Origin of the sequence: Pelomonas caseinilytica, assembly GCF_021353235.1 — a bacterium.
GTDB lineage: Bacteria > Pseudomonadota > Gammaproteobacteria > Burkholderiales > Burkholderiaceae_C > Pelomonas > Pelomonas caseinilytica.
This window is the reverse complement of sequence record NZ_JAJTWT010000005.1, coordinates 167,192-224,862: the sequence shown is the minus strand read 5'-3', so window position 1 is coordinate 224,862 and position 57,671 is coordinate 167,192. Positions and strand designations below refer to the sequence as shown.

Genomic DNA, 57,671 nt, shown 5'->3' with positions numbered 1-57,671 from the left:
CACGATCATCTGGATGAAGTCCGTCCAGGCCACGGCCAGGAAGCCGCCGATGACGACATAGACCAGCACGGCCAGCAGGCCGACGATCATGCCGGTCTGCGGGCTCATGGCGCCGTCGGTCAGGATGTTGAACACCAGGCCCAGGGCCGTCACCTGGGCCGCGACCCAGCCGAGATAGCTCAGGATGATGGCCAGCGAGCAGAAGATCTCGACGCCCTTGCCGAAGCGCTGGCGGTAGAAGTCGCCGATGGTCAGCAGGTTCTTCTGGTAGAGCTTGGCCGCGAAGAAGGCACCGACCAGCACGAGGCACAGCCCGGCGCCGAAGGGGTCCTCCACGACGGCGTTCAGGCCGCCCTGGACGAACTTGGCCGGCAGGCCCATCACCGTCTCGGCGCCGAACCAGGTGGCGAAGGTGGTGGTGACCACCATGACGAGCGGCAGGCTGCGGCCGGCGACGGCGAAGTCGGAGGTGTTCTTGACCCGCGTGCCGGCCCACACGCCGATGCCCAGCGTGCCGAGCAGGTAGAGCACGACGAAAACGATCAGCGTGGTGTTCATGGCAGGGAGGAACGCCGGAAAAAAGTGGCGCGGATTATGAAGGCGGGGGTGCGGCGGCCGGCTAGGGACTGATGCCCAGAAAGCGCGCGGTCAGCCAGGCCAGCGTGGCCCCGAGAGCAAAGCCCGCACCGCCCCAGAGCAGGCCCGACAGCAACCGGTTGGTGCTGCGCAGTTCGCGCACCAGGGCCCGCAGCTGGGCGTCGTCGGCGCCGCGGGCCTGGCCCTTGAGGGCGTCATGCAGGAGGCGCGGCAGCTCCGGAATGAGCTGGGCGAAGCGTGGCGCCTCCTTCTGCAGCTGCTTGGTGAGGGCCGGCCAGCCGACCTGCTCGTTCATCCAGCGCTCCAGGAAGGGCTTGGCGGTGGCCCAGAGGTCGAGTTCCGGGTCGAGTTGGCGCCCCAGGCCTTCGACGTTGAGCAGGGTCTTCTGCAGCAGCACGAGCTGGGGCTGGATCTCGACGTTGAAGCGCCGCGAGGTCTGGAACAGGCGCAGCAGCACCTGGCCGAGCGAGATGTCCTTGAGCGGCCGGTCGAAATGCGGCTCGCAGACGGCCCGGACGGCGCTTTCGAGCGCATCGACGCGGGTCTCGGGCGGCACCCAGCCGGAGGCGATGTGCAGCTCGGCCACGCGCTTGTAGTCGCGCTGGAAGAAGGCGATGAAGTTCTGGGCGAGGTAGTCCTTGTCGACCTCGGTCAGCGTGCCGATGATGCCGAAGTCCAGGGCGATGTAGCGGCCAAAGGTCTCCGGCGCCAGGCTCACCTGGATGTTTCCGGGGTGCATGTCGGCGTGGAAGAAGCCGTCGCGGAAGACCTGGGTGAAGAAGATGGTGACGCCGTCCCGGGCCAGCTTCTTGATGTCGATGCCCGCTTCCTCCAGCACGGCACGCTGGGAGATGGGCACGCCCTTCATGCGCTCCATCACGATGACCTCGGAGCTGCACAGGTCCCAGTGCATCTCGGGCACGAGGACGAGGTCCAACCCCTCCATGTTGCGGCGCAGCTGAGCGGCGTTGGCGGCCTCTCGCACCAGGTCCAGCTCATCGTGCAGGTAGGTGTCGAACTCGGCGACCACCTCGCGGGGCTTGAGCCGGCGGCCGTCGGCGGAGAAGCGCTCGATCCAGCCGGCCAGCTTGCGCATCAGGGACAGGTCGTCGTCGATGACGTCCAACATGCCCGGACGCAGCACCTTGACCGCCACCTCGCGGCCGTCCTTGAGCGTGGCGAAGTGCACCTGGGCGATGCTCGCGCTGGCCACCGGCTCGGCCTCGAAGCTGGCGAACAGTTCCTCGAGCGGCCTCCCGAAGGCGCGCTCGACCATCTCGCGCGACACCGCCGCCGGGAAGGGCGGCACACGGTCCTGCAGCTTGGCCAGCTCCAGTGCGACGTCGGCGGGCAGCAGGTCGCGCCGGGTCGACAGCACCTGGCCGAACTTGACGAAGATGGGCCCCAGCCGCTCCAGCGCCAGCCGCAGCCGCACGCCGCGCGGCTCCTGCCAGCGCCGGCCGAGCCGGGTCACACGCCTCAGCAGCCGGAAGCGGCGGCGGCGCAGGCCCGACAGGGCCAGGTCATCGAGACCGAAGCGCCAGACCGTCCAAAGGATGACCAGCAGCCGGGAGACAAACCTCATGCGCCGCTACCGGACGGGGTGGGCGTGAGGCGTTGCGCCATGCCGGAGAGGCTGCGCCGCAGCGTGCGGCCGAACTGCGCGAGCTGGCGGGCCGCCAGCGGACCGACGATGCCGGCCAAGTCGTCCTCGATGTCCCAGCGAAGATTGTCCATCAGCCAATGAACCTCGCCGGCGAAGGCTGCATCGCCCTGCACCGTCACGGTCGGTGGCGTCCCTGTGACGACGCCCAGGGCGAGCCCCGCGGGGTTGGAGGCATCGATCTCGACGCGCAGGCCACCGGCGGACGTGGGCGCTTCCAGGCGCTCGAAGAGGCCCGCAGGTGTAACGCCGAGTATCAAGTCCGGCGCAGCCGGCAGCAGCGCCGGCCACCCGGCCAAGTGGACAACGAGGCTGCGGCCGGCGTGTGGCTGCAGCCGGCGAGCGGCGATGGGCTCCCGGGACACCACATGGTTGATCAGCAGCACGAGGCGGTCCTGCAGGGCCGGCATCAGCAACGGCGTTAGTGAGGGCAAGGGCGGGAGATTCCAGGGCGCGGGCATGCTCAAGATTGTAGGCAGGGGACCATGAACAGGGGACGTGCACGGTCGGGTTGTCAAATTTGTTGATGGAGAATCCCGGATCGCTTTTTGCAAGCCATCCGCCCACCCGGGCTCCCCCCCTGCCACGATGTTCGAGGATCGCAGCTACAAGAGGACGTTCTACAGCGCCCCCCAGTCGGTCGAGTCGCTGATTGCCGCCTTCCTGGAGCCAGGCATCATCGTCGTGACCTTCCTGGTCGTGAACGGCCACTTCGACGAGCCGGTCATGCGGCCCGCACTGATGTTGTGCCTGCTCGTCTTTGCCCTCACCTTTCCGGGGCGCAACCGCTTCAACGACCACCCCGCCAGCGCCCTCGTCGACGTCGTCTCCTCCTGGTTGATGCTGCTCGGCATCCTGCTGCTGTGCGGTTATGCCACCAACAGCCTGCATTACTTCGAAGACGAGGTGCTGCTGTGGTGGGCCATCATCACTCCGGTGATCCAGATCGCCGCCATCGAGGTCGGACGGCGCATCCAGCAGTGGCGGGCGCGCGACCCGAGCGCCCGGCGCACCGCTGTGGTCGTCGGCGCCGGGCCGCTCGGGCACAAACTGGCGCGCGCGCTGCGCGAGTCGCAGGGCGTCGTCTGCCTGGGCTATTTCGACGACCGCGGCCGCGAGCGGCTGCATCCGGACGCCGGCGCCGAACTGCTCGGCCCGTTGTCCAAGCTCAGCGAATTCGTCCGTGAGAAGGGTGTGCGTGAGGTCTACATCACCCTGCCACTGGGCTCACAGCCGCGCATCGTCGAGTTGCTGGAGCAGGTGCAGGGGACGACGGCATCCCTCTTCTTCGTGCCCGACGTGTTCGGCATCAGCATCATCCAGGGACGGCTGCAGGACATCAGCGGCGTGCCGGTCGTCGGCATCTGCGAAACCCCGTTCACGGGCACCAACCAGCTCGTCAAGCGGCTCAGCGACATCGTCCTGGCCAGCATCATCCTCGTCCTGATCTCGCCCATCCTGCTGATCCTCGCCCTCGGCGTGAAGCTCAGCTCGCCCGGCCCCGTCATCTTCAAGCAGCGCCGCAACGGGCTGGATGGCGAGGAGATCATCGTCTACAAGTTCCGCTCGATGCGCACGCAGGACAACGGCCCCGTCGTGAAACAGGCGACCAAGGACGATCCACGCATCACGAAGTTCGGCGCCTTCATCCGGCGCACCTCGCTGGACGAGCTGCCGCAGTTCATCAATGTGCTGCAAGGCCGCATGAGCATCGTCGGCCCGCGCCCTCACGCGGTGGCCCACAACGAGGAATACCGCAAGCTCATCAAGGCCTACATGGTCAGGCACAAGGTCAAGCCGGGGATCACCGGCTGGGCCCAGGTGAACGGCCTGCGGGGCGAGACGGACACCATCGACAAGATGGCGGCGCGCGTCGAATACGATCTGGAATACCTGCGCAACTGGTCGCTGGCCCTCGATCTGCAGATCATCCTGCGCACCGTGAGGCTGGTGATTTTTGACCGCCATGCCTACTAAGCCCCCCCACTCGCTCGCCGCGACGCGCATCTCGGTCCTGGCTGCCATGGCCGGGTTGGTGGCTGCCGCGCATGCACAGACGGACGACGCGGCGCCCTTCTATGCTGGCGGCTCGCTAGGCGTCTCGCACGTGTCCAACGTCTACCGCGAGGCCAGCGCGCCCAACAGCGACACGGTCATCAGCGCCGGCCTGCTGGCGGGCGTCGACCGGCGCCTGGGGCGACAGCATCTAACGCTGGACGGCTCGCTGCAAGATAACCGCTATTCGACGAACAAGGACCTGAACTACCGCTCGCACAGCGTGCGAGCCGCGCTGAACTGGCAGACCGTAGGCGACCTGTCGGGCGTGCTGAGTGCCAAGTCCGACCGCTCCCTGGCCGACTTCAACGTCGGCATCATCGGCATTGAGCCCATCCGCGTGAAGAACGTGGAGCGCGACGAGGAATACCAAGCCATTGCCCGGCTTGGCGTGGGCACACGCTACACCGTCGAGGCAGGCTGGACGCGGCGCAACCGCGATTTCACCGCCCAGGAGTACGACCGGCTGGTTTACCGCCAGAACACCGAGTCCTTGGGGGTGTATGCCACTCCGGCGGGCAACGTCAAACTGGGACTGGTCGGCCGCCACACCAAGGGCAACAACCCGCGCTACACCCTACTCGTGCCGCTACCCGGCGGGGGCTTCGCCCTGACGAGCACGCGCAACGACTACACGCGCAACGACCTGGACTTCACGACGAATTGGCGGCTGGGCGGGCATAGCAACTTGAATACGCGCATCAGCCGCAGCCGCACGACGAACGGTTTGGAGATTCTCCGAGACTTCAGCGGCACGACCGGCGCCGTTGGCTGGATCTGGACGCCCACGGCCAAGCTGCAACTGAATCTCCAGTATTCCCGTGACACTGGGCAAGAGAGTGTCGTCCGCTCTGCCGACCTGAACCGCGTCTATCGCTCCTGGCGGCTGGGCGCCAACTACGCGCTGACTGGGAAAGTCAGCTTAAGCGGGAACTTCTCCGACAACCGGGCCCGCCGCACCAGCGACTCCGGCGCCGTGCTAGCCGACGCACAGGATGCCACGACGAACTACTCCCTCGGCTTGCGATGGAGCATCTACCGCGGCTTCAGCCTCAGTTGCCAGTATGACCACGCCAGCCGCGACAGCAGCGTGCCCCAGTACGTCTACAGCGCCAGCAGCTACGGCTGTACGGGCCAAGCCATCCTGTACTGATGACCACCGTCCTGCTCACCGGCGCGGCCGGCTATATCGCCTCCCACACCTGGCTCGCCCTGCAAAAGGCCGGATACCGCGTCGTCGGCGTCGACAACTTCTCCAACAGCTCGCCGGTCGTCCTGGAGCGCCTGAAGGAGCTCGCAGCCGCGCCCATCGAGTTCGAGCGCGCGGACGTCTGCGACCCGGCGGCGATGGACGAGATCTTCAGCACCCACCGCCCGGCGGCCGTCGTCCACTTCGCGGCCTACAAGGCCGTGGGCGAATCGGTCAGCCAACCTCTGGCCTACTACCGCAACAACCTGGGCGGCCTGGTCAACACCTGCGAGGCCATGAGGCGCCACGGCTGCCTGCGCATGGTCTTCAGCTCCAGCGCCACCGTCTACGGCGCGCCGGAGAAACTGCCCCTGCGCGAAGATGCGCCGACCTCGGCCACCAATCCTTACGGCGCCACCAAGCTGATGGGCGAGCAGATCCTGCGCGACGTGGGCGTCGCCGAATCCGCGTGGCAGACCGCCTGCCTGCGCTACTTCAACCCGGTCGGCGCCCATGAGAGTGGCCGCATCGGCGAAGACCCGCGCGGCACGCCCAACAACCTCATGCCCTACGTCGCCCAGGTGGCCGTCGGCCGGCGCGAGAAGCTTTCTGTCTTCGGCAACGACTACCCCACGCCCGACGGCACCGGCGTGCGCGACTACATCCACGTCAGCGACCTCGCGGAGGGGCATGTGGCAGCCCTGCGCCGCCTGCTGGACACTGCCGGCTCACTGACCGTCAATCTCGGCACCGGCCGAGGCTACAGCGTCCTCGACCTCGTGCGCGCCTACGAGGCCGCCAGCGGCCGCAAGGTGCCTTACGAGATCGTCGCACGGCGTCCCGGCGACGTGGCGGCCTGCTGGGCCGATCCCACCCTGGCCCGCGAGCTGCTCGGCTGGGAGGCCAGGCTGGACCTCGCCCGCATGTGCGAGGACAGCTGGCGCTGGCAACACCTCAATCCCCAAGGCTTCAACTGAACCCCATCACCATGTCCACCCCGCTCAGCAAGATTTCCGTTCTGCCCGTCATCATGGCCGGTGGGTCGGGCACCCGGCTGTGGCCGCTGTCGCGCGCCGGCTATCCCAAGCAGTTCCTGGTGCTGTCGGGCAACGAGAGCCTCTTTCAAATGGCCGCCCGCCGGCTGGCCGCCCTCGCCTCGCCCGAGTTCGACCTGGCAGGCCCCTGCATCGTCGGCAACGACGAGCATCGCTTCCTCGTGCTCGACCAGCTCCGCGAAACGAAGCTGGAACCCAGCAGCGTCCTGCTCGAGCCCATGGGCCGCAACACCGCTCCGGCGCTGACCCTGGCGGCGCTGGCCGCACTGGAAGGCGGCACCGACCCGGTCCTCGTCGTCACCCCGGCCGACCAGACCGTCACCAAGCCGGAAGCCTTCACCGCGGCCCTGCACCAGGCCATCCGCCTGGCCGCTGACGGCGCCATCACCATCCTCGGCATCACACCCGACCGGCCCGAGACGGGCTATGGCTACATCCGCACGACGTCCGAAGGCAGCGGCCTGGCCGTCGCCCAGTTCGTCGAGAAGCCCGACCTCGAGACGGCTCAGCGCTACCTCGCCGAAGGCGACTACTACTGGAACAGCGGCATGTTCGTGCTACGCGCCAGCGTCTGGATGAAGGCCCTGGAGCGCTTCCGCCCCGACATCGCCGAAGCCACCCGCGCCGCCTGGGCCGCCCGCAAGGCCGACGCCAAGTTCGTGCGCCCCGGCAAGGCCGAATTCGCCGCCGTGCCCAGCGAGTCCGTGGACTACGCCGTCATGGAGCGCTGCCCCGGCACCGACATCCCCCTGCGCATGGTGGCCCTGGACGCCGGCTGGAACGACCTCGGCGCCTGGGAAGCCGTCTGGCAGGTGGCGGACAAGGACGAGGCCGGCAATGCCTTCGTCGGCGACGCCCTGATCGCCGACAGCCAGAACACGCTGGTGCACGCCACCAGCCGCCTCGTCGGCGTGGTCGGCCTGAAGGACGTGGTCGTCGTCGAGACCGCCGACGCCGTGCTGGTGAGCGACCGGGCCCGCAGCCAGGAGGTCAAGCAGATCGTCAACCGGCTCGGCGCCGAGCAGCGCGGCGAACATGCCCTGCACCGCAAGGTCCACCGTCCCTGGGGCTGGTACGACAGCATCGACTCGGGCGAGCGCTTCCAGGTCAAGCGCATCATGGTCAAGCCGGGCGCGTCGCTCAGCCTGCAGATGCACCATCACCGCGCCGAGCACTGGATCGTCGTCAGCGGCACCGCCGAGATCGTCAACGGCGACAAGACCATCCTGCTGACCGAGAACCAGAGCACCTACATCCCCCTCGGCCAGACCCACCGCCTGGCCAACCCGGGCAAGGTGCCGCTCGAGATCATCGAGGTGCAGTCGGGCTCCTACCTCGGCGAGGACGACATCGTGCGCTTCGAAGACACCTACGGCAGGGCTTGATCCATGACGATTCTGGTCACCGGCGGCGCCGGCTTCATCGGCAGCAACTTCGTGCTCGACTGGCTGCGCCAGTCCGACGAGCCCGTCGTCAACCTCGACGCCCTCACCTACGCGGGCAACCTGGAGAACCTCGCCTCGCTCGAAGGCGATGCCCGCCACGTCTTCGTCAAGGGCGACATCTGCGACCGCGCCCTGGTCGACCAGTTGCTGGCCACGCACCGCCCGCGGGCCATCGTGCACTTCGCGGCCGAGAGCCACGTCGACCGCTCCATCCACGGCCCCGGCGCCTTCATGAAGACCAACGTCGAGGGCACGTTCACGCTGCTCGAAGCCGCGCGGGCCTACTGGAGCGCGCTCGAGGGCGACGCCAAGGCGGCCTTCCGCTTCCATCACGTCTCGACGGACGAGGTCTACGGCTCCCTCAAGCCGACCGACCCGCCCTTCGCCGAGACCAACGCCTACGAGCCCAACAGTCCCTACTCGGCCAGCAAGGCCGCCAGCGACCACCTCGTGCGGGCCTGGCACCACACCTACGGCCTGCCGGTGCTGACCACCAACTGCTCGAACAACTACGGGCCCTATCACTTCCCCGAGAAGCTGATCCCGCTGATGATCGTCAACGCCCTCGCAGGCAAGCCGCTGCCCGTCTACGGCGACGGCCAGCAGATCCGCGACTGGCTCTACGTCACCGACCACTGCAGCGGCATCCGCGCCGTGCTGGCCGGCGGCAAGCTGGGCGAGACCTACAACATCGGCGGCTGGAACGAGAAGGCCAACATCGACATCGTCAAGACCGTCTGCGCCCTGCTCGATGAACTGAAGCCCTCGGCCGAAGGTCCCTACTCGCGCCTCATCACCTACGTGAAGGACCGCCCCGGCCATGATCGCCGTTATGCCATCGACGCCCGCAAGATCGAGCGGGAGCTTGGCTGGCGCCCGGCCGAGACTTTCGAGACCGGCATCCGCAAGACGGTCCAGTGGTATCTCGACCATCCCGAGTGGGTGGCGCGCGTGCAGAGCGGCGCCTACCGCGACTGGCTCGACAAACAGTACAGCTGAGCGATGAAGATCCTGTTGCTCGGCAAGAACGGCCAGGTCGGCTGGGAATTGCAGCGTTCGCTCGCCGTCGTCGGCGAGGTCGTCGCCCTGGACCATGACGACGGTGGTGACTTCACCCGGCCCGACGCGCTGCTGGCACGCGTGCAGGCCCTGGCGCCCCAGGTCATCGTCAATGCGGCGGCCCACACCGCCGTCGACAAGGCCGAGAGCGAGCCGGCGCTGGCGCGCCAGATCAACGCCGCCACGCCCGCCCTGCTGGCCATCGAGGCCAAGCGCCTCGGCGCCTTCTTCGTGCACTACTCGACCGACTACGTCTTCGATGGCAGCGGTAGCCAGCCGCGGAACGAAGAGGCCGCCATCGCGCCGCTGAGCGTCTACGGCAGCACCAAGGCCGAAGGCGAAGATGCCATCCGCGCCAGTGGCTGCCAGCACCTCATCCTGCGCACCAGTTGGGTCTATGCCGCGCGCGGCGGCAACTTTGCCAAGACCATGCTGCGCCTGGCGGCGGAACGCGAACAGCTCAAGGTCATCGCCGACCAGATCGGCGCGCCGACCGGCGCCGAGCTGCTGGCCGACCTGACGGCCCACATGCTGCGCGCCGCGCGCGTGAACCCGTCCCTCGTCGGCACCTACCATGCCGTGGCCGGCGGCGAGACGAGCTGGCACGACTACGCGCGCTTCGTCATCGAGTTCGCACGCCAGCGGGGCCGGCCGATCCAGGTGGCGCCCGACCAGATCCTCGCCATCCCGACCAGCGACTATCCGACGCCGGCCAAGCGCCCGTTGAACTCGCGCCTGTCCACGGCCAAGCTGCAACAGCGCTTCGGTCTGACACTGCCGAGTTGGCAGCAAGGCGTCGAGCGCATGCTGAACGAAATCCTCTGAAGAGGGAGGTCCTCATGAAGAACCGCAAAGGCATCATCCTCGCCGGTGGCTCCGGCACGCGCCTGCACCCGGCCACGCTCGCGATGAGCAAGCAGCTACTGCCGGTCTACGACAAGCCCATGGTCTATTACCCGCTGAGCACGCTGATGCTGGCGGGTATCCGGGACATCCTGCTCATCAGCACGCCGCAGGACACGCCCCGCTTCGAGGCGCTGCTGGGCGACGGCGCGCGCTGGGGCCTGAACATCAGCTACTGCGTACAGCCCAGCCCCGACGGCCTGGCCCAGGCCTTCATCCTCGGCCGCAACTTCGTCGACGGTAAGCCCAGCGCCCTCGTCCTCGGCGACAACATCTTCTACGGCCACGACTTCGCGCGGCTGCTGGGCAATGCGACCGCACGCAACGACGGCGCCAGCGTCTTCGCCTACCACGTCCACGATCCCGAACGTTATGGCGTCGTCGCCTTCGACGCGGCCAAGCGCGCCCTGTCCATCGAGGAAAAGCCCAAGGCGCCCAAGAGCAACTACGCGGTGACGGGCCTGTACTTCTACGACGAGCAGGTCTGCGACATCGCGGCCAGCATCAAGCCCAGCCCCCGCGGCGAGCTGGAGATCACCGACGTCAACGCCCGCTACCTGGAGCAGGGTCAGCTCAATGTCGAGATCATGGGCCGCGGTTATGCCTGGCTGGACACCGGCACGCACGACAGCCTGTTGGAAGCCGGCCAGTTCATCGCCACGCTCGAAAAGCGCCAGGGCCTGAAGGTCGCCTGCCCCGAGGAAATCGCCTACCGCGCCGGCTGGATCGACGCGGGCCAGCTCGAGACGCTCGCCATGCCGCTGGCCAAGAACGGCTACGGCCAGTACCTGCTCAAGGTGCTGACCGAGAAAGTGTTCTGACAACGATGAAGGTCACTCCCACCACCCTGCCCGAGGTCCTGCTGATCGAGCCGCAGGTCTTCGGCGACGCGCGCGGCTTCTTCATGGAAAGCTGGAACGAGGCCCGCTTCAACGCCGCCCTCGGCCAGGAAATCCATTTCGTGCAGGACAACCATTCGCGCTCGGCCCGCGGCGTGCTGCGCGGCCTGCACTACCAGCTCGCGCCGCATGCCCAGGGCAAGCTGGTGCGCTGCGTGGCGGGCGCCGTCTTCGACGTGGCGGTGGACATGCGCCGCTCCAGCCCCAACTTCGGCCGCTGGGTGGGTTATGAACTGTCCGCCGAGAACCAGCGTCAGCTGTGGATCCCGCCCGGCTTCGCCCACGGCTTCGTCGTCATCAGCGAGACGGCCGACTTCCTCTACAAGACCAGCGGCCGCTACGCCCCCGAATGCGAGGGCGCCGTGCGCTGGGACGACCCGACCATCGGCGTCGCCTGGCCCGTCGAAGGCCTCACGCCGCAGCTGTCGGCCAAGGACGTGGCCGCGCCGCTGCTGGCCGACGCCAAGACCTTCGACTGAGAGGCCCGCGCCCATGAAAAACGCCCTCCGACGGAGGGCGTTTGCGCTTGGGCGCGGCAATGCCGCTCAGCCCCGTCCGATGCCGCTGTACTCGATGCCCAGGGCCTTCATCAGCTTGGGGTCGTAGAGGTTGCGGCCGTCGAAGACCACCGGCGACTTCAGCACCGCCTTGATGGCATCGAAATCCGGCGTGCGGAACTCCTTCCACTCCGTCACGATGAGCAAGGCGTCGGCGCCTTGCAGCGCGGCTTCCGCGCGCTCCACCAGGCTCACGTCGTCGCGGGGGCCCAGGATGCGGGCCGTCTCGGACATGGAGACCGGGTCGTAGGCGGCCACCGTCGCGCCTCGCTTGGTCAGCTCGTCGATGATGACCAGCGACGGCGCCTCGCGCATGTCGTCGGTGTTGGGCTTGAAGGCCAGGCCCCACATCGCGAAGCGGCGGCCCTTGAGATCGCCACCGAAACGGCTGACGACCTTGTCCACGAGCACGCGCTTCTGGCGCTCGTTGGCCTCTTCCACGGCGGTCAGCACCTTCAGCGGGATGCCGTTGTCCGCCGCCGTCCTGACCAGGGCCTTGACGTCCTTGGGGAAGCAGGAGCCGCCATAGCCCGCACCCGCGTAGAGGAACTGGTAGCCGATGCGCGGGTCCGAGCCGATGCCGCGGCGCACGAGTTCGATGTCCGCGCCCACCTTCTCGGCCAGCAGGGCCAGCTCGTTCATGAAGCTGATGCGCGTGGCCAGCATGGCGTTGGCGGCGTACTTGGTGAACTCGGCGCTCTTCACGTCCATGACCAGCATGCGGTCCTGGGTGCGGTTGAAGGGCGCGTACAGCGCGCGCATCAGCAACGTGGCCTGCTCGTCGTCGGAGCCGACGATGATGCGGTCGGGCTTCATGAAGTCGTCGACCGCAGCACCTTCCTTCAGGAACTCGGGGTTGGACACGACGGCATAGGACATGCCGCCCAGGCCGCGCTTGTCCAGCTCTTCCTTGACGGCGGCGCGCACCTTGTCGGCGGTGCCGACGGGCACGGTGCTCTTGTCGATGATGACCTTGTAGTCGGTCATGCGCTGGCCGATGGAGCGGGCCGCCGCGACCACGTACTGCAGGTCGGCCGAGCCATCCTCGTCCGGCGGGGTGCCCACGCCGATGAAGAGCAGCGTGCCGTGCTGCACGGCCATGTCCACGTCGGTCGTGAACTGCAGGCGACCTGCCGCGACATTGCGGCGCACCACCTCCAGCAGGCCCGGCTCGTGGATCGGGATCTCGCCGTCGTTGAGGACGCGGATCTTCTCGGGATTCACGTCCAGGCAGACCACGTGGTTGCCCATCTCGGCGAGGCAGGCGCCGGTGACCAGGCCCACATAGCCGGTGCCGATCGCGGTGACTTTCATTCCTAGTCCTTGTTCAACTGCAGTTCACGCGTTTGTAACCCAGCCGCATGACGGTGGCATGCCGCTCAGACCTTGTAGTAGTCCCGATACCAGGTGACAAAGCGCTGGATGCCTTCGGGCACGGGCATGGCCGGACGGAAGCCGGTCCAGGCCGCCAGTTCCTCGACGTCGGCGTGCGTGGCGGGCACGTCGCCGTCCTGCATGGGCATGAAGTTCTTCACCGCCTCGCGCCCGACGGCCTGCTCGATGGCCTCGATGAAGCTCATCAGCTGGATGGGCGCGTGGTTGCCGATGTTGAACACCCGATAGGGGGCGCTGGAGCGCGCCGGGTCCGCCTTGACGGGGTCGTAGTTCGGGTCGGGCTCGGCCGTGCGGTCCAGCACCCGCACCACGCCTTCGGCGATGTCGTCGATGTAGGTGAAGTCGCGGATCATCTTGCCGTGGTTGAACACGTTGATGGGCCGGCCTTCGATGATGGCCTTGGTGAACAGGAAGAGGGCCATGTCCGGCCGTCCCCACGGGCCATAGACCGTGAAGAAGCGCAGGCCCGTGGTCGGCAGGCCGAACAGGTGGGAGTAGGTGTGGGCCATCAGCTCGTTGGCCTTCTTGGTCGCGGCGTAGAGGCTGATGGGGTGGTCGACGCTGTGGTGCTCCGAGAAGGGCATCAGCGTGTTGCCGCCGTAGACGCTGGAACTCGACGCGTAGGCCAGGTGCTGCACGCCGTTGTGCCGGCAGCCCTCGAGGATGTTGGTGAAGCCGACGATGTTGCTGTCGATGTAGGCGTGCGGGTTCTCGATGGAATAGCGCACCCCGGCCTGCGCGGCCAAGTGGACGACCCGGTCGAAGCGCTGCTCCGCGAAGAGCTTGGCCATGCCCTCGCGGTCGGCCACGTCCATCTTGACGAAGCTGAAGCCCGGCTTGGGCGTCAGCCGCGCCAGGCGGTCATGCTTGAGCTGCGGGCTGTAGTAGTCGTTCAGGTTGTCCAGGCCGACGACCTGGTCGCCGCGTGCCAGCAGGATCTGGCTGACATGCATGCCGATGAAGCCGGCGGCGCCGGTGACGAGTACTTTCAACGCGGGTCTCCCAGATGATGCACAGCGGGCGGCGCGGAGCAACTGCGCACCGCATCGCCAGCACCGCATTCTCCGCCAGCCGGCGTATCCGCCTCGGGGCGGCGGCCCCTCGAAAGCGGGGCCCGCACCCAGCATGCGATGTGTGGATTGGTCAAAAGCCGTAACGGCCGGCCCGCACGGCGCTTGATTCTGATCAAGCGCGCAGCGAAAGCCGGGCCTCAGCCCGAGCCGGAGCGCCGGGATGGGAACTAGTGCTCGGTCGTTGCAATGCCTTACCCCCACCCCCCGTCAACCGCGAGATATCGCACTGCCCCGGGAGCCCATGCTCCAGACAATCCGGGCTACACGCTGAACACGTCGTCTGATCAGCGCCCACCCCCCACGAGTTGTACCCAGCCATGACGCGACGCTTTCACATTCTTCTAGACACCCGCAAGGGAGCTTTGGCAGGCCTGCTGACTTCCAGCGCCCTGCTTGCCGCATGCGGAGGGGGAGGCGGCGGCTCGTCAGCAGAAACCCCTTCTGTCGCAGGCGCCTCCGCCGGCACGGCAGCTTCGGCCCCCGTGACCGCCGCCGCTGCGGGTACCTCGACCGCCGATGGCGCCGCCTCCGTCGCCGACGCCACCGCGAAGCCTCTGGCCACGACCACGACCACCACCGGCACCGCGCTGGTCGTCCGGGCTCGCGGGGTGCTGGCCGGCAACGTCGGCCCCACCATCGAGATCCGTGTCAACGGCCTGCTCGTGGCAACGACCGAAGTCCGCTCCACCACTCTGCAGGACTACAGCTTCACCGTGGCCGACCTGGGTCCGGGCAGCGCCGTGGACATCGTCTACACCAATGACGCCGTCGTCAGTGGCATCGACCGCAACCTGTGGGTCAATTCAATCACGGTGGGTGGCCAGACCTACGCCTCCACGGGGTCGGGCGTGGTGTTCGACCGCGGCAGCGGCAGCGCCGCCTTTGACGGTGTCGACACCATGCCGGGCCAGGAAGGCTTGTTCTGGAACGGCGCCCTGCGCTTCCAGCTGCCTGGCGGCGCCGTGAGCGCGACGGGGAGCACGGGCGTCTACATCGACGCCTCGGCCGGCAGCGACACCAACCCGGGCACCCAGGCCCTGCCCTGGAAGACCCTGCGCAAGGCGACCGAAGCCCGCCTGACAACCGGCCAGAGCGTATTCCTGCGGTGCGGCCAGGTCTGGCGCGAATCCCTGGCGCTGGACGGCATCCAACTGGCCAACGGGACCAACATCGCCGGCTACGGCACCGAGTGCGCCACGGCCAAGGCGGTCATTTCAGGCGCCGACCTGTTCAACGGCGGCTGGACCAAGTCCGGCAACGTCTGGTCGCGCGCCGTGCCGGCGGGCACCCCCAAGATCCGCCGCCTGTTCATCGATGGCACGTCGCAGGCAACCGCCCGCTGGCCGAACGCCACCTCGACGTCTCAAGGCTATGCGCTGGTCAATTCACTCGGCGGTGGCGCCAAGTGGTCCATCCGCGTTGCCGATGGTGATCTCGCAGCCCTCTCCGGCAAGGACATCGAAGGTGCCACGGTCTACGCACGTACGTCGGCGTGGATGATCGAGTCGCGCCGCATCGCCGGCTACGCGTCCGGCACCCTGACGCTGGCGACCGGTACCGACTACACCATGGACGCCGGCGAAGGCTATGTGCTCGAAGACAAGCTCTGGATGCTGGACGCGCCGGGCGAGTTCTTCCACGACACCGTCAACAACCGCCTCTACGTCTATCCGTCGTCGAGCACGGCCCAGGCAGACCTCAACAGCCGCACCGTTGAAGGCAGCGTGCGCGACATCGCCCTGCGCGTTGCCAACCGCACCACCGTCGGCGTGCGCGACATCGCCGTGCGCATGGCCCGCGTCAAAGGCCTGCTGCTCATGGACGCGAGCGGCGCGTTGGTCGAGCGGATCGAGGCCAGCGGCAACGGCGAGACAGGCGTCTCTGTGGTGCAGGACGAAACCCTGCCCGGCGCGACGATCCGCAGCAGCCGCATCAGCAACAACTTCGTCTACGGCATCGATGCCGTCTTCGGCGGCGCCACCACGATCAGCGACAACAACGTGACTGACACCGGCACCATCAGCTACCCGGGCTGGTCGCATGCGGCCATTGAAGGCGGCAAGGGGGCAAAGATCCTCAACAACATCGTCGACGGTACGGCCTACCACGGCATCCGCTTCTCCGGAACAGGCGGCAGCACCGTCATGAACAACGCGGTGACACGCTACTGCGTGCGCCTGTCGGACTGCGCCGCCATCTATACCTGGAACGGCCCCAAGCTGACGGGCTCGACCCAACTCGCCACGGTCGAGCTTAACCAGGTCCAGGGCGGCAGGCCGAACGCCGAAGGCGCTGTTGGCCCCGGCATCGACGTCGTCGGCGGCATCTTCCTGGACGACTTCTCGCACGGGGTGACGGTGCGCAACAACGTGGTCCGCGACGTGCCCTTCGGCCTGGTGCTGCGCAACGGCTCGAACAATGTCTTCGAGTCGAACCGGGTGTGGCTCCCGACACGGGCTGCGATCACGGCAAGCAACGACCAGACCGATCGCGACTATCTGGTCGGCAACATCTGGCGCAACAACCAGTTCGTGCCGGTCAAGTCGGCGGTGAACCAGTTCCCAGCGCTGCCGACCTTCAGCGAGTCGTACCCCATCTGGTTCTTCAACAATTTCGGTGCCGCCTCGTCGATCAGTTCCGGCAACAACACCTTCACGGGCAACCAGGTGGTGCGTTTCGACGGCAGCGCGGACGGTGTGCACGCCTGGCTGCGTTCGAACACCGAAGACACGCGGATGAGCTCAGCCACCTGGGCCACCTTTAACCGCCTCGACGCGCCGACCGCCACGCCTATGGCGTTTGCTCTGTACCAACTGACTCTCGGCCCCGAGCTCGTGCCCGGCGGCAACTTCGACAGCGGCTTCGGCGCCTGGAACAGCTGGTTCAGCAATGCGGGCAGCGGCGGCAGCGCCAGCGCCTCCTCCGGCGGCGGCTGCGTTGGCACCTGCGTGCAGTTGACGGCTGGCACCAGCAACGACTGGATCGCCAGTCCCGCTTTCGTGATGCGCGCCGGTGCCCCGCACCTGTATGCCTACACCGCGACGTTGGGTGGCGCGGCCACGCTGGGCTGGCCTTACATCAGCCGCAATGCAACACCCTGGGACAACATGGCCACCGCCGGCTACACCTCGTCGGTGGCGCTGAGCGGCAGCGCCGGCCAGGTCATTCGCTACGAAGCCTTCTTCACGCCGAAGTCAAGCGACCTGGCGCGTGTGAACCTGCAGGTCAAGACGCCCGGCGTTTCCGTGCGGTTCGACTCGGTGTCGGTCCGCGAGATCACCGGCTTCTCGTTCTCCACCACCGCCGACTGGGCCGCAGTCGCCACCGCGCCGGTAGGCCAGAGCAGCACGGTCACTTGCGCCTCGCTGGGCTGGCCGGCCGGCTGCAGCGCAACCACCATCGACGGTGTTCCGGTGACGCTGCCCCAGACGCTGACCGCCGGCAGCTCGCAGCTGTACCTGCGCGCCGACTCGAGCTGGCGCCGCTGAGCCTCCCGTCTCCACCCCTCAAGGCACCTTCGGGTGCCTTTCCCTTTGCTGTCTCGGTGTCGGGCTTGGGTGCGCGTTTTATCGGGGTTGCAAGGCGTCGCCGACAACGCCGGCTCCACTGCACGACCGGCATCTCCCGCAACCCTCCGCATGTCCCTGCGCCGCCCTCTCGCCGCCCTCTGATCCGCCCCCTGCTCGGCGTGGTGCTGGCCTACGCGCCCGCCCTGGCGGCGGACGCGCCCCGCCTACAGTCGCTGGGCCGGGAGCCGCGTGCGGCCCAGCCGCTCCAGTGCTTCAAAATGCGCTGCTCCGGGTGAGCAGGGCAGCGTATAGCTGCCTTTGCCCGACGGCAAAAATCGCATCTGGTTTTCTCCGCTACTCCCTTCCAGCTTCGCTGACACAAAGCGGGCGCGCGGTCGATTGCTCTACTGCGAATCGGCCATGGCAGCCGGGCGGCTCGTCGAAAAGCCGCCGGCCAGTTCAAGCAGCTCGCGGTACTGCGCCAGGATGTCCGGCCACTGGAACGCCTGCTGATGGCGGTCCAGGCTGGCCTGGCGCATGGCCTGCAGCCGCTCGGGTGCGTCCAGCAGCGCGTCGAACTGCGCCGCCAGCGCCGCCTCGTCGCCAAAGTAGGCGGCCTGCGGACCGGCCACCCAGCGGTTGAACGGGTTGTCGTGCGCCACCACGGCATTGCCCGCCCCCAGCGCCTCCACCAGCGACGGGTTGGTGCCGCCCACCTGGTGACCGTGCACGTAGAGCGCGCTGTGCAGGCGCAGCGCCGCCACAACCTGCCGGTCGTAGATGGCGCCGAGGAACAGCACCTCGTCGCTCGCGCTGCGCCGCACCGCCTCGTGGTATGGGTTGGCCGCCGAGTAGTTGCCTAACACAGCCAGCTGCCGGCCGCGACGGCGGCGCGAGAACGCCCGCACGATCTCCAGCAGCGAGTTCTCGGGCTCCGGCCGTGCAATCACGCTGGCGTACTCGCCTGGCCGCAGGCCCAGCGCCTGCACCGGTGCCGCGTCGGCCTGCGCCACGCGGTCTGCGCCGTAGGCAATGGTGTGGATCTTGCGCGGCGATGCCCGCGTGGCCAGGTGGCGCGCAATCTCCGGGTGGTCGGCCACCAGGTAGTGGCCGAGCCACGCGCCCGCGCGCTCATTGAGCCAGAACCACGTCTTGGCCGCCGGTCCCCACTTGGCACGGCTCCACTCGATGCCGTCCATGTTGATGACCGTCGTCACGCCGCGCAGCCGCAGCGCCGCGACGAATGCCGCCGTGTTGTAGCCCAGCACGAGGCAGAGGTCCGGGTGCCTGGCCGCGTGAAGGGTGGAGCGCCAATCGAAGCGGATGGTGCTGCCGGGGCCATCGCCCGGCACGGCGATGTTGACCCGCTCGACGCCCCGCCATTCGTCGTCGGGCAGCGCCTCCCTGCCCTCCTGCTGGCAGTAGACGATGACGCGCCAGCCGCGCTGCACGAGGTCCAACGCCAGCCGCTCGGCGAAGGTCTCGAAGCCGCCGTGCGCAGCGGGCACGCCGCGGATGCCGAGGATGCGTAGGGTGGGAGTGGGCTTGTTCATGCCTGGTTGTGACGGGTCAGCGTTTGCTTGAAGACGCGGGCCATGCGCTCGGCATAAGCGGCGACGGAGAACAGCGACGCCTGGCGTTCGCGGCCTGCCGCACCCATGCTCTGCCGCAGCGCCGGATCGGCGCTCAGGCGCTGCATGGCCTGGGCCAGGGCCTCGGCGTCGCGGGGGGTGAAGAGCAGGCCGGTGCGCCCGTCGTCCACGATCTCCACCAGGCCGCCATGGGCGGCGGCGATGACCGGCCGGGCATGGGCCATGGCCTCGATGGCGACGCGGCCGAAGGGCTCGGGCTCGAGGCTGGGCACGAGCACGACGTCTGCGGCCTGCCAGATGCTGTCGATATCGTCGCGAAAGGGCAGGCGCTGGATGGCGTTGCGACAGGGTGAGGCCGCCAGCCGTGCCGTCAGTTCGGCCTCGAAGTGCTCCTGGCCGGCGAAGGAAGAACCGACGATCAACAACCGGTGACGGCCCGGCGCGCGCGCCTGCAGCCGCTCAAAGGCCTCGACGGCGAGCAACTGGCCCTTCCAGGCATTGAGCCGACCGACGAAGCAGAAGACGAGATCCTGCGGGCCATAGCCCAGGGCTCTGCGTTCCTGCTCCCGGCCCTGCGTCGACACCGACAGCTCCACGCCGTTCCAGACCACATCGCAGCGCTTCTTCAGCCCCGGGCCGGCGATCCACGCGCGCGTCTGGCCGGAGTTGCAGACCAGCCGCGTGCCCAGCCACAGGGCCAGGGCGCGAAAGCCCCAGGTCATCAGGCGCGAGTTGGCGACGATCTCGCGCACATGCCACACATGAGGCAGACCGGCGCGCCGCGCCAGCAGGGCGCCGCCGAGCACGGCCATGGTGTTGGAGTAGACGAGGTCGAAGGGCCGGTCCCCCGCCAGCGCCTGCAGTGCCGGCAGGCTGCGCCGGGTGCTGCGCCAGACGGCCAGCAGGCCCGCGGGCTTGAGCATGTCGCGCTTGACCTTGCAGACGTCCATCGCCGCCACCCGCGCGCCAGCGGCCCTCAGCAGCGGAACGAGGGGGCCATCCTCGGGCAGGGCCACCGTGAACTCGAACTCCTCGCGTCGGGCCTGCACGAGGTCCAGCAGGGATTTGTCCGAGCCATACAGCTCGGCCGAGGAGTGGACCACGAGCACATGGGGCCGATGCGGTGCGATGCTCATGCGCGGGCTCCGGCGAGCGCCGCCTCGACCGCGTCGTTGACGCCGGCCGGCGTGAACTGCGCCCGCGCCGCCACGCGGGCCGGATCCGGCGGGGCGGGGAATTGCAGCGCCGCCAGGATTTCATCGGCAAAGGCGGCCGGCGTCTCGGCGATGCGAAGCAAGCTCGCAAAGCTTTCCGGCAGGCCGCTCAGGCCTTGGGCTCGGCTGACGATGGGGGCATCTGTCATCAACATGTCCAGGGTTTTTAATTGCACGCCGCTGCCGGTCGCGACAGGGTTCACCAGCACGCGCGCTCCGAACAGCCAAGGCTGTACGTCGGGCTGGTCAGCCCGCAGCCGCACGCCGGGTTGGGCTTGCAGCTCCTGCGCCAGCTCGGGTGTGGGACGCGAGCCCACCACCGTCAGGCAGGTCTCTGGCCGGCGCACCCGCAACAGCGGCAACACCTCGGCGATCAGCCAGCGCAGGCCCCGGACGTTGTTGGGCGTGCGCAGGTTGCCGAGGAAGAGCACCTCACTGGGCTCCAGCCGCTCCGGCCGCTCGCGGAAAGCCTGCTCGGGCACGGGCGGCAACCAGCTGCCCCGCACGCCACGGGCGGCCCAGAAGGCGCGGTCCTCCTGGGAGATGTCGAAGACGTGGTGCGCGCCGCGCATCAGCTCGAGCTCATAACGCTCCAACCCGATGCAGGCCAGGCGCCAGGCGATGCGGTCGCGCCAATGCCCCGCGGCGCGGGCCTGGCCGCGCAGATAGCGGTGCTCGACGTTGTGCGAGCGATAGAGGTAGGGCACGGACAGCCGGTCTGCGGTGCGCTTGACCATTTCGCCGAACCATGGTCCCTCAAGCAGCAACACCTCGGGCGAGAAGGACTGCAGCGCGGCATCCAGCGCGGCCCGCTCGTCGCCCTCGGGGACTCGGGTCGCAGCGTGCCAGGGCAGCCAGGGCGAAGCCGCGAGCTGCCTCAGGGTCCGCCATGGCCCGCGTTTGATCGGGAAGGCGAAACGCCGCGCCAGGTGGGCATCCATGGCGGTGAGGTCCTGCGGCTTGGGCGCGAGCGGCCCCGCGGGCTCGTACAGATGCACGAGCATCAGCTCATGGCCGCCGCCGCGCAGGGCGAGCAGCCTGCGCCACACGTCGGCGCGTCCGCCGCGGTCGGGCGGGAACGGGCAGTCTGGAGCGAATACGGCGATCCGCACGGCCTACTCCCCGCTGCGCGCGTCGACCCGCATCACCAGTACGCCCCGCCTTCGACGACGCGGAAGTCCTTGGGCCGGTCTTCCTCGGCCGGGTAGACCCAGTGTTCGTTGAAGTGGCGCGCGATCTCGTCGTGGCCGGTTTCCCAGCGCTTGCCCTTGATGCCGAACAGCAGCTGCGTCTGGCCGCCCAGGTGAACACCCTTCTTGCCGAGGCGCTTGGCATGGGCGGCCAGCGGCAGGCCGTAGGCGCCGCAACCGATGATCGCCACGTCGAAGTCGGTAGCCGTCATCTGCGCCTTCATGTGGTCGAGCGCGTCGAACCAGGTCTCGAACTCCGTCTTCGTGTTGGCGATGGACTGCACCGCCTTGATCGTCTGCAGCTCGAATTCGGGCAGCACGTCGGGGTTGCTGAACAGCTTCGCGCGGCGCTTGAACTGGCTCGCGATGGTTTCGGCAAACGGATGCACCACCAGCACGCGCTGCCCCGCCAGCACGCGACTCCACGGCTTGTCATGCATGTAGGGCTCGAGGTCGCGGAAGCGCACCTTGCGCGCCGGCGCAAGCAGGTCGCGGAACACCACTTCCTGCTTGCACCAGGTGCCCAGCACGTCCACGTCCTTCAAGTCTTCGCACATCATCTCGACGAAGCGGCGCCCAAGCGGCACGCTGGCCGGGAAAAAACCAGACAGCGCGCAAAGCCCGCGGATCAGCCCCTGGTGCATGCCGATGTCGCGCACCAGGTCGTCGCCAGCCGCCAGCTTGAAGGCGTTGCCCAAGGTCAGCTCGGTGCTGGTCGCGGCCATGCAGTTGAGCTCCGATGCGCCGATGCGGCAGATCATGCTGGGCTTGGCGGCGGCCAGCTCGTCATGGATCAGGTCTGACGCCGACTGCCCGTAGGCCACGCCGGGAAAGCGTCCTGGGTCCCACGCAGCCAGCGTCAGATCAGTGCACGCCGGGTAGAAGGAGCTCTCCAGGCCCCGGCGTTTGCGCATCTGGCGGCCCGTGACCCGCAGCAGCTGCACGACGCGCGCGGCGATAGGGTGGTGGTCTGAATCGGCTCTCATCGGGTCGGTCGGAAGTGGATAGGGGCTGCGCCGGGCGCAGCATTCGATCGAAGATCCATCGCAGATCAGTCGCAAACGGTCACAGCGGCATACGTCGCCACAGCGGGTGCTTCGGTGCAGCGAGCTGCATCTCTGTCCGGAGCCGCCGTGCCGCTGCGCAGCACCCGCAACGGGCGTGCCGCCAACGACGGGGCACCGCGCCGCGCGCCCGCCCGGCCAGCATCGTCGACGGTAGCCAGCTGGTAGTTGCCGCTGCGCTCGAGGTTGTCATTCCAGTCGTTGGGCCGCTCGGCCATCGCGCCCAGCTTCTTTGCGTCGGCCGCGTCAATCTTCGGTTTTCCGCGCACCGCGACGATGTTGCCGACGACGCTGTTGCCGTACGCGTTGTGCAGGTAGATGCCCTGGTTCGCATCGACGATCACGTTGCGTTCGACGTGCACGTCGTTGGCGAACTCATCGAGGTAAATGCCGACGAAGTAGTCGTTCACGCCCAGCTTCACAGAGGTGTCGCCAGCCACGCCCACGATGACGTTGCCGCTGATCTCCGAAGGCGGGCGTCGGTCGTCAACATTGCGGCGCCAGGTGTAGATGGCCGCGCAGTCGCTCAGGCGCAGGCAGCTGCGGAGGACCTGGTTGTTGCGCACCTGCGCGGCGGCGGCGATGCGGATGCCGTGGTAGGCCGAACGGTCGACTTCGTTGTCTTCTATTACCGCGGCGTCGGTGCGGTGGGCGTTGATCGCCGCCAGCACCGAGCGCGGGCCGCCGCTGACGTACATGCCGGCGCCCGTCACGGTGTTGCCGCGCACTTCGGCACGGCGCACCTCGGCGAAGAACACCGCGTCCTGAGCGACGTCCTCGATCCGGTTGCGTTGCACCAGCGCCTGCCGCGCGCCAGCCACCGCGATGCCATTGCCGTAGGCGCGCCGGATGGTCACGTCCTCGATCGTGACCACCCCATCCAGCCGGACGTTGATCGCGTCTCCCCCAGCGGCATCGAAGACCAGTCCGCGCACCGTCAGGGAACCACGTCCGCCGACCACCGCCAGCAGCGGTGCGCCCGTCACGGCGGACAGCCGTGCATCCGGCGCGGTCTGCACCGTCAGTTGCTGGCTGCTGGCGTCCCACACCCAGCCGCGCCCGCCTTTGAGCATCCAGCGCTTGCCCGTGAGGACCAGCCCGGTACGCGGTCGCAGCGCGTATTCCAGCGGCTTATCGAGTTGCCCGTCGTCGCTGAGCACGGCCCGCTCCTCGATGTACCACTCCTCGGTGCGCGCCAGCAGCCGGGCGCCGGCCAGCGGCTTGCCGGCAAGTGCGGCCAGCGTCGGCAGCCGGCGTTTGTCGCTGGCGTCCGTGTTGTCCGGCACGAGCAGAGGCCCGGCCGCCGGGAATCGGCCCACCGTCAACGGTTCGTCGTTGGCAAACACCTGTACCACCGGCGTCGGCATCGCCAGTTCAAGCAGGCCGTCGCGGTTCGGCGCCGGCAGTGGCTGGCGCGGGTCGAGCACCGGCTCGCGACCAGGTTGGCAATCCCCGTAGCTGCCGATGAGCAGCTCACCGCCGCTGCGGTCATCCAGCGTCAGCCGCAGGGGGCCGGTGTAGCGCTCGCCGCAGTGCAGCAGCACACGATCGCCGTGATGCAGCCGCAACTGCTCAAGGCGGCGCAGGCTCGCGAACGGCCCCCGGCGGTCGCCGGCGGTCGCCTGGGCCAAGCCGTCATAGCGGTCATCGCCGTTGGCCGGAGACACGTGATAGTCGGTCGCCAGCGCGGGCGCCGAAAACAGGTTGAGCCCCAGTGCAAGTAGGAAACCGGGCGACCAGAAGGGCATGGACGACCTCAGCCCCACTCCCCGAGCGCTCGCGCCGCGAGCCTTGTTACCTCGATTCATGCGATCTCCTGGCCGCGCAGGCGGCGCAGTTTCAGTTCCACCCGCAGCAGCAGATGGCCCAGCAGCCAGCGCCAGCGCGGGCTGCAGTGGAGGGCGCGCACGCGGTCGCGCTCGATCTCGCTCTTCTGCGCTGCGGCCACATGGGCGCCGGCATCGTGGAACAGGGCCACGTCGCGCGGCACGTAGCGCAGGCCGGCGCCAGTGGCGACGACCTTGAGCAGCCAGTCGAAGTCGGCATTCCAGCGGTAGGCCAGGTCGAAGGGAGCAACCTCCGTGAAGAAGCGGCGGCGTGCGATCAGGGCCTGGTGGCAGAGGTCGCCGTAGACGAGATTGCCGGCGGTGACCCAGTCGAAGCGCTTGCGGCGCTTGCCGCTCTCGCCGAAGTAGACGACGTCGCCGTAGACCACGCCGTCGCCGGGCTGGGCCGCGGCCACCAGATCGGCCAGGGCGCTCGCATCGGCCAGCCGGTCGCCGGCGTTGAGAAAGTAGACCCACTCGCCGCGCGCCAGGCCGACGGCCTTGTTCATGGCGTCGTAGATGCCACGGTCGGGCTCGCTGATGAAGGCATCGGGCGACTGCGCCGCGCACCATTCGGCGCTGCCGTCCTTGGACGCACCGTCCACGACCACCCACTCATAGTCCACGCCGCGCTGAGCGCGCAGCGAGGCCAGCGTCTCGGGCAGCACCGCCATCGCATTGAAGCTGACGGTGATGACGGAGACCTGGGGCGCGGGCCTGTTGGCGTTGTTCATGCCGCTCATGCGTGCAAACCTCGTGACGGCAGACGGCGATATAGATCCAAAAGTTCGTGCATGCGCCGGGTCACGTCGGCGGACTCGCCACCGTGGCCGCCCGGCAAGGGCTCGACCGAAGCCAGCAGTCCCTGGACGAGAGCGGGCAGATCGGCGAACAGCCGCAGCTGGCCTGTGGCGCCGTATCGAGCGAGTTCCGGCGTACCGCCCCGCTCCAGAGCAAAGCAGGGCTGGCCAGAACGGAGCGCTTCGAGAACGACCGTGCTGCACGCCTCTTCGCACAGCGAGGGCACTACGACGGCGGACGCCAGCGCCAGATCGGACAGCACCTGCTTCATCGGCGTGTAGCCATGCCAGTGCACTTGCGCGCCGCACAGCGATTTCACTTCGTCGCGCCGGGGACCGTCGCCGTAGAGGTGCAGGGTCCACCCCGCCGGCAGGACCGGCGCTAGCAAACGGGTCAGGTCGACGATGCCCTTGGCGCCATCCAGGCGCCCGGCGACATGCAGGCGCACGCCCTCCCCGGCCCTGCGCGATTGCTGCGGCAGCCGCGACTCCTCGACGAAGTTGTGAATGACGTGCGCGCGACTCATGTCCGCTCCGGGAACGGCACGCACAAAGTTGCGGCGCAGGAAGTCCGACACGAAGACGACCGGATGGCGGGCATAGGCCTGGGCCGTCTCATCGCGGTAGCGACGCACGGCCGCCGCCGAAATCGCGGTGCGCAACGGGCCGGGCCGCGGATGAGCGCACTGGGCGCAGACCCGCGGGTCGACGGCGTTGCAGACCTGGCCCTGGCGGAAGCGCATATGCGTCATGCATTCGCTGCCCTGGTCGTGGCGGGTCTGGATGAAGGGCAGGCCAGGCGGCACATAGGCCGCCACCATGGGGTGGTGGCCGTGGTAGTGCAGCACGTCGAAGCCCGGCGCGTGGGCGACGATGGTCGCGGCGATCTGCCTGGCGAAATACGGTCGCTTCCAGGGGTTGAACAGGCCCATGGGGCCTTCCTTCCAGCCCTTGACGGGGTTGCCGAAGCCGGGGATGAACGGGCCGTTAAAGCCTACCTCGTCCGAGCAGTCGGCATAGGGCAGATCGCTGCGGCCCATCAGGCTCACGTCGTGGCCGGCCGCCAGCAGGGCATTGCCCAGGGCCACCACATGCTTGCCCAGGCCACCCAGCTGCGGGGCGGGGATGTTTTCGCAAATCAGCAGGATCTTCATGCGTTGCTGCTCATGCCCGCGAGGCGGCGCAACCGGCCGACCACCGCGGCGCGGTGCCCGGGCTCGACGACAAAGGCCCAGCCCGTAGCGGCATGCACCAGGGCCACGGCGGCGGAGGCGGCGATCAGGGGCAGCCAACCCTGGCCGGCCCAGCCGCGCAGCGCCCAGCCCGCCACAGCCCCCGGCAGCAGGGCCAGCGTGGGCACCAGCGCGGCCTTCCGCAGCCAGGCACCCAGCGCAAAGGGGAGCGAGCGGCCATGCGCAAAGCCGATGAACGCGCCCCCCAGCAGCAGCGAAGCCGCCACATGCGCCCAGGCCGCGCCGACGATGCCGGCATGGCTGACGCCCAGCGCGATCAGGCCCAGGCCCAGCAGCGCCCGCGTGACGGCGAACAGGCCACTGACGCGCGGATGGCCCAGACCGTCGTTGACGAGGGAAGGCACATGGGTGAGCGAGTCCAGCCACTGCGCAATGGCCATGAGGCTGAGGATGGTGGCGCCGGTGGTGGCGAACCCCGGGCCCATCCAGACGGTCAGGATGGCTGGCGCCAGCAGGGCGAGCAGCAGCGCGAGGGCGCCGTTCAGGAAGCAGAGGTAGCGCGAGGCGCTGAAGTAGGCGGTCTGCAGCTCGCCCATGCGGTTCTGCGCGGCGAGCTGGCTGGCATGCGGGAACATCACCGCGGCCAGGCGGAACAGCAGGGCCATGACGCGATTGACGAGCGTGGTGGGCACCGCGAAGAGCGTCAGCGAGCCGGCGCCGACGACGGCACCGATGATGAGCTTGTCGCCGTGGGCATAGGTCAGCGCGGCGAAGCGGCTCAGGAAGGCGAACGCGCTGAAGGACAGCATGGACCGCCGCGTGTCGCCATCTGGCCGCGCCCAGCGCAGCTGCATGCGCCGCATCAGCCACAGCAGCACGCCCAGGCCCTGGATGACGCTGAGCGCGATGCGCAGCCAGATCAGCTCCACCAGCCCGCCGCCCAGCATGAGCAGGCCCACCGTCAGCAGCGGCAGCAGGATGCCGAAACCGGCCTCCACGCTGCCGGCCAGGTCGTAGCGCGACAGTGCGCCGGGCAGGCTCTGCAGGTAGACCTGCACCTGGCCCATCAGGAAGCCGAGCGCGGCCCATTGCAGGGCCCGGATGGCATCGGCCTGCCGGGCCGGGCTGATCTTGAACACCCCGGTGGCCAGCGGCTGGGCAAAGGCCCACAGCGCCGCGCCGCCCACCAGGCCGATGCCCAGGTAGATGAGCAGGCCGAAGGTGACCGTCTGGTGTACCCGGCGCTGTGCGCCCTGCGCATGGTGCTGCGCCACGAACTTGGTGGACGCGGCCGTCACATTGATGTCGATCAGGGCGAAGTAGCCCATGATGGACGTGACGAGCATCAGCAGGCCGTAGTCCTCCTGGCCGAGGTAGCGCACCGTGATGGGCACCGTCAGCACGGCCAGCACGGCCGGGACGGCGGCGCCCAACAGGTTGAACGCGGCGCCCCGCATCAAACCCACGGGCTTAGCCACGTCGATCCGCCACGGCCACTGCGCAGTAAGGGAGCGCTAGCGCGAGCGCAATCAGCTGCATGGTGCGGTACTCGATCACCGGCGTGCCGAACAGCCAGTTCGGCAACATGAACAGCAAGCCCGCCGCGCCAGCCAGCAGCACGCCGCGCTCGCGGGGCGCGAGGCGCGCATGGTGCCGACTCACGAACCGGAAGGCGCCCACCATCACGATCAACATCGCCACGACACCGATCAGGCCGGTCTTCAAGGCGATGTGCAGCACGCCGCTGTGCATCCAGCCGAAGTCGCCCTGGTGCCAGGCCAGGTCGGAGAAGCGGAAGCCGTCGTAGCGGCCCCAGGCGCCGAGGCCCCACAGCGGGCTCTCGCGCACCGACAGGAAGGCGGCGTAGAGCTCGGCAAATCGGCCCGTGGTGAAGCTGAGGCTGCCGTGCTGGAAGATGTCGGGAAAGGCCCTCTCCAGCAGGCTGCCACCGCTGGCGCCGCCATGCGCCACCGAGGTAGCGCTGCGCTGCACGAGCTTGTAGATGAGCAGCGGCAGGCCGGCGAACACATAGCTGCCGAGCAGCCACACGCGCTGCACCCGGTTGACGTTGAAGGCCAGCAGCAGCAAGGCCAGGCCGAAGCCGGCCCAGCCGGTGCGGCGGTAGGAGAAGACGATGATGAACAGCTCGAGCAGCGCGATGCCGACGTAGAGGCTGCGCATGCCGAGGCCGCGGACCTGGTCGGTCAACAGCCGCCAGACGACGAGGAAGAAGCACGTCGCCGCGAGGAACGAATCATTGATATCGAAGAAGGTCAGCTTGACATTGATGTGCTGGAAATTCGAATAGAAATTGGCCGGGTCACCGCCCAGGGCCACGTAGCGCACCAGGCCCCAGACGCCCCGCAGGGCCACGACGGCGATGAGCAGGTTGACGAGGCGGTCCAGGGCCTTGTCGTCGCCGAAGCAGGTCGTCAGCACATAGAACGCCAGCATCAGGTTGAAGACGTTCAGCAGGCCCGAGGGCGCCAGCAGCTGGAACCAGTAGACGTTGGGCATCGCGAAGAAGACCGCGAGGTTGCCCAGCATCAGCGCACCGAAGATCGCCGCCGGGACTTTCAGGTTGTGCCGGGCCGGTGGCAGGTTGCCGAAGCGGCGCATCACGAAGGCCTGCGCGGCCAGGCCGAACAGCAGCAGGTTGATGGCCGAGAAGAAGAAGGTGCCCGTGCCGCGGGTGTAGAAGTTGGTGCCTGCCGCCGTCTCGACCAGGCCCCAGGAGGCATTGGGGAAGCAGAACAGCGGCAGCAGGTAGACCAGCACCCAGACCGAGGCCGCCCGCGAGCCGACCATGACCCAGGTGGCGATCGCCAGCGGAACGGCCATCGCCATCCCGAAGAAGACGGCGAGGTAGACGTACTGGAAGATGGCGCTCATCGGCTCAGGAAGTCCGCATAGGCCAGGGCAATACCCTCGCGAAGGCCCGTGCGCGCGCGCCAGCCACGGCTGGCCAGCAGGCTGACGTCCATGAGCTTGCGCGGCGTGCCGTCGGGCTTGCTCGTGTCGAACACCAGTTCGCCCTCGAAGCCGACCACCTGCGTGACCAGTTCGGCCAGTTCGCGGATGGTGACGTCGTCGCCCACGCCGATGTTGGTCAGCACGTCTTCCGCACCGGTTTCCATCAGGTGGACGCAGGCGTCGGCGAGGTCGTCGACATAGAGGAACTCGCGCCGCGGCGTGCCGGTGCCCCAGACCACGAACTCCTTGTCGCCGCGCTGCTTGGCCTCGTGGGCCTTGCGGATCAGCGCCGGCAGCACATGGCTGTTGGCGAGGTCGTAGTTGTCGTTGGGGCCGTAGAGGTTGGTCGGCATCGCGCTGACGTACTGCCGGCCGTACTGGCGGTTGTAGCTCTCGCAGAGCTTGATGCCGGCGATCTTGGCGATGGCATAGGGCTCGTTGGTGGGCTCGAGCGGGCCGGTGAGCAGGCTGTCCTCGCACAACGGCTGCGGCGCCAGCTTGGGATAGATGCAGCTCGAGCCGAGGAACATCAACCGCTGCACGCCGGCCAGGTGGGCGCCGTGGATGAGGTTGGCCTCGATCATGAGGTTCTGATAGAGGAACTCGGCGCGGTAGATGTTGTTGGCCTGGATGCCACCAACCTTGGCCGCGGCGATGAAGAGGTAGTCGGGCTTGTGCTGCTGCAGCCAGGCATGAACGGCGCGCTGGTCGAGCAGGTCGAGTTCACTGCGCGGGGCCGTCAAGACCTGGGTATAGCCGCCAGCCCGCAGGCGGCGCACGAGGGCCGAGCCGACCATGCCGCGGTGGCCGGCCACGAAGATCCGGGCGTTCTTGTCCATGAGAGGGCAGCGCTCACTCGTTGTAGTCGTAGGCCTGGAAGCCGGCCATCTTGACGAGGCTGTCGCGGCGGGCGGAGGTGTAGTCAGCCTGCACCATCTCGGCGACGAGTTCCTTCAGCGTCGTCTTGGGCACCCAGCCGAGCTTCTCCTTGGCCTTGGTCGGGTCGCCCAGCAGGGTTTCGACCTCGGTCGGGCGGAAGTAGCGCGGGTCGACCTTGACGATGACGTCGCCGACCTTGCACTTGGCCTTGTCGCCATGCACCGCCTTGACGATGCCGACCTCCTTCTCGCCCTCGCCTTCGAAGGCGATCTCGATGCCGAGCTCCGCACCCGCGAACTCCACGAACTGGCGCACGCTGTACTGCACGCCGGTGGCGATGACGAAGTCCTCGGGCTTGTCCTGCTGCAGCATCATCCACTGCATCTCGACGTAGTCCTTGGCGTGGCCCCAGTCGCGCAGCGCGCTCAGGTTGCCCAGGTACAGGCAGTCCTGCAGGCCCAGCGCGATGCGGGCGATGGCGCGGGTGATCTTGCGGGTGACGAAGGTCTCGCCGCGCAGCGGGCTCTCGTGATTGAAGAGGATGCCGTTGCAGGCGTACATGCCGTAGGCCTCGCGGTAGTTCACCGTGATCCAGTAGGCGTACATCTTGGCCACCGCGTAGGGGCTGCGCGGGTAGAAGGGGGTGGTCTCCTTCTGCGGGATCTCCTGCACCAGGCCGTAGAGCTCGGAGGTGGAGGCCTGGTAGAAGCGGGTCTTCTTGGCCAGGCCCAGGATGCGGATGGCCTCCAGGATGCGCAGCGTGCCGATGCCGTCGGCGTCGGCGGCGTACTCCGGCTGCTCGAAGCTCACAGCCACATGGCTCATCGCACCGAGGTTGTAGATCTCGTCAGGCTGGGTCTCCTGGACGATGCGGATGAGGTTGGTGGAGTCGGTCAGGTCGCCGTAGTGCAACTTGAACCGCTGGTTGTCGATGTGCGGATCCTGGTAGAGGTGGTCCACGCGGTCCGTGTTGAACAGGCTGCTGCGGCGCTTGATGCCGTGCACTTCGTAGCCCTTCGAGAGCAGCAGCTCGGCGAGATAGGCGCCGTCCTGGCCGGTGACGCCCGTGATGAGGGCAACTTTCTTTGAACTGCTCATGATTCTTGAGATGGAGAAAGAAATCAGCCGGCAAACGCGCTGCCGAAAACGCGTAGCCGGGCTGGACGCGTCATGGCCGCACGCATGTCGGCGATGAAGCGGGCCTGGGTCCGGTAGGCCGTCGGGGCATCCGGGTCGATGCTGGACACCCGCACCAGCATGCCGTCGGGGATGACACCGCGTAGTCCGTAGCGGAGCTGCGCGATCTTTTGCTGCTGGCCGGAGACGGCGACATGCTCGCCGACGACGAACCAGAAGGTCACGGGCTCGATGCGCTGCCCGAGCTTGGCCAGCATGTGGCGAACGGGCAGTTGGCTCTGGCCGACATCGATGACGGTGTCGACGTTGGACAGGATCTCGAAGCCCTGTGAGGGATAGCACACGTCCGGGCGGTGCGCCCGCGTCGCGTCGGACTGGTCGCCGCCGTAGGCGACCGACAGCATGATGCGCTCGCCCGACGGGCCAACATAAGTCCGGCTGACCGTCTGGGCGTACAGCGTCTTCAGCAGGGCCTCCACGTCTGGCGAGATGATGGACACCGGCATGCTGGTATCCAGGCGCCAGTCGCCGAACTGGGTGGGAAACACACGGTCGAGGTCGACCTTGCCGATCTGGTCGGCAAGGTGCCGGGTCGGCTTGATGACATGGGCCAGGCCGGAGGCGCAAACCAGCAGCAGCGCCGCGAAGAGCGCACGCAACCTCACGCCCGTCAACATCCCGCTCACGCGACACCCCGCTCCGACTTGAAGAAGACGTTCAGCAGCTTGTCCAGCGACAGCATCAGCAGCAAGGCCACCAGGAAGAGCACCATGCCGGCGAAGCCGTGCACGAAGCCCTGCCCTGCTGCGTCGCCAAAGTAGTAGGTGACGAGCACGAGGATCATCACCCGGCAGATGTTGGCGCAGAAGGCGATAGGGACCAGCATGACGGCCAGGGTCACGTTGCGGGCCGCCGAGCTGTAGCGCATGAGGTTCATGTAGAGCATGCCCAGGGCTTCCAGCGTGAACATGGAGTTCAGCCCGGCGCAGGCGTCGGCCACCATCAGCTGGTACTGCCCCACCGTCAAGGTGACGCCGGAGCGGCCCACCGGATAGCCGGCGGCATACAGCAGATTGCTGGCGACCAGGGAGACGGCCGATTTCAACGGCGCCGTCACGGCGGCCACGAGCGCCTCGGGCAGCGGCACCATGAAGAGCATGAAAAACAGCGGAAACCAGACCAGCCTCAGCCCGCGCCAGCCCTTGAAGAGCAGCACCAGGCCGACCAGCACCCAGATCTGCGAACCGATCGAGAAGATCCAGATGTCCTGCGATCGTCCAAAGGCATAGAGCAGGCTGCCGATCACCATCAGCGCCCCGCCGCTGATCGTTGCCGGGCGCGACTGCAGCCCGGCCAAGGCATGTCGCTGGTTGTAGAGCAGCCACAGGCTGACTGCAAAGATGATGGGCCCATGGCCCTGCTCATCGCTGCGCCAGATGGTCCGGGAGAGTTCGAGGTATTCCGGGACGTAGGCGATGAGCAGGCCCAGCGCGACCAGCACCAGCGCCGGCACATCGACGCCGGCCGGCAGGATGGCGGGGCGCCCGCGGCCGGGCCCGGTCATCGACATCGCGGAATCACCACTCACGACGTGAATTCGTTGACCACCGCGCCGACGAATTGCACGGTGCTGCCGGCAAGGCTGGCCACCAGGTCCTGCAGCGCGACGACCTTGTTCTCGTGCTTGCGTGTCAGCACCAGGGCAGCACCGCATCTGGCGGCCACGACACAGGCGTCAGCTCCGAGCGCGGCGGCGGCGGTGTCGATGACGACATGGTCGAATTTGGAAGCAAGCTCCCGCACCAGCAGGCCAAAGGCCGGACGTTCGATCAGTTCCAGCGGATTGGGCGGGATGGGGCCGCAAGGCAGCACGAACAGGCCTGCCACCCCCTCCACCGGCTGGATCACCTGGTGCTCCGCGCGCCCCGAAAGCAGCGTCGAGAGTCCCGCCGAGTTGCTGACGCCGAACACCTCGTGCTGTCGAGGGCTGCGCAAGTCGGCATCGACCAGCAGCGTTCGGCCACCCAGTTGCGCGAGCGACACGGCGAGATTGGCCGCGAAATAGGTCTTGCCGTCGCCCGATGCCGGGCTGATGACAGCCAACGCCTGCCGCTGGGCGTCCGGCTTGTTCCAGCGCATGGTGACCTGGCTGCGCACGGCCCGGACCGCCTCGGCCTGCACCGAGAAGGGCTGCGTCAGCGTGACGAGTTCGGGACTGGCGTCACGCCGAGCTGCGGTCGCCAGCGGATAGTGGAATTGCTGTGCGAGGGCGTTCAGCACGTCTTCGGGGCTGGCCAGACCCAGCGCGACCGCCGCCTCGCCGAAGCGAACGCCACGCTCGCGCTGGTAGCGCAACACCTGTTCCACCTCGGACGCACTGAGGTTGCGGGCATCCCGGATCAAGTCACCGATGTGGCGGTCTTGCGGTCGGTCGTGCTGATCGGCGGAATTCACGGAAGCGGCTCCAGAGATGGCGACCATGTCAGGCCCCCTTGCCTGCTTCGGGCGCATAGCCGCCGAGCAGACGCTGTTGCATCAGATTCACCCTGGCTGTCTTGCGGAACAGGCGGCGGGCATGCGGCGACGGCAGCACGCCGATGATGGGCAGCGCCACGGCTTGTGCCACATCCTCGATGCTGCGAACACGACGGTCGCGCAACTCCATGCCCATGACCAACCCGATGGCGAGCAGGGTGCCGAGGAAGATGGCCACGGCGATGTTCAGCAGCAGCTTGGGCGAGGCCGGCTCGACCGGCGGAACCGCCTGCGACAGCACGGAGACGTTGCTCTGCGTGGCGAGGCTTTCCAGCGTGGTCTGGTTCAGGCGCTGCATGATCGTGTCGTAGGTGTGCTGGGCGTTCTCCACGTCCCGCTGAAGCACGGCGCCATCGTCACGCACCGCCTTCATCTGCAGGACCTTGGCGCGCTGCGCCTCCAGCGCCGCCTTGATCTCGCCGGCTCTCTGCTGGTTGATGTTGTTGGCGATACCCAGCGACCCTGCCACCTTGACGGTCTCGCTGTCGACGCGCGCCTTCAGCTCGGCCAGGTTGGCGCGGGCCTCGATCACCTGCGGATTCTTCTCGCCCAGTCGCGCAGTCAATTCCTGAAGCTTGGCTTCCTGGCGCGCCTGGTCCGCCTTGAGGCCGGCGATCAGCGGATTGTTGAGCACTTCCTGCATGCGGTCCGCGCCCTTGCCCTTGGCGGCCGTCTGACGGCTGCCCGAGTCGGAGGCCAGGGACTGCAGCGCCACGTACTGCGAGGACAGCTCCGACAGCCGGGCGTTCTCCACGTCCAGGCGTTCGTCGGTCGCGATGATGCCCTTCTCCTTCTGGAATTCGGACAGCTTGGACTGCGCCTTCTCCAGCGCCTCCCGGGCCTCCTTGGCACGCTGGTCGAAGAAGGACGAATAGAGCTTGGCCGGTTCGACGCGCATCTCGACATTGGTCTCGAGATAGGCCTGCACGAAGGCATTGGCCAGGACCGCGGCGAACTGCGGGTCAGGGGCTTTGTAGCTGACCGTGACGACGTTGGACTCCCGCGACGGCTTCACGTCCAGGCTCTTCTGGAACACGGTGGTCGTCAGCCATTGTTCGATGGAGCCGACGCCGTCGGTGGCGTCCTGCCACTGCTCACGGATCTGCGGGTTCTCCGTCAGGCGCAGGTTGCGCACGACCTTGAAGGCGACGCGGTCACTCTGGATCACGTCGATCTGCGTCGCAATGAGGCTCGGGTTGACGCCGCCGGCGTACAACACCGCAGCCAACGGGTCCGGCTTGGTGGAATCGACAACCACCGAAGCGCTGGCCATGTAGGTCTTGCGCATCAGTAGGCTCACCGCAATGGCGAGGACCAGCACGCTGACGAACACGATCAGTGCGACCTTCCAGCGGGCACGCAGGATGGCCAGGAATTGGGCAAAGTTCATCGCAGGTTTCCCGAGAAGATCAGAACAGGCTTTCCTTGACGTACACCACGTCGCCGTCCTTGACGGCGTCGTCCATCCCCGGCTGCACGACCTGCACCTTGCCGTCGGTGGACTTGCGGTGCACGCGGATGCCGCGTTCGGTGCCGCGCTGGGTCAGGCCGCCGCCGGCGGCCAGCACCTGCATCAGCGTCATGCCGCGCTCCAGCCGCACCGGTCCGGGGCGCTGGACTTCGCCGTAGATGTAGACGAGGGGCGCACGGTCCACCCAGAGGACGTCGCCGTTCTGGATCAGCACGTCGTTGGCGCGGTTCTGCTCGGCGCTGAAGACGGTGGGCAGGTCGATCTCCAGGCGGTAGGGCTTGCCGTTGCGGGTGCCGGTCAGCACCAGTTGGTCGCCGCCCGTCGTGGCCACGCCGCCGGCGTTGGCCAGCAGGTCGGTCATGCGCATGTCGGCCGTCTCGATGGGATAACGCCCCGGTCGGTTGACTTGGCCGAGAACGCTGGCCTGGTTGCCCTTGACCTGCAGCAGGGTCAGCGTGACCTGCGGATGCTTGACGAAATTGCCGTTCTTCAGCCCGTCGGCGATGAGCTTCTCGGCGGCACTGACGCCCAGGCCGCCGATGCGGATATTGCCCAGCAGCGGGAAGCTCACGATGCCCGTCTCCGAGATGCGCGTCTCCAGCGTCAGGTCGGGGTTCTGGTAGACGAGGATGCGCACCACGTCGCCTGCGCCGAGGCGGTACTCGGGCGACACGGCGGCATTGCCCGCGGCGGGCGCTGCAGGCTGGGCCTGCAGCCCCACAGCGGCAAGGCCCAGGGTGGCGGCGAGGAGCAGTCGGTGAAGTCGCGTCATCATTTCAGTCCCATGCCCTTGGAAATGGAAGCAGGATCCAGGCCACTGGCCGCCGGAGCGGGAGCAGCGGCAGGCGCCGGCGCGGACGGCGCGGTGGACTCGATGGCGGCCGGCGCGCTGGCAGCACCAGGTGCAGCCTCGGCGAACTTGCCCACGTATTCGATCTTGGAGCTGTCGCGCAGGGCCTTGAGGTCCTTCTGCACGGCCTCGGCCTTGCGCTGGTTCAGCAGGAAGGCCTCGATGGCCGGGCGGGCGCGGGCCTCGTCGACCGGCTGGCTTCGGGAGCCGACGAGGAAGAGCACCGTCAGCCCGTTGGGATTGGGGCTGATGACGGAGTCGCCGTCCTTCATCTTGGCGATGGCGTCGAGGCTGGCCAGGGGCAGCTGCTCGGCGGCGCGCACGGCCTGGTTCCCGGAGAAGCGGAAGTCCGCCGCCTTCAGGGCCTCGGCGAATTCGTTGACGGTCTTGGCAGCGGAGAGCTTGGCGCGGATGGCCTCGAACTGATCGGGCTTCGCCTCGATCTGCAGTTCCTGCAGGCTGTAGATGCGGCGATCCTTGAAGAGGGCCGGCTTCTCGGCGTAGTACTTGGCGATCTCTTCGTTGGTGGGCTTGGAGACCGTCTCGCCGACACGGTCGACGTAGGCGCGGGCGATGATCTCGCGCTTGGCCGCCTCGATCTGCTGCACGACGCGCGGGTCGCGGTCGAGCTTCTGCTCCTGGGCCTTCTGGACCGCCAGCTCCTGGTCGATCAGGCGTTCCAGCACCTGGCGGCTCGCGGCCTCGGCCTGCTCGGGCTTGAGGCCCGGCTGGCGCTGCAGCACGAAGTTGATCTGGTGGACGGTGATCTCTTCCTTGTTGACCTTGGCGGCCGTCTGCGACGCCTTGTCGCCCTTGTCGCCTCCGCAGGCCGCCAACAGTGCCGCCGCGGCGAGCACCGCCAGCAGAGGTGCCCTGGATTTGATCATTCGCATTGCCATTTGTTGGAATTCCTGGTTAGCAGTGGAGGGGGCCGCCGATCGAAGCGGGCCAGTGTACCGGCGGCATATGTCGCTTCCGTGGGCCCCAAGCCCCCATTACTGGGTTCGTGACACGCCCGCGGTTAGAGCAAAAACTCGCGCAAAGTTCCGCGCCCCCCACATTCTTGGGGGGTCTCAGGCACCGGCGAAGGAAGCGCGGCGGGTCAGCGAGTCAGCACTTGATGCCGGCGTGCAAGGCGACGATGCCGGCACTGAGGTTGTGCACGTCGACGTGTCCGAACCCGGCCGACTTCATCATGGCCTTCAAGGTGGCCTGGTCGGGATGCATGCGGATGGACTCGGCCAGGTAGCGGTAGCTGTCGGCGTCACCCGCGAAGAGCGAACCCAGGCGAGGCAGGATGTTGAAGGAGTACCAGTCGTAGGGCTTCCTCAGCGGCTCGGCGATGCGGGAGAACTCCAGCACCAGCAGCCGGCCGCCCGGCTTGAGCACCCGGCACATCTCGGCCAGCGCCAGGTCCTTGTGCGTCATGTTGCGCAGGCCGAAGGCGACGCTCACGAGGTCGAAGCTCTCGCTCTTGAACGGCAGCTTCTCGGCGTCGGCCAGGCTGGTGGGGAGGATCAGCCCTTCGTCCAGCAGGCGGTCGCGCCCCTGGCGCAGCATGGCCTCGTTGATGTCGGTGTGCACCACGACGCCCGTGTCGCCCACCTTGCGGGCGAAGGCCCGGGCCAGGTCACCGGTGCCGCCGGCGATGTCGAGCACACGCTCTCCGGCCTTGAGGTTGGCCACCTGCACGGTGTAGGCCTTCCAGGCCCGATGCAGGCCGGCCGACATCAGGTCGTTCATCAGGTCGTACTTGGACGCGACCGAGTCGAAGACGCCGCGGACCTTGCTCGCCTTCTCGTTCTCGTCGACCTGCTGGAAACCGAAGTGCGTTTGGCTCATGGAAGGCATCTAGTGTGAGTGGCAGGAGCCGCCCGCCTTGACGGGCATGGGATCGTCGCGGCCCTTGCCGGCCGCGGCCAGGCGCGCCTCGTAGTCGCGCCAGAGGGCGTCCTGCTGGCTGCCGAGCTTGTAGAGGTAGTCCCAGGTGAACAGGCCGCTGGCGTGGCCGTCCGAGAACTCCGGGCGCACGGCGTAGTGGCCGACCGGCTCCAGGCCGGTGATGAGGACGTCGCGCTTGCCCGTCTGCAGCACTTCCTGGCCCGGGCCGTGGCCCATGACCTCGGCCGAGGGGCTGTAGACGCGCATCAGCTCGAAGGGGATGCGGAAACGCGCGCCGTCGTCGAAGGCGACTTCCAGCACGCGGGACTGCTGGTGGACGGTGATTTCAGTGGGCAGCGCCATGGCGGGAGTGTCCCTCAGAACGCCTGGTAGGCCGGCAGCCGGCCGTCCTTGGGGCGTACCTGGGTGAAGCGCGCGGCCAGGCGCGACTGCACGCTGATGGGCAGGGGCGCAAAACCGGTGCCCCGGGTCAGGTCATCGCCGTGCATGAAGCACCAATACAGGAACTTCAGGGCGCCGAGGGCCTGGTCCGCCGTGGGCGGCTCGGCGTCGACGAGGACGAAGCTGGTGAGCGTGATGGGCCAGGCATCGTTGCCCGGGCGGTCCAGCAGCGTCGCCAGGTCGTCGCCCTGGCGGTGCATGTCGCTGTCCAGGATGGCCGCGCGAAAGCCCGCCTCGCCGGGCAGCACGAAGCGGCCGGCGGCGTTGCGCAACCTGACGGCCGCCAGCCGGTCGCGCAGCACGCGGTCATGGGACACGTAGGCGATCGCCCCCGGCGTGGCCCGCAGCGCCTGCACCATGCCGTCGTTGCCCTCCGCCTTGAGCGGCTGGCCCGGCCACGCCGGCGCCTGGCCCGCGCCGACCTCGGCCTTGAAGGCCGCCGACGCCCCGGCCAGGTAGCGCGTGAAGCCGTCGGTGGTGCCGGACTTCTCCGCGCGCACGACGCGCCGGATCGGCAGGGCCGGCAGGGCGGCGCCCGGGTTCAGCGCGGCGATGCGGCCGTCGTTCCAGGCCTTGATGCGGCCCAGGAAGATCTCGGCCAGCACCTCGCCGTCCAGCTGCAATGGCGCCGCCAGGCCCGGCAGGTTGACCACGGGCACGACGCCGCCCACCAGCATGGGGATCTGCACCAGGTGCTGGCGCGCCAGCTCGGCCGGCGTCAGCGGCGCGTCCGTGCCGCCGAAATCCACCGTGCGGGCGGCCGCCTGCTTGATGCCGTCGCCCGAGCCGGTGCCCTGGTAGGCCACGGCCGAACCGCCCGCCTTCTCGAAGGCCCGCGCCCAGGTCTCGTAGACCTTGGAGGGAAAGGTGGCCCCACGGCCATGCACGGCCGGCTGGGGTTGGGCGGGGGCGGCGGCGGCGCAGAGCAGCAGCGGGGCCAGGAGGGCGAGAGCCAGGCGCTTGGCGACGGACGGCAGGAACATGGACCGGAAGAGGAGCCTTGGTAAAAACCCGCAATCATGCCCTGTGTCTTCCGACGGTCCGGCGGCGCGGGGGCTCTAATCGTCTGTTTCGACACCGCTCCCCGCCCCCCATGCCCCGTTTCGCCCGCCACCGCCTGGCCTTGGCCAGCGCCCTGCTCGGCCTGGCCGCCAGCGCCCCCGCCCTCGACCTCGCGGGCCTGTCCAAGGAGGTCAAGCCCTGCGACGACTTCTACGCCTTCGTCAACGGCAACTGGGAGGCCGCCACCGAATTGCCGCCCAACCGCGCCCGCGTCAGCAGCGCCGAGCAGCTGCGCCAGGCCAACGACGAGCTGCTGACGCGGGCCCTGCTGGAGCTGGCCGACAAGCCGGCCCTGCAGACGACCCCGGGTCTCAAGCTCATCGCCGCCTACTTCGCAAGCGGCATGGATGAAGCCGCGATCGAGGCGCGCGGCCTCAGCTCGATCACGCCGCTGCTCAACCGCATCGACGGCCTGCAGCGCCGCGAGGACCTGCCCGCCTTGCTCGCCCTGCTGGCGCGCAGCGGCATCGCCGCGCCGCTGGCCCATGCCGTGCAGCCCGATCGCAAGGACACCCGCCGCAACGTGCTCAGCCTGTCCCAGGCCGGCCTCGGCCTGCCCGACCGTGACGACTACTTCCGCGACGACGAGCGCACCCGGACCGTCAAGGCCGCCTATCGCAGCTTCGCCGCCACGGTGCTCGGTGCCTCGGGCCGCACCGCGAGCGAGCAGGACCTCGACGCCCTCATGGCCTTCGAGACCCAGCTCGCCGAGGCCTCGCGCGAGCGCGCCAAGCTGCGCGACCCCAACGCCAGCTACAACCCGATGAGCCCGACCGAACTGGCCGCCGCCGCGCCGGGGCTGGACTGGACGGCCTACCTCGCCGTGCTGACGGCCGGCGCCAAGCTGCCGCAACGCCTGCTCGTCGGCCAGCCGGAGTTCGCCGCCCGCACCGCCCAGTTGGCGGCCGACACGCCGCTGGCGACATGGCGCCAGTACCTGGCCCTGCGCGTGCTCGACGCGGCCGCGCCTCGCCTGCCCCAGGCCTTCGCGAACGCCTCCTTCGACTACCGCGGCAAGACCCTCACCGGGCTGCAGGCCCGGCCGCCCCGTACCGAAGACGTCATCCTGCAGATCGGTGGCCGCACCGGCAGCGAGCCGGTCGCCCTGGCCCTCGGCGAGCTGTTCGTCGCCCGTGCCTTCTCGCCTGAGGCCCAGCGCCGATCGCGACTGCTGGTGGAGGACATCCGTGCCAGCTTGAAGGAGCGCATCGAGAAGCTCGACTGGATGACGCCGCCCACCAAGGCCAAGGCTCTGGACAAGCTCGCACAGATGCAGCCCATGATCGGCGCGCCGGACAAGTGGCCGCAGTTCGAGGGCCTGCAGATGAACGGCAACGACTACGCGGGCAACTGGCTGCGTGCCGCGCTGTGGTTCAGCGCGCAGCAGATGAAGGACCTGGACGCCCCCGTGGACCGCGGACGCTGGCGCGTCAGCCCGCACATCGTCAACGCCTTCGCGGGCGGCCTGAACCAGATCTATTTCCCGGCCGGCATCCTGCAGCCGCCCTTCTTCGACGCCAAGGCGGACGACGCGACCAACTACGGCGGCATCGGCATGGTCATCGGCCACGAGATCACCCACCACTTCGATGACAGCGGGCGCAACTTCGACGCCGGCGGCTCTCTCGCAGACTGGTGGACGCCGGCCGATGCCGCGGGCTACAAGGCGCGAGCGGACAAGGTGGCCGAGCGCTACAGCGCCATCTCGCCGCTGCCCGGCTATCACATCGATGGCCGCCTGACCCTGGGCGAGAACATCTCCGACATGTCGGGCCTGCCCATCGCCTACGAGGGCCTGCAGCGTGCGCTCAAGCGCTCGGGCATGGCCGGCAACAAGCTCGTCGACGGCTACACGCCGGCGCAGCGCTTCTTCATCAGCAATGCACTGGTCTGGCGGACCAAGGTGAGGCCGGAATTCCTGATCAACCAGGTCCGCACCGATACGCACTCGCCGGCCAGGTACCGGGTGCTGGTGCCCATGAGCAATTCGCCCTATTTCGCGCAGGCGTTCTCGTGCAAGGCGGGGAGCGCGATGGTGGCGACGGACCCGGTCACGGTGTGGTAGCCCTGTTTGGTCGGACGGGGCCGAAGCCCCGTCCTTGATCGACCTTCAGGTCAATCCGCCATCACCACTGCAGCTTCAGCGTGTAGGCCCCCGTGCCGCTGTACCGATAGACCCGCACATACATGGTCACCGACCCGCTGCCCGAGTTGGTATAGCTGGCAGTGTCCGCTTGGCCCGCCGGGTTCTCGCTCATCGCCACCGTCGTGCCGGCGCTGTTCTTCAGGTAGAGGTCGAAGTCGTTGCTGCTGCTGGCCATGCTCAGCGTGGCCGTCAGCGTCTTGCCGGCCGGCAGCGTCACCTTGAAGTAGTCCGTGTCAGTGCTGGACGAGATGCTGCCGTTGACGATGGACGGCTGCGACACCACGTTGGCCGTCGACAGCGAACCGTTGGACTCCGTCTCGTTGACGGTCGGCAGGCCGCCGCCACCCGAGCCCGTGATGGCCGCGATGGCTGCGGCGGCGTCCAGCAGGCCGGCGCCGCATTGCGAGCAACTGCCCGGGAAGGGCCGCGCGCTGCTCTGCAGGGCCGCCTTGATCTGGTCCGGCGTCGCACCCGGCTTGGCGCTCAGCATCAACGCCGCCACGCCGGCCACATGGGGCGTGGCCATGGAGGTGCCCTGGTAGTAGGCATAGCTGTCGGAACCAGGCGAGGTCGTGCCGCTGTTCAGCGTCGACAGGATGCCATTGCTGCTGGACGAGCTCAGGTCGCCGCCCGGCGCAGCCAGCGTCACGATGGAGCCGTAGTTCGAATAGAAGGCACGGCTGCCGTAGCGGTCCGTCGCGGCCACGACCACCACGCCCGAGCAGTTCGCCGGGCTGGAATTGCTGGCGTCCTGGCTCTCGTTGCCCGCCGCGACGATGACGACGGTGCCGCGCGAGCGTGCGCTGTTGATGGCGTTCTGGGAGGTGGTGTCGCAGGCGCCGCCACCACCCAGCGACATGTTGATGACGCGCGCCGGCGTGGCGTTGGCCGGCAGGCCGGAGACGGTGCCGCCCGAGGCCCAGACCATGCCGTCGGCGATGTCGGAGGTGTAGCCGCCGCATTTGCCGAGCACGCGCACCGGCTGCACCTTGGCGTTGAAGGCAATGCCCGCCACGCCCGTCGAATTGTTGGTCTTGGCGGCGATGGTGCCGGCCACGTGGGTGCCGTGCCAGCTGGAGTTCTCCGCCGGCGAACCCGTCCCGCATTCGCCCGCCGCGACCCAGTCGCCCGGGTCGCTCGGATCGCTGTCGCGGCCGTTGCCGTCGTTGGACACCGTCGTGTCCGCAATCATGTCGTAGCCGGCCACGGTCTGGCCCGAGAGGTCGGCATGCGGACGGATGCCGGTGTCGATGACGGCCACCACGACGCCCGAACCGGTCGCCAGGTCCCAGGCCGCCGGCGCGCGGATGCCGCCGGTCGTCTCGTACAGGTCCCACTGGGCGCTGTAGCTCGAGTCGTTGGGCGTCATCATCGGGTACATCTTGCGGTCGGGCTCGGCGTAGGCGATGTTGGGATCGGCCGCCTTCAGGTTCGCCGCGAGCTGGCGCAGCTCGGCATGCGAGAGCGCCTTGTCGAGCTTGAAGACGTGGGCGCCCGTGCCCGTCTGGCGCAGCAGCCGCGCCTGCGCCCCACGCAAGGCGAGGGCCGAATTCACGGCCCCCAGGCGGGTGGCCATCGATTGCGCGTCGACGCTGCGGGCATGCAGCACGCGGGCGTCGGCGGCGTCGGCCTGGGCCGCGTCGCGGTAGCCGATGATCAGCCGGTCGGTCGAGGGCGCGGCACGCAGTGCAGCGCTGAACCGGCCCTGGTCGGCCTGGCCCGTGGACACGCCGGCCTGGACCGCGGCAACCGCCAGCAGGCCGCAGGCAGCGGCGATCCAGGTTCTCTTCTTGGCAATAGCAAAGCTCATCGTCGTAGTTCCATCAAGGTCACCGTGGCGGACGGTGCACCGGCCCGGCCCGTGGGATCGCCACGAGGGGCGCCGCCGTGTTGCGGCTGGCCGGCTCGACTCCTGTCCCGACAACTCCACGTCCGCGCCGGCCCGGCGCCTTCCGAAGCGGCGCGCAGTGTGTGCCGCCGATGCCATCCGAGAAAGTCGCCGCAGGGAGTGACGGAGGTCACCCTAGCGGGGATCTACCGATGACAGACCGCATGACGAATGGCACGCAGGCTCCGCAAGCCGCTCGATCGTGCCGTTCGCAGTTCAGCGTCGGATTTCTGCGGACCGTCGCACGGCGGACGCAGCTCATCGCTTGCGCCTTGGGGCGTGCGGCCCGGACGCCTAGCCTGAGCACAGGTCGACGCATTTCACGTCCCCGCCCCGACGCCACTTCAAGGAGCCCGTCATGCCCACCCGCTACTCCCTCGCACGCCGCACGCCCGCCCTCAATGGCCTGTTCGCCGGCCTCGCCTGCGCCATCACGCTGGCCCTCACCGCCGGCCCGGCCTTCGCGCAGTCGGCGCTCGACCGGGTCGAGATCAACGGCCGTGTCTTCGAGGCCCCAGCGCGCTACGACGTGCTGGAGAGCTGCAAGCAGGCCGACGACCAGCTTCAGCAGGCGCTGCTGTCCACGTGGTTCCGCGAGCGCCTGTACGGCACGGTGGACGTGAATTTCGTCGTGACGGACGGCGAGGTCCAGGGCGTGAACGCCCGCGGCGTGTCCTTCAACACGGCCCTGCAAGTGCGCCGTGCGGTGAGGCAGCTGCAGTGCACCGGCGCCCAGCCCGGCACCAGCATCTACCGGATGCAGGTCGTGTTCGTCGACCCCAACGCGCCGAGCGCCGGCACCGCCGTCGCGGCCGGCCCCGGCAAGCCCTACGTGCTCGCCTTGTCGCCCAGCCGTTGAGCGATGGCGGCGTCCACCGCCGCGAGGTCGAGCCGAAGAGGCGCAGCCTCGCGCTGCGGCGGCGCCCATACCGGCGCCGGGAAGTGGCTGTCCGCCTCGAAGCGCGCGATGACGTGCCAGTGCAGGTGAGGCACGACATTGCCCAGGCTGGCGAGATTGACCTTGGCCGGCGCCAGCAAAGACCTCAGGGAGCGCTCGATCTCGGTGACAGCGTCCATGCAGGCGTGTCGATCCGTAACCAGCAGGTCGCTGAACTCGGCGACATGGTCGTTCCAGATGAGCCGGTAGAAGGCGGGAAAACGCAACGCTTCCTCGCCCTCCACCACCCTGACGACGCGAAACCGCGGCGTGCGGGCGACGACGAGGCCGCCGTCGCCTTCGCACAGCGGGCAGCCCTGGCGCCTCACACCAGCACCCGCTCGATGCCGCCGTTGTTGGCCTTGGCGACGTAGTCGGGCATCCAGTTGGGCCCGAGGATCTGGTTGGCCATCTCGACGACGATGTAGTCGGCCTCCAGCAGGCCGTTCTGCAGGTCGTCCTGGTAGCGGTTCAGGCCCTGCAGGCAGCTCGGGCAGGAGGTCAGGATCTTCAGGTTCTCCTGCGCCCCCACCTTGCCGGAGCCGCGCAGCGCGGCCTCGGTCTTGCGCAACTCTTCTTCCTTGCGGAAGCGCACCTGCGTCGAGATGTCCGGCCGCGTCACGCCCAGGGTGCCACTCTCGCCGCAGCAGCGATCGCTCTTGACGACGCCTTCACCCACCAGGGCCTTGACCGTCTTCATCGGCTCCTGCTGCTTCATCGGCGAATGGCAGGGGTCGTGATAGAGGTAGCTCTGCGTGGAGCCGAGGGTGATGCCCTTCTCGAGCAGGTACTCGTGGATGTCGACGATGCGGCAGCCGGGGAAGATGTCCTCGAACTTGTAGCCCTGCAGCTGGTCGTAGCAGGTGCCGCAGCTGACCACCACCGTCTTGATGTCGAGGTAGTTCAGCGTGTTGGCGACGCGGTGGAAGAGCACCCGGTTGTCGGTGATCATCTTCTCGGCCTTGTCGAACTGGCCCGAGCCGCGCTGGGGGTAGCCGCAGCAGAGATAACCGGGCGGTAGCACGGTCTGCACGCCGGCGTGCCAGAGCATGGCCTGGGTGGCCAGGCCGACCTGGCTGAACAGCCGCTCGGAGCCGCAGCCGGGGAAATAGAACACCGCCTCCGTCTCGCTCGCCGTGGCGGGCGGCCGGATGATGGGCACGTAGTTCTTGTCCTCGATGTCCAGCAGCGCCCGCGCGGTCTTCTTGGGCAGGCCGCCGGGCAGCTTCTTGTTGATGAAGTGGATGACCTGTTCCTTGACCGGTGCCGGGCCGACGGTGGCCGGCGGCGCGCTCGACTGCCGGCGGCCGGCCGGCTTGAACAGGTCCACCGCAAAGCGCTGCGCCTTGAACCCGATGCCCACCATGGCCGTGCGCATGAGCTTGATGGTCTCGGGGCTGGTGGCGTTCAGCATGAACATGGCCGCGGCGTTGCCGGGCCGCCAGCTCTTCTGGCCCATCTTGCGCAGCAGGTTGCGCATGTTCATGGTCACGTCGCCGAAGTCGATCTTGACCGGGCAGGGCGTGAGGCACTTGTGGCAGACCGTGCAGTGGTCGGCCACGTCCTCGAACTCCTGCCAGTGCTTGATCGACACGCCGCGGCGGGTCTGCTCCTCGTACAGGAAGGCCTCGACGAGCAGCGAGGTGGCGAGGATCTTGTTGCGCGGGCTGTAGAGCAGGTTGGCTCGCGGCACGTGGGTGGCGCACACGGGCTTGCACTTGCCGCAGCGCAGGCAGTCCTTGATGGAGTCGCTGATGGCACCGATGTCGCTCTGCTGCATGATCAGCGACTCGTGCCCCATCAGGCCGAAGGACGGCGTGTAGGCGTTGCGCAGGTCAGAGGGCGTGGCGGCGTTGCGCAGCAGCTTGCCCTTGTTGAAGCGCCCTTCGGGGTCGACCTTGGCCTTGTAGGCCGTGAAGTTGGCCAGTTCCTCGTCGCTGAGGAACTCGATCTTGGTGATGCCGATGCCGTGCTCGCCCGAGATCACGCCGTCCAGCGAGCGCGCCAGCGCCATGATGCGGCCCACGGCCTCGTGGGCCGTCTGCAGCATGGCGTAGTTGTCGCTGTTGACGGGGATGTTGGTGTGCACGTTGCCGTCGCCGGCATGCATGTGCAGGGCCACCCAGACCCGGCCGCGCAACACCTCCTTGTGGATGCGGCGGCACTCGGCCAGCAGCGGTTCGAAAGCCGCGCCGCTGAAGATGCCCTGCAGGGGCTTGAGGATCTGTGTCTTCCAGGAGGCCCGCAGCTCATGGGTCTGCAACCGCTCGAAGAAACCCTGGCTGTCCAGCCCGTCGAGCCATTGCTGCCAGAGGGTGCCGACCTCGCGCAGCAGGGCGAGGGCCTGCTGCACGCGGTCTTCGAGCAACTCGGCGCTCGGGATCTCGCCGGCATCGTCGGTCTTGCCCAGGGGCAGGCGACCGGCGGAGAACAGGCCTTCCAGCGCGGCCACCAGCTCCAGCTTGTTGCGCAAGGAGAGCTCGATGTTGATGCGCTCAATGCCCAGGGTGTACTCGCCCATGCGCGGCAGCGGGATCACCACGTCCTCGTTCACCTTGAACGCGTTGGTGTGCTTGCTGATGGCCGCCGTGCGCTTGCGGTCGAGCCAGAACTTCTTGCGCGCATCGGCGCTGACGGCGATGAAGCCCTCGCCGGAGCGGCCATTGGCCAGGCGCACCACCTCGCTGGTGGCGCGCGCCACCGCATCGGGGTCGTCGCCGACGATGTCGCCCACCAGCACCATCTTGGGCAGGCCGCCACGCTTGCTCTTGGTGGCATAGCCCACCGCCTTGAGGTAGCGGTCGTCCAGGTGCTCGAGGCCCGCCAGCAGCACGCCCGTCGAGGCGACCCCAAACATGTAGTCCTTGATGTCGACGATGCTGGGCACGCAGTCGCGCGGGTTGCCGAAGAACTCCAGGCAGACGGTGCGGATGTGCGCCGGCATGCGGTGCACGATCCAGCGGGCGCTGGTGATGAGGCCGTCGCAGCCTTCCTTCTGGATGCCCGGGAGGCCGGCGAGGAACTTGTCCGTCACGTCCTTGCCCAGGCCCTCCTTGCGGAAGACGCGACCCGGGATGTCCAGCCGTTCGGTGCGCTCCAGCGTCTTGCCGCTGGCGTCGAAGTGGCGCAGCTCGAAGCTCGCGACCTCCACGTCGTGGATCTTGCCGAGGTTGTGGTTCAGGCGCACGACCTCCAGCCACTTGGCCTCGGGCGTCACCATGCGCCAGCTGGCGAGGTTGTCGAGCGCCGTGCCCCAGAGCACCGCCTTCTTGCCGCCGGCGTTCATGGCCACGTTGCCGCCGATGCAGCTGGCCTCGGCCGAGGTCGGGTCGACGGCGAAGACGAAGCCGTGCTGCTCCGCGAGGTCGGCCACGCGCTGGGTGACGACACCGGCCTCGCTGAAGATGGTCGGCACCTCGCGGTCCAGGCCAGGCAGCTTCATCATCTCGACGCCGCGCAGGGCCTCGAGCTTCTCGGTGTTGATGACGGCGCTGTTCCACACCAGCGGGACCGCGCCGCCGGTGTAGCCGGTGCCGCCGCCACGCGGGATGACGGTCAGGCCCAGCTCGAAGCAGGCGCCCACGAGACCGGCCATCTCCGCCTCGGTGTCCGGGGTCAGGACGACGAAGGGGTATTCGACCCGCCAGTCGGTGGCATCGGTGACGTGGGAGACGCGCGACAGGCCGTCGAACTTGATGTTGTCCTTGGCCGTGTGGCGGGCCAGCGCGCGGGAGGCGCGCCTGCGCAGCGCACCGACGCGCTCGAACATGTCCGCGAACTCGGACACGGCGGCGCGTGCGGCGGTCAGCAGCTCGCCCACCGCGGCGTCGCGCTGCGCGTCAGCCGCCGGGTCGCGGCGCTTCTGCACTTCGGCCAGGCGGTGGTGCAGGGCTTCGATCAGCAGCGCCCGGCGCTTGGGGTTGTCCAGCAGGTCGTCCTGCAGGTAGGGGTTGCGTTGCACCACCCAGATGTCGCCCAGCACCTCATAGAGCATGCGCGCGGATCGGCCCGTGCGACGCTCCAGCCGCAACTGGTCCAGCAGTTGCCAGGCGCGCGCGCCCAGCAGCCGGATCACGATCTCGCGGTCGGAGAACGAGGTGTAGTTGTAGGGAATCTCACGCAGGCGAGGCAGATCACCGGCGGCGGGCGTGTCGGCCGCGTCAGCGGCGGCCGGCATCAGGGGATGCGGGGCGTTCATAGAGGGAAAGGATCGTATCGCAGGGGGTTTTCCCTTCAGAATCCGACGGATGAAGCCCTGGCCCTATCCCCTGTGGCTCGCGCACCGCGGCGCGGGCAAGCTCGCCCCGGAGAACACGCTCGCCGCCTTCCGGCTGGGAGCCGGTTTTGGCTTCCGAGCCTTCGAATGTGACGTCAAGCTGAGCCGAGACGGCGAAGCCTTTTTGCTGCATGACGACACGCTCGAGCGCACCACCAGCGGCAGCGGCTCCCCGGATTCCCAGGATTGGTCGGAACTGGCCAGGCTCGACGCCGGCGGCTGGCACAGCCCGGCCTACGCCGCCGAACCCCTGCCCCGCTTCGCCCAGATCGCCGCCTTCTGCCAGGCCAACGGCTGCGCGCTCAACGTCGAGATCAAGCCCTGCCCCGGCGAAGAAGCCCGCACGGGCGCTGCCGTCGCCCGCGAGGCCGCACGGCTGTGGGCCGGCACCCTGCCGCCCCTCCTGAGCAGCTTCAAGCCGGAGGCCCTGGCCGCCGCGCGCGACGCCGAACCCGCCCTGCCCCGCGCCCTGCTGCTCGACGAACTGTGGGACGACTGGCCGGAGGTGGCCGAATCGCTGGGCGTCGTCGCCATCGTCACGAACTGGCGGCTGATGGACCGCGCCCTGATCGAGCGGCTGCACGGCCGCGGCTGGCGGGCGCTGGTCTACACGGTCAACGACGCGGACGTGGCCGAGCGGCTGGTCGCCGACGGTATCGACGGCATCATCACCGACGCGGTCGACCGCCTCGGGCCGCAGGAGGGTCGTCGCCCATGAACGCCAGCCGCTGGGTCGTCCCGGCCTCCTTCTTCAGCATGGTGCTGGGCCTGTGCGGCCTCGGCACCGACTGGCGCGCGGCCCATGCGCTGTGGGGCGCCCCGGCGTGGGTGGGCGAGGCCGTCATGGCCGTGGCGGGCGGCGTGTGGCTGCTCCTGGCGGCGCTGTATGCGAACAAGTGGTTGAGCCACGGCTCGCAAGCCCGGGCCGAGGTGGCCCATCCCATCCAGTGCTGTTTCGTCGCGCTGGTGCCGGTCACGGCCATGCTGGTGGGTCTCGCGGTGCTGCCGCATGCCAGGCCCCTGGCCGTGGCGCTGTGCGTGCTGGGCTCGGCCGTGTCGCTGGTGTTCGGCGCCTGGCGTCATGGCGGCCTGTGGCGGGGCACCCGCCCGGTGGGCGCGACCACGCCGGTGCTCTACCTGCCGACCGTCGCCGCCAACCTCGTGTCGGCCATGGCCGCGGGCGCCTTGGGACTGCCGGAGCTGGGCCAGCTGTTCTTCGGCGCAGGCGTGCTCGCCTGGCTGGCGCTGGAATCGGTCATCGTGGGCCGCCTGTTCAACGGCGAGGAGATGCCGCTGCCGCTGCGCGCCACGCTCGGCATCCAGCCCGCACCGCCCGCCGTCGCCCTGCTGGCCTACAGCAGCATCACCACCGGACCGCCGGACCTGGTCGCCCACATGCTGCTCGGCTATGCCATCGTCCAGGGCCTCATCGTGCTGCGCCTCATGCCCTGGCTGCGCCAGCCCTTCACGCCGGGCTACTGGGCCTTCACCTTTGGCGCCACGGCCATCGCCTCGGCGACCCTGCGCTTCGCCGCCCGGGGCGACGACCGCGTCTTCGCGGCGCTGGCGCCGGTGCTGTTCGTGATGGCGAACGCGGTGGTGCTGGGGATCTTCGCCTTCACCGTGGTGGCGGCGCTCAAGGGAAAGCTGCTGCCCAAGGCCGCGGTCTCGCCGTCGCTGGCCATCGACGTACGTGAGGACGGCGTGGCGCCTTGAGGAGTTCCCGGCACGCCCGGGAAGTCAGCCGCAACTTTGGCCGGCAAGGCCGCGGGCGGAACCTCACTTCTCGGCCTGCTCCTCTGGAATCCCGATTTCCGCAGCGTTGAATCGCAGTGCGCGCAGGCCGACATCGCGCCGGGTGGCTTGAACCAGTTCCTTGAGCGCTGCGCTGACTTCGTTGAACTGCTCCCTGGGAATCCGAACCAGCGGATCGCCCCCTTCATATTGTGAGGATGCCTTCTGCAGCGCCCTTCTTGCGTCGAAGAGCGCCTTGCGCGTGCTCTTGGACAGGTACAGGCCATGCTCCGTGAAGAAGACGTCGGTCAGCTCGATCGCCATCTTCGTCGCGTTCTGGCCGCTGAAGAACACTTCGCCGCGCTGGCGGACGAAGACGGTCTCGTCGCTGAAATAGATCGACGACCTGCGCAGGCTGACCCACAACGCCTCATAGGCGGCGAGCTGCTTGTCGAACAGCCTGTTGCGGTAGCGCTCCGCGAATTCCTTGAAGGCCCGCTGCTGCACGAACCGATGGCTGAGGAAGGTGCCCACCACCGCGGTGGCGAAACCGGTGAGCCCTGAGACCAGCGTGGAGTCCATTCAAGTCCTTGGCTTTCAAGATTGGCAGGTGCCGGGGATGCCCGGGCGCCAGATTGGGGAACCCGAAGGTGCGACGGCGGCATTCACGCTGGCTTGAACGACGGAACGTGCGGCGCAGGGACAGGGGGGTGGGCTTCGACCTAGGGATGCGGTGACCGTCGGGATTTTTCGTGTCCGGCCGCAGCACGGCTTCTCGTACCTCCTCTTGCGAATCAACCACCGCCGCAGAGGACCCTCATGAAACGCAAACCCTCCTTCGCGCGCCGCCTGCGCGCACGCCACCCACAGGCCTTGCTGCGCACGCTGTGCGGCCCGCTGCTCGCCCTCCCGGCGCTCCTAGGCTCCTTGCCAGCCGGTGCGGCGGTGCGGTTCACCGTCACCGACCTGGGCACGCTGGGCGGCTCGAACAGCGGCGCTGCTGGCATCAACGCGGCCGGAGACGTCGTGGGCTCGTCCACGACCCGAGGAGATGCCGCTCGACATGCCGTGCTGTGGCAGGCCGGTGGCATGCGGGACCTGGGCACGCTGGGCGGCAGTCTCAGCTACGCGAACGGCATCAACGACGCCGGGCAGGTGGTGGGTTATTCCGACACGGGCGGCAATGCCGGACACGCCTTCCTGTGGCAGGCCGGCAACCTGCAGGACCTGGGCACCGTGGGAGGCACCTACAGCTCCGCCTTCGGCATCAATGCCAACGGCCAGGTCGTGGGCTACTCCGACATCCGCGGCGACGCCCGGCAGCATCCTTTCCTATGGCAGACAGGCAACATGCAGGACCTGGGCTCGCTGGGCGGCATCTACAGCACCGCCCGCGCCATCAACGCTGCCGGCCAGGTGGTGGGTGATTCCGACACCAGCGCCAACACCACTCATGCCTTCCTGTGGCAGACCGGCGCCATGCAGGACCTGGGCAGCCTGGCGGGCAACGGCAGCGTCGGCTATGCGATCAACGCCACGGGGCTGGTGGCGGGCTCCTCGTATGCCGCCAATGGCAATCTCCACGCCGTCCTGTGGCGCTCCGGCGCCATTCAGGACCTGGGCACCCTCGGCGGCGCCTCCAGCCAGGGCTACGGAATCAATGCGGCCGGGCAGGTGGTCGGCACTTCCAGCACGGTCAGTGGCGAGAGCCGCGGCTTCCTGGCCACCGCCCAAGGCGGCATCACCGACCTCAACGCCCTGCTGCCTGCAGGCAGCGGCGCCACGGTCACCCGGGCCAACGGCATCAACGACGCCGGCCAGATCGCCGCCACGGCGCGCATGACGACGGGCCAGGCCCACGCCGTGCTGCTGACCCCGACCGGCTCGATCGCCTGGCTGACGGGCGGCGCGGGCGGCAGCTTTGCCGATGGGGCGAACTGGGAACAGGGCTTCGCGCCGAGCCGCTTCCTCGATGCGGTGGTCGCACCGGCAGGGCGCCAGACCATCCAGGCCAGCACCGACACAGCGGTCAAGAGTCTGAGCCTGGGCAGCGCCGCCGGTGGCAGCGGCCGGCCGCAACTGCTCCTGCAGTACGGCGCGCAATTGACAGCCACCGGCGGCGTCACCGTGCAGGCCACAGGCACGCTTGCCGGCGACGGCACGATCCGCGGCGACCTGGTCAACCGGGGCACGGTGCGCGCCGATAACCTCAGCGTCACCGGCAGCTTCTCCAACGCCGGGCTGGTCGAGGGCGACGGCCATCTCAACGCCAGCCTGGACAACACCGCCAGCGGGATGGTGCGCAGCGGCGCGGGCCAGGCGCTGCAGATCACCGGCGCCTCGCATCGCAACGCCGGCACGATGGAAGCCGCCGATGGCGGCGTGCTGGAGTTCGGCGGTCAGCTCGACAACGCCGCCAGCGGCCGGATCTTCCTGAAGAACGGGCAGCTTCGCTTGTCCGGCGGTGCGAACAACGCAGGCCAGATCGATGTGACCTTCGGAACCTCGGACGTGCACGGGGCAGTCACGACGGTCTCCGGTGGGCGCATCGCCCTGTCGGGCAACAGCGACACGACGTTCTACGACACCGTGGATGTCAGGTCCGGCGGGGAACTGCGCGTGTCCAGCGGCAGCACCGCCGTCTTCTTCGGCCAGGTGCTTCAACGCACGGGCGCCATCTTCTCCGGCACCGGGTCCAAGTTCTACGAGGGCGGCCTGTCGGTGGGCGCTTCGCCCGGCCTCGGCGTGGACAGCGGCGACGTGGCCTTCGGCAGCGGCAACGTGTATCTCGCCGAGATCGGCGGCCTGGCTCCGGGTTCCGGCTTCGACAAGTACGAGGTCGCCGGCACGCTCGGCTTCGGTGGCGTGCTCAAGGTGGTGTGGTGGAACCACTTCGCGGGGCAGGCGGGCCAGCGCTTCGACCTGTTCGACTGGGGCCGCAGCGAAGGCAGCTTTTCACAGATCGACCTGTCTGGCGCGCCGCTGGCCGCCGGATTGAAGTGGGACACGTCGAAGCTGTATTCGAGCGGAGAGCTGAGCATCAGTGCCGTGCCGGAGCCTGCAACGCCGGCACTCTGGCTCGTGGGCCTGCTGCCGCTCATCCACGGCATGCGGCGGCGTCAGGCCGGTGCGTCAACCGGCGCGGCGGCTTGACGACCAGCAGGAGGTCAGCTTCCTCGGCCTGCGTTGCCCAGGACCTGGCTGAGCCGACCCCCTGCCATCGCCGTGAGTCCCTATGCCGGCGCCCCCTCCACGCTGCGACCGGATTCTCAGAACCGGTTCAATGCCGCGAGCTCGTCCAAGACCAGTTGAATTGGCGTCGCGATCAGCCGGCGATCGTCTTCCCTCAGGCGAGACGCCGTCATTTGTTCGCACAACGTCGCCTTCGCGCGCTTGAAGTGCCGGGCGACCGCCGCCGCAGGACATAAGTCCATACGCACGGCGAGCCCACCCACCAACGCCCTGGCTCGGGCACCTTGCGGGCCGGCCAGTGATGACAGATCTTGGTCGGCATCCAAACCGAGCCTTACGGCGACCCATCGTTCCAACAACTTCAAGCCACCGTCGATGTCTCTTGAATCTGCCGCTGCCACCAGAATGGCTGCATCGCCCTTCACCTCGCGTGCCATACCGAAGCTCGGTCCTATGGACCCCACGGCGAGCGTCAATCCGTGGTTCAACTCCCACTCTCGCCACTCCGCCTCGCCGGGCCGGCGCCGTACCACCCCGCGCAGGCCCTTGCGTGCCTCGGGCACCGTTGCGCCAAACAGCCCGAGCAGTGCCCTCGAGTCGAATCCCTGCGCGCGGTTGAGGCCCAGCGTCGTCCGCAGGGAGGCGTGCGTGTAGTGGACGGGCGTCACGCATAGCCCGATTTGCACCGGCCTCCAGGCCAGCATTCGAATCTCACGCTCGAGCTCTGAATCGGACCGGATCTCGTGCGCGCGGTAGCGCGCGGCGAAGACGGGTCCCCTCACGGGCTGCGTCTCCCGCACCCAGCGGGACACGACGGCGGCGATAGCCCGGACGATGGCCGGCGGACTCTGTCCGACCGGCAGGCACGACAGGAGATGGATCTCAGTCGGCATCATCAAGTAGTGCAGCAACTGCCGCCCTTCGGCGCGATGCGCGTTCAGCAGCCGCTCACGGACGCGCCCGACCAGTCTGGAATCCGCAACGAGGTCGCGCCCCGTCGCGGCCTGCCAGCAGATGTGCCATGTCGATGCACTTCTTGGAATGGAGTACTCCATAACTCCATGACGTTTCTGGACGGAAAAACCTCAGCGCCTCGACTGACCACCTCCCCAATCGTTCGGTGGCCGCCTCGTTGCCACAGGTCCACGCGCGCGTGCGCATCTGCGTAGGCGCGTGCGTACCTGCCGACAGCGGCTGCTCGACAGCGGATCGACCAGCTCGCATGCCGCGTCAGCAGATGCCGGGGCTTCAGCCGACCGGTCCGCCGAACGTACGCGGCGATGCGGCCACCTGAGTCGTGGCGCGCAGACGTGCCGGCGGCACTCTCCAGCAGGGGATGGCCCGTGGCCGAACGCCGCGTTTCAGCGGCCTTTGAGTTTGTTCGGCCCTCAGAGTGCCGTCTATCTTTTCGTTGCCTGAAGCCGATGCCGAAGGCATTTCACAAGCACGCAACCTGAAGGAGAACGTCATGAACGAAGCACCGCAACTGGAGCTGGTCGACCTGGGCGACGCCAAGGAAGAGACCAAGGGTCGGCCCGACCTGCCCAAGCCCGAAGAGAACCAAGTCGCGCTCTTCAAGGAGATCTGATTTCTTGACGCGACTTTGCGTGCGCCTCTATGGCGCACGCCCATCAGGATCACCATGCCGACGCAAGCATCGCCCCTCCCGGAATATCGCCTCGCCGATCATGTCCGCGCTTGCCTCGTCGATGGAGTGGTGGTCCTGCTGGATCTGGAGCGGGGCCGCTACATCGGGGTAGGCGGGCCCTTGGTCTGCGCACTGTCCCGCGCGGTTGGCGGCTGGCCCGCCAGACCGTCGACCGGCCTTCCCAGCGACCCAGACTCCGAGGTCGAACGACGGGTCGATGACCTGCGCCGTCAGGGTCTGCTGGCTTGCGCAGCGACACCAGCGTCAGTGAACGCAGCCTACATGCTGCCTGATGCGAGCGTCTACGACGCCAGCGCCTCGATCTCGTCGGCGCTTCAATGGCGCCGCATTGCCAACCTGGCCCGTTCGTCGTTCATCGCGTCAGGCTGGCTCAAGCACCGCAGCTTGGCGACGATCACCCAAACCGTCGCCTCCATGCGCCCCCTCCGCCACAGGGATGACGACCGACTCCCCGCGGAGGCGCTTCGCGATGCCGCCCGTTGGTACCTGCGGACGAGGCCCCTGGTGATGAGCTCGCGAGACGAGTGCCTGCACGACTCATTAACCCTGGTGCGGTTTCTGGCTGCCGAACAACTGCATCCGCAATGGGTGATCGGCGTGAGGATGCGGCCATTTGCCGCGCACTCCTGGGTGCAGGCCGGCACCCTGGTGCTCAATGACATGCACGAGCACGTGCGGGGCTTCACGCCCATACTCGTCGTCTAGCCGGCGATGTTCCGCTACATCGGCTTCAGCTGGGCACCTTCATGCGAAGTGCCCACCGAACTGGCTTCACGATTGGCCGACCGGCTCAAGGCCGCCGGTTGGCGCGGGGCCTTTTCTTCGGCCGGGCTCAAGGTCTACATCACTGGCAACCGCCGAGGCGTGAATGACAGCTACTTGCTGCCGTCCGGCGGTGGCTTGGTTCTCGGACGGCTGTTCCGTCGGCACGAGACCTCCACACCACATTCCTGCGACATCGAGCTGACCGATCAGGAGGCCGATCGCATCGTCCGGTCGGACGGCCAAGCCCTGATCGATCACTTCTGGGGTCGGTGGATCGCCTTCCTCCCATCCTGGACCGGCGAAGCTCGGGTGCTCAGGGATCCCACGGGAACTCTTCCCTGCTATCGCCTGGAGCTGGAAGGCCTCTCCATCGCCTTCTCTTGGCTGGAGGATCTGATCGACCTGATGGGGATCGCGCGGCCAGCGATCAACTGGGACGCGGTCGCCGCAGTGCTCGTCTTCGGCCGCCTTGGTGGGCGGGAGACGGCCCTGGACGGAGTGAGCCAGGTGCTGCCCGGTGAGCTGACCGTGCTTTCGACAGGCCCGACGCCGGCGCGGCCGCTTTGGCGGGCCATCGATGTCGCCCGCCGCCCTGTGGATCCAGACCTTGACCTTGCAGCTCGGATGCAGCGCGACGTCACGACGCAGTGCATACGGTCATGGATGGCCTGCTACGACAACATCGTGCTCCGCCTCTCCGGAGGCGTCGATTCCGCCATCCTGCTCGGCTGCCTATTCAGTCCTGCGCCCACGGCCAGCGTCCTGTGTCTCAACTACTTCTCGCCCGGATCGGACAGCGACGAGCGTCGCTACGCTCGACTGGCTGCCACACGCGTCGGATGTCCCTTGGTCGAGAGACAGAGAGACATTGGCTTCCACCTCGGTGAGGTGATGAATCCCGCGCTCACACCGGCGCCGGGCAGCTATATCGGCCGCATGGGCTCGGACCGGATGGATGCGGAAGTGGCGCGCGCTCATGAGGCGCCAGTCATCTTTACCGGGGCCGGTGGAGATCAGCTTTTCGAAGAAGTCCGCTGCACCTGGACCGCCGCCGACTACCTGCAGCTGCGCGGGGTCGATCGAGGTTTCCCGGCAGCCGTGCTCGACGCCGCTCGGTTGGGCGAGGTGTCTTTCTGGAAAAGCCTGTGCCTCGCGTTCCGGGACCGATTCGCGACACACGATCCGATGGCGGGCGCCGGCCAATACGTGACCCTGGTGCCTCGCAGCGTGATCGAGGCGACCCTTGAGCGTGCGCAGCGCTTCATCCATCCGGGCCTGCTGGAGGCATTCGATCTGCCCATCGGAAAACTTGCCCAGCTGCGCGCATTGATCTCTCCGTTCGACTACTACAACCCCTTCGCCGCCGCGACATCGCCCGAGCTCGTCCACCCGCTCATGTCGCAGCCGCTGCTGGAGCTGAGCCTTGCCCTGCCCACTTACCTCCTCACCTGCGGGGGGCGCGGCCGAGGGCTGGCCCGCGAATCGTTTGCGGATCGCCTGCCGCCCGAAATCGCCGTCCGCCGTTCCAAAGGCGGC

General features: G+C 68.2%; 47 protein-coding genes (2 of these 47 running past the window's edge). 17 read left to right on the top strand and 30 right to left on the bottom strand.

The genetic code is table 11. The features are described 5' to 3' along the window. The 3 genes from LXT12_RS13830 to LXT12_RS13820 all read right to left on the bottom strand — a co-directional run. A protein-coding gene (locus tag LXT12_RS13830; RefSeq protein WP_233392769.1) for a high affinity choline transporter 1 crosses the window boundary here: on the bottom strand, window positions 1-558 show its beginning. Its footprint begins 906 nt before the window's first position; the window shows 558 of its 1,464 coding nt (coding positions 1-558); its start codon is at window positions 556-558; the stop codon falls past the left edge of the window. Window positions 559-619: 61 nt separating this feature from the next. Next, on the bottom strand, window positions 620-2,182 hold the full coding sequence (gene ubiB, locus LXT12_RS13825; RefSeq protein ID WP_233392768.1) for a ubiquinone biosynthesis regulatory protein kinase UbiB: 1,563 nt from the start codon (window positions 2,180-2,182) through the stop codon (window positions 620-622). Beyond that, window positions 2,179-2,721 (bottom strand): hypothetical protein, encoded by a 543-nt coding sequence (locus LXT12_RS13820; RefSeq protein WP_233392767.1) that lies wholly within the window; start codon window positions 2,719-2,721, stop codon window positions 2,179-2,181. Before LXT12_RS13820 ends, ubiB begins: the two co-directional genes overlap by 4 nt. A 127-nt stretch (window positions 2,722-2,848) precedes the next feature. On the opposite strand from LXT12_RS13820, the gene LXT12_RS13815 reads away from it, so the two are divergent. Genes LXT12_RS13815 through rfbC form a run of 8 tightly spaced genes read left to right on the top strand, consistent with a single transcriptional unit; the run spans window position 2,849 to window position 11,344 of the window. Then, window positions 2,849-4,237, top strand: a complete 1,389-nt coding sequence (locus LXT12_RS13815) for an undecaprenyl-phosphate glucose phosphotransferase (protein WP_233392766.1) — start codon at window positions 2,849-2,851, stop codon at window positions 4,235-4,237. Then, window positions 4,227-5,468, top strand: a complete 1,242-nt coding sequence (locus LXT12_RS13810) for a porin family protein (protein WP_233392765.1) — start codon at window positions 4,227-4,229, stop codon at window positions 5,466-5,468. The genes LXT12_RS13815 and LXT12_RS13810 overlap by 11 nt, the downstream gene beginning before the upstream one ends. Next, window positions 5,465-6,481, top strand: coding sequence for a UDP-glucose 4-epimerase GalE (gene galE / locus LXT12_RS13805; RefSeq protein WP_233392981.1), 1,017 nt, complete (start codon window positions 5,465-5,467; stop codon window positions 6,479-6,481). The genes LXT12_RS13810 and galE overlap by 4 nt, the downstream gene beginning before the upstream one ends. An 11-nt stretch (window positions 6,482-6,492) precedes the next feature. Further along, window positions 6,493-7,944, top strand: coding sequence for a mannose-1-phosphate guanylyltransferase/mannose-6-phosphate isomerase (locus tag LXT12_RS13800; protein ID WP_233392764.1), 1,452 nt, complete (start codon window positions 6,493-6,495; stop codon window positions 7,942-7,944). A gap of 3 nt (window positions 7,945-7,947) precedes the next feature. Further along, window positions 7,948-9,003, top strand: coding sequence for a dTDP-glucose 4,6-dehydratase (gene rfbB, locus LXT12_RS13795; RefSeq protein WP_233392763.1), 1,056 nt, complete (start codon window positions 7,948-7,950; stop codon window positions 9,001-9,003). Window positions 9,004-9,006: 3 nt separating this feature from the next. Continuing rightward, window positions 9,007-9,888 (top strand): dTDP-4-dehydrorhamnose reductase, encoded by an 882-nt coding sequence (gene rfbD / locus LXT12_RS13790; RefSeq protein WP_233392762.1) that lies wholly within the window; start codon window positions 9,007-9,009, stop codon window positions 9,886-9,888. A 14-nt stretch (window positions 9,889-9,902) separates the two neighbouring features. Continuing rightward, entirely contained in the window at window positions 9,903-10,787 is an 885-nt protein-coding gene (gene rfbA / locus LXT12_RS13785; RefSeq protein WP_233392761.1) for a glucose-1-phosphate thymidylyltransferase RfbA, read from the top strand. Between the two features lie 5 nt (window positions 10,788-10,792). Continuing rightward, entirely contained in the window at window positions 10,793-11,344 is a 552-nt protein-coding gene (rfbC, locus tag LXT12_RS13780; RefSeq protein WP_233392760.1) for a dTDP-4-dehydrorhamnose 3,5-epimerase, read from the top strand. Between the two features lie 66 nt (window positions 11,345-11,410). Here the strand turns inward: rfbC and LXT12_RS13775 are convergent, their stop codons facing one another. Beyond that, window positions 11,411-12,736, bottom strand: a complete 1,326-nt coding sequence (locus LXT12_RS13775) for a UDP-glucose dehydrogenase family protein (RefSeq protein ID WP_233392759.1) — start codon at window positions 12,734-12,736, stop codon at window positions 11,411-11,413. A 65-nt stretch (window positions 12,737-12,801) separates the two neighbouring features. Beyond that, a complete protein-coding gene (locus LXT12_RS13770) occupies window positions 12,802-13,809 on the bottom strand; it encodes an NAD-dependent epimerase (protein ID WP_255763611.1) in 1,008 nt (335 codons plus the stop codon). A 563-nt stretch (window positions 13,810-14,372) separates the two neighbouring features. Between LXT12_RS13770 and LXT12_RS13760 the strand changes: the two genes are divergently transcribed. Then, a complete protein-coding gene (locus tag LXT12_RS13760) occupies window positions 14,373-17,378 on the top strand; it encodes a carbohydrate-binding domain-containing protein (protein ID WP_349255027.1) in 3,006 nt (1,001 codons plus the stop codon). 425 nt (window positions 17,379-17,803) lie between these two features. Here the strand turns inward: LXT12_RS13760 and LXT12_RS13755 are convergent, their stop codons facing one another. The 20 genes from LXT12_RS13755 to pstS form a co-directional block, all read right to left on the bottom strand. After that, complete coding sequence (locus tag LXT12_RS13755; RefSeq protein ID WP_233392757.1) at window positions 17,804-18,952, bottom strand: DUF1972 domain-containing protein; 1,149 nt, start codon at window positions 18,950-18,952, stop codon at window positions 17,804-17,806. Next, window positions 18,949-20,127, bottom strand: a complete 1,179-nt coding sequence (locus tag LXT12_RS13750; protein WP_233392756.1) for a glycosyltransferase family 4 protein — start codon at window positions 20,125-20,127, stop codon at window positions 18,949-18,951. Before LXT12_RS13750 ends, LXT12_RS13755 begins: the two co-directional genes overlap by 4 nt. Continuing rightward, on the bottom strand, window positions 20,124-21,317 hold the full coding sequence (locus LXT12_RS27045; RefSeq protein ID WP_233392755.1) for a glycosyltransferase: 1,194 nt from the start codon (window positions 21,315-21,317) through the stop codon (window positions 20,124-20,126). The genes LXT12_RS13750 and LXT12_RS27045 overlap by 4 nt, the downstream gene beginning before the upstream one ends. A 32-nt stretch (window positions 21,318-21,349) precedes the next feature. Continuing rightward, window positions 21,350-22,381, bottom strand: a complete 1,032-nt coding sequence (locus LXT12_RS13740) for a hypothetical protein (protein WP_233392754.1) — start codon at window positions 22,379-22,381, stop codon at window positions 21,350-21,352. Between the two features lie 65 nt (window positions 22,382-22,446). Beyond that, window positions 22,447-24,207, bottom strand: a complete 1,761-nt coding sequence (locus LXT12_RS13735; protein ID WP_233392753.1) for a right-handed parallel beta-helix repeat-containing protein — start codon at window positions 24,205-24,207, stop codon at window positions 22,447-22,449. Between the two features lie 56 nt (window positions 24,208-24,263). After that, window positions 24,264-25,019, bottom strand: coding sequence for a glycosyltransferase family 2 protein (locus LXT12_RS13730; RefSeq protein ID WP_233392752.1), 756 nt, complete (start codon window positions 25,017-25,019; stop codon window positions 24,264-24,266). A 5-nt stretch (window positions 25,020-25,024) separates the two neighbouring features. Next, the gene (locus LXT12_RS13725; RefSeq protein WP_233392751.1) at window positions 25,025-26,239 is read right to left on the bottom strand and encodes a glycosyltransferase family 4 protein; all 1,215 of its coding nucleotides are present in this window, start codon (window positions 26,237-26,239) and stop codon (window positions 25,025-25,027) included. Beyond that, entirely contained in the window at window positions 26,236-27,756 is a 1,521-nt protein-coding gene (locus LXT12_RS13720; RefSeq protein WP_233392750.1) for a lipopolysaccharide biosynthesis protein, read from the bottom strand. The genes LXT12_RS13725 and LXT12_RS13720 overlap by 4 nt, the downstream gene beginning before the upstream one ends. Beyond that, on the bottom strand, window positions 27,749-29,170 hold the full coding sequence (locus LXT12_RS13715; RefSeq protein ID WP_233392749.1) for an O-antigen ligase family protein: 1,422 nt from the start codon (window positions 29,168-29,170) through the stop codon (window positions 27,749-27,751). Before LXT12_RS13715 ends, LXT12_RS13720 begins: the two co-directional genes overlap by 8 nt. Further along, on the bottom strand, window positions 29,167-30,090 hold the full coding sequence (gene fcl / locus LXT12_RS13710) for a GDP-L-fucose synthase (protein WP_233392748.1): 924 nt from the start codon (window positions 30,088-30,090) through the stop codon (window positions 29,167-29,169). Before fcl ends, LXT12_RS13715 begins: the two co-directional genes overlap by 4 nt. Window positions 30,091-30,103: 13 nt before the next feature. Next, window positions 30,104-31,228 (bottom strand): GDP-mannose 4,6-dehydratase, encoded by a 1,125-nt coding sequence (gene gmd / locus LXT12_RS13705; protein WP_233392747.1) that lies wholly within the window; start codon window positions 31,226-31,228, stop codon window positions 30,104-30,106. Window positions 31,229-31,251: 23 nt separating this feature from the next. After that, on the bottom strand, window positions 31,252-31,944 hold the full coding sequence (gene epsI, locus LXT12_RS13700; RefSeq protein ID WP_233392979.1) for an exosortase-associated protein EpsI, B-type: 693 nt from the start codon (window positions 31,942-31,944) through the stop codon (window positions 31,252-31,254). A gap of 5 nt (window positions 31,945-31,949) precedes the next feature. Next, a complete protein-coding gene (gene xrtB, locus LXT12_RS13695; RefSeq protein ID WP_233392746.1) occupies window positions 31,950-32,855 on the bottom strand; it encodes an exosortase B in 906 nt (301 codons plus the stop codon). Beyond that, the gene (locus tag LXT12_RS13690; protein ID WP_233392745.1) at window positions 32,852-33,721 is read right to left on the bottom strand and encodes a polysaccharide biosynthesis tyrosine autokinase; all 870 of its coding nucleotides are present in this window, start codon (window positions 33,719-33,721) and stop codon (window positions 32,852-32,854) included. Before LXT12_RS13690 ends, xrtB begins: the two co-directional genes overlap by 4 nt. Window positions 33,722-33,749: 28 nt before the next feature. Beyond that, on the bottom strand, window positions 33,750-35,192 hold the full coding sequence (gene epsF / locus LXT12_RS13685) for a chain length determinant protein EpsF (RefSeq protein ID WP_233392744.1): 1,443 nt from the start codon (window positions 35,190-35,192) through the stop codon (window positions 33,750-33,752). A gap of 19 nt (window positions 35,193-35,211) precedes the next feature. After that, window positions 35,212-36,048: a polysaccharide export protein EpsE gene (gene epsE, locus LXT12_RS13680; RefSeq protein WP_349255026.1), complete on the bottom strand. Its 837-nt coding sequence runs from the start codon at window positions 36,046-36,048 to the stop codon at window positions 35,212-35,214. Continuing rightward, window positions 36,045-37,010 (bottom strand): EpsD family peptidyl-prolyl cis-trans isomerase, encoded by a 966-nt coding sequence (locus LXT12_RS13675; RefSeq protein ID WP_233392743.1) that lies wholly within the window; start codon window positions 37,008-37,010, stop codon window positions 36,045-36,047. The genes epsE and LXT12_RS13675 overlap by 4 nt, the downstream gene beginning before the upstream one ends. Before the next feature lie 223 nt (window positions 37,011-37,233). Then, window positions 37,234-37,965 carry a bifunctional demethylmenaquinone methyltransferase/2-methoxy-6-polyprenyl-1,4-benzoquinol methylase UbiE gene (ubiE, locus tag LXT12_RS13670; RefSeq protein ID WP_233392742.1) on the bottom strand — a complete coding sequence of 244 codons (732 nt, stop codon included), beginning with the start codon at window positions 37,963-37,965 and terminating at the stop codon, window positions 37,234-37,236. 9 nt (window positions 37,966-37,974) lie between these two features. Beyond that, window positions 37,975-38,367 carry a gamma-butyrobetaine hydroxylase family protein gene (locus tag LXT12_RS13665; RefSeq protein WP_233392741.1) on the bottom strand — a complete coding sequence of 131 codons (393 nt, stop codon included), beginning with the start codon at window positions 38,365-38,367 and terminating at the stop codon, window positions 37,975-37,977. Window positions 38,368-38,381: 14 nt separating this feature from the next. Continuing rightward, entirely contained in the window at window positions 38,382-39,449 is a 1,068-nt protein-coding gene (gene pstS / locus LXT12_RS13660) for a phosphate ABC transporter substrate-binding protein PstS (RefSeq protein WP_233392740.1), read from the bottom strand. 110 nt (window positions 39,450-39,559) lie between these two features. Between pstS and LXT12_RS13655 the strand changes: the two genes are divergently transcribed. Beyond that, the gene (locus tag LXT12_RS13655; protein WP_233392739.1) at window positions 39,560-41,593 is read left to right on the top strand and encodes a M13 family metallopeptidase; all 2,034 of its coding nucleotides are present in this window, start codon (window positions 39,560-39,562) and stop codon (window positions 41,591-41,593) included. Window positions 41,594-41,654: 61 nt separating this feature from the next. On the opposite strand, the gene LXT12_RS13650 is transcribed toward LXT12_RS13655, so the two are convergent. Next, on the bottom strand, window positions 41,655-43,484 hold the full coding sequence (locus LXT12_RS13650; protein ID WP_233392738.1) for a S8 family peptidase: 1,830 nt from the start codon (window positions 43,482-43,484) through the stop codon (window positions 41,655-41,657). Between the two features lie 436 nt (window positions 43,485-43,920). On the opposite strand from LXT12_RS13650, the gene LXT12_RS13645 reads away from it, so the two are divergent. Beyond that, window positions 43,921-44,421 (top strand): hypothetical protein, encoded by a 501-nt coding sequence (locus LXT12_RS13645; protein ID WP_233392737.1) that lies wholly within the window; start codon window positions 43,921-43,923, stop codon window positions 44,419-44,421. On the opposite strand, the gene LXT12_RS13640 is transcribed toward LXT12_RS13645, so the two are convergent. Together LXT12_RS13640 and LXT12_RS13635 are read right to left on the bottom strand one after the other, a co-directional pair. Then, window positions 44,391-44,828 carry an HIT family protein gene (locus LXT12_RS13640; RefSeq protein ID WP_233392736.1) on the bottom strand — a complete coding sequence of 146 codons (438 nt, stop codon included), beginning with the start codon at window positions 44,826-44,828 and terminating at the stop codon, window positions 44,391-44,393. The genes LXT12_RS13645 and LXT12_RS13640 overlap by 31 nt on opposite strands. Continuing rightward, a complete protein-coding gene (locus tag LXT12_RS13635) occupies window positions 44,825-48,697 on the bottom strand; it encodes a DUF3683 domain-containing protein (protein ID WP_419964776.1) in 3,873 nt (1,290 codons plus the stop codon). Before LXT12_RS13635 ends, LXT12_RS13640 begins: the two co-directional genes overlap by 4 nt. A gap of 49 nt (window positions 48,698-48,746) precedes the next feature. Here LXT12_RS13635 and ugpQ point away from each other — a divergent pair, with 49 nt between their 5' ends. Continuing rightward, the gene (gene ugpQ, locus LXT12_RS13630) at window positions 48,747-49,493 is read left to right on the top strand and encodes a glycerophosphodiester phosphodiesterase (RefSeq protein WP_233392734.1); all 747 of its coding nucleotides are present in this window, start codon (window positions 48,747-48,749) and stop codon (window positions 49,491-49,493) included. Next, window positions 49,490-50,491 carry a dicarboxylate transporter/tellurite-resistance protein TehA gene (tehA, locus tag LXT12_RS13625; RefSeq protein WP_233392733.1) on the top strand — a complete coding sequence of 334 codons (1,002 nt, stop codon included), beginning with the start codon at window positions 49,490-49,492 and terminating at the stop codon, window positions 50,489-50,491. The genes ugpQ and tehA overlap by 4 nt, the downstream gene beginning before the upstream one ends. A 63-nt stretch (window positions 50,492-50,554) precedes the next feature. Here tehA and LXT12_RS13620 read toward each other — a convergent pair whose 3' ends face one another. Next, entirely contained in the window at window positions 50,555-51,091 is a 537-nt protein-coding gene (locus tag LXT12_RS13620; protein WP_233392732.1) for a hypothetical protein, read from the bottom strand. Window positions 51,092-51,328: 237 nt separating this feature from the next. Between LXT12_RS13620 and LXT12_RS13615 the strand changes: the two genes are divergently transcribed. Next, a complete protein-coding gene (locus tag LXT12_RS13615; RefSeq protein WP_233392731.1) occupies window positions 51,329-53,662 on the top strand; it encodes a hypothetical protein in 2,334 nt (777 codons plus the stop codon). Between the two features lie 116 nt (window positions 53,663-53,778). Here the strand turns inward: LXT12_RS13615 and LXT12_RS13610 are convergent, their stop codons facing one another. Continuing rightward, complete coding sequence (locus LXT12_RS13610; RefSeq protein ID WP_233392730.1) at window positions 53,779-54,756, bottom strand: hypothetical protein; 978 nt, start codon at window positions 54,754-54,756, stop codon at window positions 53,779-53,781. A gap of 413 nt (window positions 54,757-55,169) precedes the next feature. Between LXT12_RS13610 and LXT12_RS13605 the strand changes: the two genes are divergently transcribed. The 3 genes in view from LXT12_RS13605 to LXT12_RS13595 are tightly spaced (at most 54 nt apart) and all read left to right on the top strand, a layout consistent with a single transcriptional unit that may run on beyond the window. Next, entirely contained in the window at window positions 55,170-55,289 is a 120-nt protein-coding gene (locus LXT12_RS13605) for a benenodin family lasso peptide (RefSeq protein ID WP_233392729.1), read from the top strand. A 54-nt stretch (window positions 55,290-55,343) separates the two neighbouring features. Next, complete coding sequence (locus tag LXT12_RS13600) at window positions 55,344-56,075, top strand: lasso peptide biosynthesis B2 protein (protein ID WP_233392728.1); 732 nt, start codon at window positions 55,344-55,346, stop codon at window positions 56,073-56,075. Window positions 56,076-56,081: 6 nt separating this feature from the next. Beyond that, on the top strand, window positions 56,082-57,671 hold the 5' portion of the coding sequence (locus tag LXT12_RS13595) for an asparagine synthase-related protein (protein WP_233392727.1). It continues 234 nt past the right edge of the window; the window shows 1,590 of its 1,824 coding nt (coding positions 1-1,590); the start codon lies at window positions 56,082-56,084; its stop codon lies off the right edge, out of view.

Excerpts from the sequence above, each read along its gene's own strand:
- ubiB (WP_233392768.1), bottom strand. The coding sequence starts at position 2,182 with ATGAGGTTTGTCTCCCGGCTGCTGGTCATCCTTTGGACGGTCTGGCGC.
- LXT12_RS13820 (WP_233392767.1), bottom strand. The coding sequence starts at position 2,721 with ATGCCCGCGCCCTGGAATCTCCCGCCCTTGCCCTCACTAACGCCGTTG.
- LXT12_RS13815 (WP_233392766.1), top strand. The coding sequence starts at position 2,849 with ATGTTCGAGGATCGCAGCTACAAGAGGACGTTCTACAGCGCCCCCCAG.
- LXT12_RS13810 (WP_233392765.1), top strand. The coding sequence starts at position 4,227 with ATGCCTACTAAGCCCCCCCACTCGCTCGCCGCGACGCGCATCTCGGTC.
- LXT12_RS13800 (WP_233392764.1), top strand. The coding sequence starts at position 6,493 with ATGTCCACCCCGCTCAGCAAGATTTCCGTTCTGCCCGTCATCATGGCC.
- rfbB (WP_233392763.1), top strand. The coding sequence starts at position 7,948 with ATGACGATTCTGGTCACCGGCGGCGCCGGCTTCATCGGCAGCAACTTC.
- rfbD (WP_233392762.1), top strand. The coding sequence starts at position 9,007 with ATGAAGATCCTGTTGCTCGGCAAGAACGGCCAGGTCGGCTGGGAATTG.
- rfbA (WP_233392761.1), top strand. The coding sequence starts at position 9,903 with ATGAAGAACCGCAAAGGCATCATCCTCGCCGGTGGCTCCGGCACGCGC.
- rfbC (WP_233392760.1), top strand. The coding sequence starts at position 10,793 with ATGAAGGTCACTCCCACCACCCTGCCCGAGGTCCTGCTGATCGAGCCG.
- LXT12_RS13775 (WP_233392759.1), bottom strand. The coding sequence starts at position 12,736 with ATGAAAGTCACCGCGATCGGCACCGGCTATGTGGGCCTGGTCACCGGC.
- LXT12_RS13755 (WP_233392757.1), bottom strand. The coding sequence starts at position 18,952 with ATGAACAAGCCCACTCCCACCCTACGCATCCTCGGCATCCGCGGCGTG.
- LXT12_RS13750 (WP_233392756.1), bottom strand. The coding sequence starts at position 20,127 with ATGAGCATCGCACCGCATCGGCCCCATGTGCTCGTGGTCCACTCCTCG.
- LXT12_RS13740 (WP_233392754.1), bottom strand. The coding sequence starts at position 22,381 with ATGAGAGCCGATTCAGACCACCACCCTATCGCCGCGCGCGTCGTGCAG.
- LXT12_RS13735 (WP_233392753.1), bottom strand. The coding sequence starts at position 24,207 with ATGCCCTTCTGGTCGCCCGGTTTCCTACTTGCACTGGGGCTCAACCTG.
- LXT12_RS13730 (WP_233392752.1), bottom strand. The coding sequence starts at position 25,019 with ATGAACAACGCCAACAGGCCCGCGCCCCAGGTCTCCGTCATCACCGTC.
- LXT12_RS13725 (WP_233392751.1), bottom strand. The coding sequence starts at position 26,239 with ATGAAGATCCTGCTGATTTGCGAAAACATCCCCGCCCCGCAGCTGGGT.
- LXT12_RS13715 (WP_233392749.1), bottom strand. The coding sequence starts at position 29,170 with ATGAGCGCCATCTTCCAGTACGTCTACCTCGCCGTCTTCTTCGGGATG.
- fcl (WP_233392748.1), bottom strand. The coding sequence starts at position 30,090 with ATGGACAAGAACGCCCGGATCTTCGTGGCCGGCCACCGCGGCATGGTC.
- gmd (WP_233392747.1), bottom strand. The coding sequence starts at position 31,228 with ATGAGCAGTTCAAAGAAAGTTGCCCTCATCACGGGCGTCACCGGCCAG.
- epsI (WP_233392979.1), bottom strand. The coding sequence starts at position 31,944 with ATGTTGACGGGCGTGAGGTTGCGTGCGCTCTTCGCGGCGCTGCTGCTG.
- epsF (WP_233392744.1), bottom strand. The coding sequence starts at position 35,192 with ATGAACTTTGCCCAATTCCTGGCCATCCTGCGTGCCCGCTGGAAGGTC.
- epsE (WP_349255026.1), bottom strand. The coding sequence starts at position 36,048 with ATGATGACGCGACTTCACCGACTGCTCCTCGCCGCCACCCTGGGCCTT.
- LXT12_RS13675 (WP_233392743.1), bottom strand. The coding sequence starts at position 37,010 with ATGATCAAATCCAGGGCACCTCTGCTGGCGGTGCTCGCCGCGGCGGCA.
- ubiE (WP_233392742.1), bottom strand. The coding sequence starts at position 37,965 with ATGAGCCAAACGCACTTCGGTTTCCAGCAGGTCGACGAGAACGAGAAG.
- LXT12_RS13665 (WP_233392741.1), bottom strand. The coding sequence starts at position 38,367 with ATGGCGCTGCCCACTGAAATCACCGTCCACCAGCAGTCCCGCGTGCTG.
- pstS (WP_233392740.1), bottom strand. The coding sequence starts at position 39,449 with ATGTTCCTGCCGTCCGTCGCCAAGCGCCTGGCTCTCGCCCTCCTGGCC.
- LXT12_RS13655 (WP_233392739.1), top strand. The coding sequence starts at position 39,560 with ATGCCCCGTTTCGCCCGCCACCGCCTGGCCTTGGCCAGCGCCCTGCTC.
- LXT12_RS13650 (WP_233392738.1), bottom strand. The coding sequence starts at position 43,484 with ATGAGCTTTGCTATTGCCAAGAAGAGAACCTGGATCGCCGCTGCCTGC.
- LXT12_RS13645 (WP_233392737.1), top strand. The coding sequence starts at position 43,921 with ATGCCCACCCGCTACTCCCTCGCACGCCGCACGCCCGCCCTCAATGGC.
- LXT12_RS13635 (WP_419964776.1), bottom strand. The coding sequence starts at position 48,697 with ATGAACGCCCCGCATCCCCTGATGCCGGCCGCCGCTGACGCGGCCGAC.
- ugpQ (WP_233392734.1), top strand. The coding sequence starts at position 48,747 with ATGAAGCCCTGGCCCTATCCCCTGTGGCTCGCGCACCGCGGCGCGGGC.
- tehA (WP_233392733.1), top strand. The coding sequence starts at position 49,490 with ATGAACGCCAGCCGCTGGGTCGTCCCGGCCTCCTTCTTCAGCATGGTG.
- LXT12_RS13620 (WP_233392732.1), bottom strand. The coding sequence starts at position 51,091 with ATGGACTCCACGCTGGTCTCAGGGCTCACCGGTTTCGCCACCGCGGTG.
- LXT12_RS13615 (WP_233392731.1), top strand. The coding sequence starts at position 51,329 with ATGAAACGCAAACCCTCCTTCGCGCGCCGCCTGCGCGCACGCCACCCA.
- LXT12_RS13610 (WP_233392730.1), bottom strand. The coding sequence starts at position 54,756 with ATGGAGTACTCCATTCCAAGAAGTGCATCGACATGGCACATCTGCTGG.
- LXT12_RS13605 (WP_233392729.1), top strand. The coding sequence starts at position 55,170 with ATGAACGAAGCACCGCAACTGGAGCTGGTCGACCTGGGCGACGCCAAG.
- LXT12_RS13600 (WP_233392728.1), top strand. The coding sequence starts at position 55,344 with ATGCCGACGCAAGCATCGCCCCTCCCGGAATATCGCCTCGCCGATCAT.